Below are 57,671 nucleotides of genomic sequence, written 5' to 3'. Positions count from 1 at the left end.
TCATTCGTTATTACGATCAACAACTGACCATTCCTGTGCAAGTCAAAGGGATTCCAAGAAGTGTTCAGTACATCTCGGCAGGAATGAATTACACGCTGATCATGACAGATGACGGAAGCTTCTGGGCGACCGGACAAAACGAGAGTGGGCAGTTGGGAGATGGAACCATGCAAAATCGGAATAGCCCGATTAAAATCATCGGTCAGGAACCTGGGAGGGTAACAAAATGATCTGGAATAACCACAGCATCCGAAAAATAATGTGCTCTTTCATCATTGTACTGACCGTATTTGGCTTACTGGAAGAAAGGGCTCATGCCGACAGTAAGGTCAAATCAAGTGCGGCCGGGAAGTACCACACCCTCCTTTTAAAAGAGGATGGAACCGTGTGGTCTTGGGGCCTAAACGATGATGGACAATTGGGCGATGGAACGAAGATCGCCAAAACGACCCCGGTTCAAGTAGCTGGACTCACTGACATGGTAGGCATTGCTGCCGGAGCCAATTTCAGCCTGGCTTTAAAAAACGATGGAACGGTTTGGGGATGGGGCTTTAATCGGGACGGTCAATTGGGCGATGCTAACAAACAGCCTAAAGTAGTACCTGCACAAATAGCTGGTTTGTCCAATGTGACGGCGATTGCGGCTGGCGAGGTGTATGCACTGGCATTGACACGCGATGGAACGGTCTTCATGTGGGGAGTCAATATGGGCAATTTCACAAAAAATCGAACACCAGTGAAAGTCGAAGGTCTAGCCGAGATCAAGAGTATTAAGGCAGGAGCCACTCACAGTTTGGCTCTCAAAAGTGACAATACCATGTATTCATGGGGAGCCAACGATTTTGGACAGCTCGGTCATGGTAACCTGACCCCCAGTGGCACCCCACAAAAAATTGAATCTCTTACCCAAATTGCTGAGATCGAGACAAATGCCTTGAGCAGTTACGCTATTGATTTGGAGGGCCGGGTTTTTGTCTGGGGAGCCAATGCTTCCGGTCAACTGGGAAATGGAACAACAGACGAGCAGACAAAACCTGTCCTCATTCCAGAACTGACTTCCATCAAGAAGATTTTTACGGGAACTTTTGCAGCACACGTTTTTGCGTTGACGAACGATGGAACCGTTCTAGGCTGGGGAGCTAATGAGAACGGGCAACTTGGCAACGGCACAACTACCCCTAGTTACAAACCAATTCCGATTACATGGTTCCCCTAACCAACACCAATCCCCCCTTCTCACCAAGGGGGGACTACTACCCATGATGGAGGCCCTATGAAACACCTTTCCATAAAAGCACTCATCTACCTTCTCTGCCTGGCCCTATGCATCACCCTGCTCCCACCAGGAGCAGCCTTGGCCAACGAACCGTCCCAAGAGCCGCTCCCACAGGAATCGCAGGACACTACCAACACCGCATCCACACCGGAAGCTGTGGCCAACGAACTCCAGCAGTCCATCGCGGACGAGCAGCTTGTTCCGATCGAACAACAACCCGCGAAAAGCGATCCGACCACCTTTACTGAAGCGGATATCGCCAAGCTGCCCTGGACACAACTGGATGCTTCCACCGCCAGCAAAATCCACCGCACGTTTGACCGGGAGCTATTGACATTCGCGGCCTATTTTTACTCGGATCTGGAACAGCTCCTCACCGAAGAAGAGCGCGCGCAAGCCAAAGCCTTCACCGACACGGACCTTCTTTCCCGTTATCAATCGGTGACGCCGGACCAACAGCAGTTGCTCCAGAAGCTCACACCGCTTATCCCGGCGAAAATGGCGGAAATCCACAAGCTCGCAGAAACGATGGACATCCAGGCAGCGACGCCGCTGCCGCCTACGCAGTACACGGAAAAAGAGCAAGAGTTTCACTTCGCCCGCTCCAAGACCGAATCATCGGTAGACGACGTGTACCGGGCGGCCAATCTGGTCGAGCAAGATGTGTACCTGCAAGGCAAACATGGCCTGGACGTGGTCCTGCAACGCCGCTACCATTCTCTGGGCAGCAAAATCAGCGTGCCCGGCTGGAACGAAACCGAGACAGGCAACGAAGCCCATTCCTCTCCGGAACGATTTGCGACCGGCTGGGACTTCAACGTGCCGAAATTGGAGATCGTCTCCCGCGAGCACTCCGCCTCCGTGAGCGACGATTCCCGCAACCCGGGGCAAGAAATCTACACCACCCGAATCTATGATCTGCCGGCGGGCAACCGTTATTTTATTACGCTCGAAGACGGAACGTCGCTCGAATACCACTACAACCAGTTTGTCAATTACCCGTACAAAGATGCCAGCTTCTCCGTGGAGCGACTGAACAGCAACTACACCTTGTCCTTCCGCAACTGGATTTACGAGTTTGATTTGCTGAGAGGGACGATCGTCAAATCGAACATCTACGGCGATAAAATCACGTACACGGTCAGTAGTGACGGCGAGCTCATCTCCATCGAGGACAGCGTCGGGCGGTATGTGGTCCTGAAAAGAAGGGGCGTCAACGACCGGACCCAAGACCTGATCGTCTACAAGGACAAATCGGAGACGACGGTGCTCAAGCACATCCGCTACCATTTGGAACAAAAATCGGGCTTGGCCATCTACACCCAGCTCACTCGTGTAGAGGTGCTCCCGCCAGGCGGCAAAGGAAACGGCGCCTACACCACCGCCCGCTACTCGTACCATAACCCGCGCACCAAAGGAATGGCCTATTTCAACCTGAACAAAAAGTACACGTTGGACAAGGTCGCGACGGATCAAGCGCTCCAGGAGTCGCCCAAATATTGGGCCGAAGACAAAAAGACGCGGAAGGAACTCGACTATTTGCTCATGCAGGAGGCCAGCTACCCGCTGCAAGGACTGTCGATTCAGTATGAATATCGGCCATACACACTCGACCAGACGTCGATCAAAGACGGACTGGTGCGCATGTTCCAAGACCGTTACGCCCTCAGCTACGTCTCCTATCACCCGGTGAACAAGGTCACGTACAGCTACGCTCTGCAAACGCCAAAAGGCACGAACACGTACCGTTTGGAAAAAAGCTATGCCGACAACGACACCTTTTACGAAATATGGAAAATGCCGAAAGAGCAGCTGCCCCGGCTGAAAAACATGGCCGATCGGCATGGCGATACGTTCCAGGTCACGGAAACGGAGCCGTCCCGCTACACCCGCTCGTTGTTTTACCGCATCAACGCAGACGGAACGCCGCTGCTGCGAAGCGCGAAGACGACCGGAATCAGCCAGGGAGGAACGTCGATTGCCGGGGCGAAATATGCCGTATCGTACAACCCGACAACGTATACCACCTATGCCTATTCCGGCCGCCAAACGAAGCCGACCTACCAGTACGTATTTCTGGAACCCGTCTCCGTGTCCGACCCGGATGTGTTTTCGTCCTATTTAAAAGAACCCGTTCTGTCCAAGCGCGCCGCGTACGCCGCCAAACTCAACAACTACGCGCAAGAGACGTACTACGAATACAACGAGTACGGACACCTGGTCAAACAACTGGCGCCAGACGGCATCTTGACGACATGGACGTACGATCTGGAAAGCCAAGGGAGATTCCGCACCTTTTCCTTGCTGAAGGCGACGCGGACGCAAGCCACCGCCGCTTCCGGCGATCCGTATTATTCCAACTTGTCCTACGAGTACAACGATCAGTATTTGCTGCGAAAAGAAACCGAGATCCACTCGTATCCAGCGAATCTGGCGGGGTACAAAAGCCAGACGACAGAGCGCACCTACGAATACACGAACAAACAGCTTTACTCGGTCACGGAAAACTTCGGCGGCAAGACGAGAACGCAAACGTTTCCCGCCTACGACGCCTACGGCTTGCAGCCAACGCAAATCACGGTGGCTGGAGTGGAGCTGGAAAGCGGCAAAACCGACGTCCTGACCTTCTCGTTGGACATCGATGAGCAAAGTCAGGTCAAAAGCCAAACGTACCCGGACGGGGGCAAAGTCACCTACGACTACGACACGCTGGGCCGCCTCCTTTCCGAGAGCTATCGGAACCAGGGATCAACGCGCACGATTTCGTACACGTACCGCGATGGCGATGCCACGGGCACCAAGACAGCAGGGCCAGGGGTGGTCGAACGAACCTTGCCAGACTCGTCGCGGGTTATTACGTACTACACTCCGTATGGCGATATTGCCTATCAGGAGCAAAAGGGGAAAAACGACGGCACGCGCCCGCTCGTGGAAAACGAGTTTACGCCAGACGGTTTGCAGGTCAGCCGCACGATTCCCTACGGAAACCAGGCCAAGAGCACCTCTTATGCTTACGATTGGGACGGCTTTGTCTACCAAACGACGAACGCTCTCGGAACGACCCGCTCCCATCGCAACAACGCCTACCGCGACGGCAGCAGCTACTTGCCGCGCCTGACCGAACAAACGGTGGCACCAAACGGCTACATCGTCACGACCTACCGCGATTTGTACGGCCGGGTAGAGAGCACCGAGGAAACGACACAACAAGACGGAAAGCGCCGTGTCACGAATATCCAGACAGACCGTTTCGGAAAAGTCACGGACAAAGAAGTAACCGACGGCAGCACCTCCCAACGCTGGACCTTGCGCTACGATGCCAACGGCCAACTCGTCTACCTGCGCGACCCGGAGAACAACGTCAACGAATACGGCTACGACGGACTCGGCAACCTCGTCACCGTCGTCGAAAATGGCACGACCTCCGCCGTGTACACGTATAACACGCTGTCTTGGAAACTATCGGAAAAGAACCCGGAAACCAAAGCCGAGCAGTACACCTACGACAAAAACGGCTCGGTCAAAACCTTCCAGGACAAAAACGGCGTCCTGTTCAATTACCAATACTCGCCGTTTTACGAAATGACGAAAGTATCTGCTGGCAATGGCTTCTACGAAGAACGCACCTACGATCCGCTCGCTGGCTCGCTTTTGACGGAAACCAACAACTACGGCCAAACCGTCCGCTACAGCTACGACGAGTTCCGCCGCCTGAACAACCAAACGATGATGGGAAAAGACTACCAGCTCGTACACACCGATCAGGACGATGCCATCGACGCGCTGATTTACCCGTCGCGCAGCGCGGTATCCGGCTCGGCCCCTTCCATGCGGGTCGATTACAGCTACGACAGCGCCGACCGCCTGAGCAGCGTGACCATCCCAAGCGTCGGCACCACGACCTACACGTACGACATCAAGAGCAGCGGCGAAACCAACACCGTTTCGTACCCCGGCCAACCGAACGCGATGCAGAAAACGATGAGCTCCTTTGCCGAAATTACCGGGATCAATCATGCGGACGGCTGGAGCGAAACGAACGGCTACGACCTGTTTGGCAACATCACGAGTCAAAAGCGCGGAGGAGCCACCTACGGCACATTCGCCTACGACAAGCTGTCCCGGATCAAGGAAGAAACCATCCAGGGCAACACCCGTCAATACGCCTACGACCGCCGCGGCAACCGCCAAGCCTACGCCAACGCACCAGCAGACTCGACGCGCTCGTACGAACTGAAACACGACCTGTTCAACCGCCTGACCGAATACAAGGACGACAAAGGAACCACGACCTACACGTACTACCCGGGCGGCCTGCGTGCCACCAAACAGCAAACCGGAGCCGTAACCGACACCACCCACTACGTGTACCTGAACGGACAAGTGATTGAGGAACTAACCCAAGACGGCCGCGTCAAAGCCCGCAACGTCTTCGGCAACCAACTGATCTGGCGCAAAGACTACACGACGAACCAGGAAGGCACTTACTACTACAATAGCCACGGCGATGTCGTGAAGATCAAGGGGCCAAGCGGAAATGCCCTAAATACGTATGAATATGACATCTGGGGTAACCTGATTGCGGAAAAAGTCAAGGAAACGATGCCCAACCCGTTTACGTATGGGGGGGAGATGTACGACAAGGAGAGCGGGTTTTACTACTTGCGGGCGCGGTACTATGATCCGAAGATGGGGAGGTTTATTTCGGAGGATACGTATAAGGGGCAAGTGGAGAATCCGCTGAGTTTGAATCGGTATACGTATGTGAGTAATAATCCAATAAAGTACATTGATCCGAGTGGACATGCTCAATGTCAAGGGGCACATAACTGCGGGAGAGATGGCGAATCTCGTTTACATTATTTATACCAAAGCACCAAAAATATGACTCTTGATCAGGCACTTACGATTGTTACATCTAATAAACAGTTCTCCGAAGGAACTGTTATGGTTGCATTAGGAACAGTATTTATGTCAGCAATTGGTCCTGATGGAGGTGCAGCATGGTTAAAAAATGCAAAAAATATTAACCAGATTGCAAAATATAGGGAAATACTAAAAACTTGGCAGGACGCAACTCCCTTGATTGAAAGTCTCAGAGATACGGGAAAACTACCATCGAACTATATTACGAAAGCCCAAGCGGAGGCCTATGGATGGAAGGCAGGGAAGGCGGTAGGAAGTTGGGTAAAAGATATTCCAAATGCTCAAATAGGTGGAGATATATTTGATAACGTCGACGGTGGTAAATTTATATTACCTATGGTAAATGGCAGGGTTTGGTACGAAGCTGATGTAGGGCTTGTAAACACAATGGGGAGGAATAATCAGCCTGGTACAAGATTGTTATACTCCAATGATGGTGAGATGTGGATTACTACTGACCATTATGATAATTTTTATTATATCGGCAGCTATTGGGATAAGGCTAACATGACTTAATTGGAGGATGAACCATGAAAAACTATGAGGAAGAAGAACGGAAGGAAATAGTTGTTATTGATGTCTCGTTAGTAATGACATCAAAAGAGTTGCATCAATTGCTTAAGAAGGAGCTAGAATTTCCATCTTTTTATGGTCATAATTGGCCTGCTTTTTGGGATGCGATTACTGGGTTAGTGCAATTGCCAAAAAAGATAATATTTGTAGGATGGGATAATTTCTCGAAGAACCTGCCCATGGATGCTGAATTTCTAAAAAAAAGACTAGAAGATAAAAATAAAATGTATCCTTCTACATTAGTTGAAGTAGAGTATAGGTAATGATAATGATAATGTCACCCCCAAACGAGCCATCTACTCGTCTGGGGTTTCTTTTTTCATAAAAAAGTAAAAAACTCTTGTTTTAAGATTAAAATTTATAGTAATATCAATTCTAAGAAGGCGAACTGTAAATTTATAGTAATCCTGCTTTATAAGAAAGGTGTGTAACCATGTTTAACCCCGAAACAAAAACAGCCTTTCTTCAAGGATACAAAGAAAATACCCAAAAAGCTTATTCAAGAGTTTTCAACCTGACGATGAAGTTCGAAGTGGAAAAGGATAAGGATTTGCTCCACTTTACACTAGATGAGATTGAAACTGCCCTACACAGCTTCCATGCTTCTACAGGAGACTCTCTTAATACGGCTGGGAGAACGATATCTGCTTACTTGAATTGGGCAAGGGCAGAGGGGCTTAGAGAGGACACCAATCCACTGGAGTCCGTTTCAAAAGAATGGTTTAAGAACATGGTAGGAAACACCCATCAACAATTTACTACGAAGCAAGAAATCGATGCAATTATTGACCAATGTAATAACGATCAGGATTCTGTGATTCTCTCCCTGTTATTTGAAGGTGCGGGTGGAAAAGAGGTAAGTGAACTACGCAATCTAAAACGTGAACAAGTCAATGTTGAGAAACGAACCGTGATATTGATCAACGATATAGAAGAAACAAGAGAAATTTCAATATCGGAACAGTGTCTGAAATTAATAAATGGTGCAATCAAGCAAAAGGATTATCTCAAAGGTAATGGGGAGATGAGACGAGATCATCTCAAAGAAACAAGTGAATTAATTGAAACAGGCTTTGTAATCAGGCCAGCCAAGACAAGAAATGTTCATATGGAACAAGTCAGTCCTCATCTGATTTATGGGAGATTACATGCATTAGAAGAATACTTTGGTTTGGACAATTTACGAGTGAAAACGATTCAACGTAGCGGGATGATCTGGATGGGAAAACAACTGCTAGAACGTGATGGTCAACTCAGAAAAGAGCAGTATTATGAGATCTGTGCACGGTTCGGCGTAAGCAAAGTAACGAATGGCAACAAGCTAGAGTATATGTGGTGGGGATTAAAAGACTTTATAAATCCAGACATGATTGCTGCATTGTACGAGTAACGCACCTAGAGGATTTAATTCCTCTGGGGAAACAAGATAAAACTAAAAATTTATTGTAAATCGATAAGGGAGGTGATCAAACGTATGAGTTGCTATCTTTTGTTATAACATGCCAAATTATATTCAATATATTAAAATTTATAGTAAAAAGGAGAGAATATAATTGTTTGATTCCATCAAAATGAAAGTAAGTTCCGTATTTATTCAACCTGAAATATTACGAGAATATAACCTTGCATCTTTTTCATACCGTAATCAGAAAACAGGTGTCATAACCACATATAAAATGCAAGACGAGATCATTCCATATATGAAATATCAGGATGGGAGCAGAACCCTAACGATTCAAGTTTCCATTCCTAAGCTGCTTTATGGAAATAATGTCAAAGCAATCAACGAATCAGATATTCCTATCTTCTTTCAACGAGTACAAGAACGATTACAGCAATTATTCGGTATCCATATTGCCTATGAAGATTGGAGAATTACCCGTTTAGATGTATGCTGCAATTTCCATGTTGGGAATCGAACAGGGGAGTATGTTCGTCAGTTGAGCAAAGGGAAAATGCCCTATAAAGATACACGAAATTTTAATCATGACGAAACAGTAGAATTTTATAACAAGAGTAGCAGAGTCATTCTGTATGATAAATACAAGCAATGTAAGCGAGCTAAGGAACCGAAGGAGATCGTTGAACAGTCCAAGGGAATTTTACGATTAGAAATTAGACCGAGCGACAATGACATGAAGAGATATACCAAAGAGAAGAGAGCCATTCATCTCGTCACTCATTCCTTTTTTACCTACATAACCCAAAAGACACTGGAGGGATTGCCATACACAGAAAATGTGGAAACGATTGACTATGAATGGCTTTTGGAAAACAAGGAGGAAATATCAAAGATTGAGACCTATCTAGGTTTCACTATGATCAAAAACTTGTTCCAAGAAAGTGGAATAAGAGCAATTTATACAACATCCACTCTTCCTAATCGTAGGAGTTTGGCAAAGCAAATAACCATCCCGAAAAAGGAAGGGTTAAAAAGGTTAGAGATTATTGATTCAGTTCAGGGATGAAGACATCCACTCATACCGTATTGTTGTTAACACGATAACGATAAAAATTATAGAACTTTGGATAAATTTTAAATGGACAGAGCCTACTAATAAAGAAAAATAAGCAAATAGAGCAGTCCTTACAAAGAATATGTGTCTCCCTACGATACCGTATCGATACAACCTGCTGCCATTCGGGGGTATTTTACATCTCTATATAGTGAATGGACATGGAATAGGGGCATTACACATCTAGTCCCGTAGGTAGGTTGGATTTTAGGCGATTAAGTTTTGAGGTGGAAAATTACTCCCCCTCCAACACCAGCAATTCATGCAACTCAATATCTAATGTCTTACAGATCGTTTCAAATGTACTAAGGTGAACCCTATCTACTTGGCTGGAACAGAGATGGCTGATTGTATTCGGTCTAAGACCAGTGAGTCTTGCCAATTCTCGTTGAGACATATTTCTCTGATCAAGAATTTCTTTTAACTTTACAATTATAGGCATTTTGAGTCCTTCTTTCCCGTGAACATTCTTTATCCATTATACGTGCAATTTTAGCACGAGGAAAAGGTCGTTGATTGTATCTGCTAAGCGATATATAATTATTTTGTATCTACTAGGCGTTACGATGATTCAAATTCCTGTAACGGGAAGGGGAATAGTATGGAAAAAGTAGTGGGATATGTCAGAGTATCGACAAAAGGACAAGTTAAAGATGGGTATAGTCTAGCCTACCAAGTAGAGGAGATTCAGTGTTATTGTCAGGATAATAATCTAGAATTACTGAACATCTACAAGGATGAGGGGATAAGTGGAGCAAAAGTGGATGAGGATGGATTGACCATTGAACGGGAAGGTTTACAAGAACTGTTATCCAGTTTTACTTATCAAAAAGTAAGCCATATTATCGTTCTCAACACTTCCCGATTGTGGAGAGCCGACATGGTGAAAGTCCTCATTCAAAGAGAATTAAAACGGCACAGCGTAGACGTAAAAGCAATTGAACAGCCCAACTATAGTATTTACGCCCATGACCCGAATGATTTTCTGATCAATGGCATGATGGAATTACTCGATCAATACCAACGTTTGGAAATCGCACTCAAACTAGGGAGGGGGAGAAAAAAGAAAGCGCAACAAGGAGGATATGCAGGAGGTGGCGTTGCTTTCGGATATACGGCAACGAAAGGACAAAAAGCCATTCAGATAGATGAGAGACAGGCGGAGATTGTGCGGAGATTGTTTTCCTTACGTGAAACGCATCCCACTTGGTCACTCTCCCAATTGGCTGTCCAACTGAATACAGAGGGGTATACTACGACACACGATAAATCCTTTACCAATACCAAGGTACAGGTCAAACGAATCATTGATCGTGAAGCATTCTACAAGGGTGCCTACCGCTATGGTCAGATTGAAGCAAATGGACTTCACGAAGCCATTATGTAGCGGGAGGAACGAACGTGGAAGCGCAATTCACTCACTATCAACAGGAAGAGATACGCTCTCTTGAAAAGATTCAGACGTGTGAAATAGGTACGCAATTAATTTTTGACTATGTTCAACAGGAAAACGCTGTATTTAACGTCGCTACGATAGAGGAAATCATCAAAGTCATTTTTCAGGTGGAAGTGGATCAACGAGAATATTTGCTGCAAATCCGTTTAGCGAAGGCATTGTCTAGCACGAAATTATAACCGTAATGATAGAACGATAATGACATGAAAAGAATGTACGAGCTAACGTATCCGTGCGTGTTCATCCTTGAATAATGCTTGTTCGGAGGGTGCTGGCATTCTTTTCTCTACATCATTACTCATCAAAGATAGGGGTGAAGTCTTTTTGCATCATAAACTGAAGTACCTGTACATCGGCATAGACTTACATAAACGTCATCATACAGCGGTGATGATGACCTGTTTCCATGAAAAGAGAGACGAAATCCAATTCGAAAACAAGCCGTCAGCGTTTCCTAAGTTTCTGCACCAAGTAGAAAAACTAGCCAAGAAGGAAGGCTTGACCCCTATGTTTGGCTTAGAAGATGTGGGGGGCTACGGAAGAGGATTGGCTATGTTTCTAATTGAAAATAAATATGAAGTAAAAGCAGTTAATCCTGCCCTTACGGTATCCATGCGCAGAAGCAGTCCGAACAACAAGAAAACAGATGCGTGGGATGCAGAGTCTGTGGCTCGCATTCTGATTTCCAACTTGGATACACTGCCGACTGCGAATCCACATGACCTTTATTATGCAATCTCACAGCTTGTCACAAGAAGAGAGAACATTGTGAGTGTTGTAACAGGAATCAAGTTACAGCTTCATCAATTGCTAGGTTATCACTATCCAAGTTACAAGAAATTCTTCTCACAAGTAGATGGTAAAACAGCATTAGCTTTCTGGCTGAAGTATCCTTCTCCAAGTTGTTTGAGCGGGGTGAATGTGGATGAATTGGCTAACTTCTTATACAAGAAGAGCAATCGCTACATGTCTACCAAGAAGGCAGAGGACATTCTATCTCTCGTACAGCAAGATGGAGACACATCGAAAGACTATCAAGGAGTCAATGATTTTCTTGTTAAAAATGTGGTTCGGGACTTGATCGCCAGAGACCATCAGCTTGAGCAAATTGATACAGAGTTGGCGAAGCATCTTGCATTATTGGATTACAAATTAGAGACCATGCACGGAATTAGTACGGTCACTGCGGCGGAATTAATTGCGGAGATTGGCGATGTTTCACGTTTTTCCAGTGCTGACAAGTTAGCTAATTTCGCTGGAATTGCACCCGTTCAGCATAGTTCAGGGAACAAGCAGAAGAGTAAAAAGAGCAAGTTAGGCAACCGTAGTCTGTATGATATTTTCTATAACCTTGCCATTCGTCAACTGGGTGTATCAAGGGCGAAGAAACCCAATCATCCTGTTTACCATGCATACTACGAAAGAAAGCTGGCAGAAGGGAAAACCAAGTGGCAAGCGATTATTTGCGTGATGCGTAAATTGGTCAAAGTCATATACAGCATGATGAAGAACAAGACGGAATATAAAATGCCAGTCCTTACAGAACAGGCGGCGTAGTAGCAGGGTGGTAGCGGAAATGTTGCCACCTAACCTTTATCCATTGAGTGCTTTATCATGGAGGATACGTATAAGGGGCAAGTGGATAATCCACTTACGCTCAACAGGTATACGTATGTGAGCAATGCTCCATTAAAGTTTGTAGATCCGAGTGGACACGGTCAAGTGATAGCTGGCGACGGGAATCCTGGAACCCCATATTACTATGATAATGAAGGTGTCAGGAGAATACATGGAACAAAGGAAATTGATTGGAAGTATTACCGAGAATGGTTTGAATCTGATCAAGCTGGTATGCAAGAAACATTGAGAGGTACAAATAAAGTAAAAAATTTCATTGCAGCTAAGGTTACATGGGATTGGGCAATGGAAAATGGTGTTCCTATGGATGGCGGCGATGCCCGCTATTCAGCTAAAGTTTCAGGAGTTAAATTAAATACAAAAAATACAATTACTAATACTGCGAAGGGGACAGGAAATGCTTTACAAAATATTAAGGGATTAGATGATATCCTAAATGACCCAAGTAAACTAAAAGGTATTGAACCTGATGACCTTCATAAGTATCTGATTGATAACGGGTATAATCCACAACCGCTAAGTAATGGCTCATTAAAAGGAAAAACATTTGAAGATGGCGGTGGGTTCAAAGTAAATTGGGGTGGGGATAGGATCTTACAATACCATCCTGGAAGTAGACATCATGGTGATATTCCATACTTTAAGTTATCTTCAGGTAAAACAGGTACACAACGCTATGATATGCAAGGAAATTTGATTAAATAAAAATTATAAGGGTGAATTTATGGGACTGCAGAAGAAAATTGAGTCTTTGTTTCAAGAGTTAAAATTTGAAAGAGTTATTATCAATGGCATACCATTGTTGCTGTATGGTGGTACTTATTACAAAATAACCTTTGTTAAAGGTCTGGATTCATATGTCATTGAATTTGCAAGTACTTATGATGAAGCAGTTAAGAATATGTTTGAGGATGGTGATATATATCCCGTTTCATTAGGTGAAGAGGAACTAATCAGTGAATTGCGACATGACTTAATAAAGTTTTATATGAATGAATAGTGTGCATTGTTACCTTGATTGGCTTCTTGCCTTTCGAGGTTTCTTTTTTGGGTGACGGTTACTCAGTACTAGGTATACATTATTATAGCAAAATCGTATGGCAACGAACGCACCAACTTACACATACGACATCAAGAGCAGCGGCGAAACCAACACCGTTTCGTACCCCGGCCAACCGAACGCGATGCAGAAAACGATGAGCTCCTTTGCGGAGATTACCGGGATCAATCACGCGGACGGCTGGAGCGAGACGAACGGCTACGATTTGTTTGGCAACATCACGAGTCAAAAGCGCGGAGGAGCCACCTACGGCACATTCGCCTACGACAAACTGTCCCGGATCAAGGAAGAAACCATCCAGGGCAACACCCGCCAGTACGCCTACGACCGCCGCGGCAACCGCCAAGCCTATGCCAATGAGCCCGCAGACTCAACGCGCTCGTACGAACTGAAACACGACCTGTTCAACCGCCTGACCGAATACAAGGACGACAAAGGAACCACGACCTACACGTACTACCCGGGCGGCCTGCGTGCCACGAAGCAACAGACTGGAGCCGTTACCGACACCACCCACTACGTGTACCTGAACGGCCAAGTGATTGAGGAACTAACCCAAGACGGCCGCGTCAAGGCCCGCAACGTCTTTGGAAACCAACTGATCTGGCGTAAAGACTACACGACGAACCAGGAAGGCACCTATTACTACAACAGCCACGGCGATGTGGTAAAGATCAAGGGGCCAAGCGGAAATGTCCTGAATACGTATGAGTACGACATCTGGGGCAACCTGCTCGCGGATAAGGTCAAGGAAGCGATGCCCAACCCGTTTGCGTATGCGGGGAGATGTACGACAAGGAGAGCGGGTTTTACTACCTGCGGGCGAGGTACTATGATCCGAAGATGGGAAGGTTTATTTCGGAGGATACGGTTAAGGGGCAAGTGGATAATCCACTGAGTTTGAATCGGTATACGTATGTACATAATAATCCGTTGTTAGCCCTTTTGAATATAACCCGTTAACATCTGATGCATTCAGAATCTTAAAAGAAGGGGGCACATTTACTATTGTGGGTACCTATAATAACAAGTATTTTAAGAATGTATTTAACGCATCAGAGCAAGAATTTAGTAGTGCGGATTTTGGATTGTTATATAAAGGTAAACCAGTTGAAGGTTTATGAACTAGTTTTCAAACAAATGGTCAACCAATCAAATCAGATACATTAAAACAGATTACACTGTATAAATTACATTTTGACTAAGAAATGGGTGAGTAAAATTAGAAACGTCCTTGATGTTACTGGTAAGCTATTTGATCAAGTAGATTTTACAGAAGCGACATTATTTTTCCACGGTCATAGAGAATTACCCGAATCAATAGCAATCGAAGTATGGGGTCTTTCATTTATAGAAACACAACAGACAAAAGATTACTATGTATCAGGAATTGCGACTATCAGCTTTGAAGGAGTGACATCGGGTCTATTAGAGGTTTCGTTATACCAAACAAATGAAGATGATTTCATTAAAATCAAAAATGAGAAATATTTAACGTTAACAAAAAGCTGGGGGAAGCCTCTAGGTTTTGAAGAGTATCAATATCATCTAGGGGGAGTATTAGACTGGCCAAGAGGTTATTCTCAATTAGGTATTAACGCAACTGGAAAAGTGACAGTGTCATTTGAAACAAATAATTGTGTATTAACTAGCGACTATGTAAGAAATCCAGAGAAATATACGTACAAGGGGAATAGAGACTAATCTACGCAAAAAGCGTAACACCCCAAACGAGTAACCAACTACTGGGACTGACCCCGTAACGTGAGACAAATCAAAACACCTTCAAGAGAACACGCCCATGTCGTAAGTAGGGGGACAACCTTGGAGGTGTTTTTGTTTTGGCAACTAGAGTTAGTTATCCCATAGAAATTAAAATGAAAGCAATTGAAATGCGCCTTGCAGGCGTCACCATTGAGATCATCTCAAAGAAACAAGTGAATTAATTGAAACAGGCTATGTAATCAGGCCAGTCAAGACAAGAAATGTTCATATGGAACAAGTCAGTCCTCATCTGATTTATGGGAGATTATGCATAAGAAGAATACTTTGGTTTGGACAATCTACGAGTGAAAACGATTCAACGCATCGGGATGATCTGGATGGGAAAACAATTGTTAGAACGTGATGGTCAACTCAGAAAAGAGCAGTATTATGAGATCTGTGCACGGTTCGGCGTAAACAAAGTCATGAATGGCAACAAGCTAGAGTATTTGTGGTGGGGATTAAAAGACTTCGTAAATCCAGACATGATTGCTACATTGTACAAGAGTAACGAACCTAGGGGATGTAATTCCTCTGGGGAAGCAATATAAAACTAAAAATTTATTGTAAATTGATGGAGAAGGTGAACAAACAAACGATTCCCGTTCTTAGCGGGAAAATAAAAAAATGGTCTTCTCTTCGGTAGCAAGACCATTTTTTTGAATGATTTTACCGCTTGTCTGCAATTACCCTGTCCAGGAAAATATCCGCGTCGCTGTTGAACTTCCAGGCTACCCCGAATTTGTCAACCAGCATCCCGAAACACGATGACCAAGGCATATTGCCTAATGGCATGATCACATGGCCGCCAACGGACAAAGCGGTGAAGTATTTCTGCAGTTTTGATTTGTCGTCCATAACGAGCGTAATCAGCATGTTATTGCCTTGAACGACTTCCCCCGTTACCTTCTTCATCGAAGGCAGGACATCCGACATCATGATTTTTCCACCTTCGAAGGCTATAGACGACTCCATAATCAAGTTCAACTCATTTTCCGGCAACGGGTAGTTCGGGTCTTGAGGAATATCCTTGAACTTCACTGCTTTCACTTCACTTGCGCTCAAAGCCTCTGCATAAAACGCAATGGCTTGCTCTGCAACCCCATCGAAATTCATATACACAACTGCCGCCATAAAATGAATACCTCCTCCTTGTTCTAGCTACATATTAAGCTATAATAGGTGACATCTTATGTGTCGCTTATTCGTATTGCGTTAAAAAGAAATTTCATTGTTGAGCGCAAGGCAAACGGGAGGCTTTAAATGAACAAAGTGGAGCGGCTGATTTCGATTGTGATGATTTTGTTGCAAAAAGAGGTCATGTCGGCGGGAGCCTTCGCCAGCCTGTTTGGCGTCAGCAAAAGAACCATTCTGCGCGACATGGAAACGCTGGGACTTTCCAACATTCCGATCTATGCGGTTCACGGGGTTCATGGCGGCTATGCGATAATGAATACGTACAAATTGGACAAGCGTCTTTTGAATCAAACGGACCTGGAAAATGTGTTGACGGCGCTGAACGGGCTGGGGCAGCTGATGGTGAGCAAAGAAGTAGAAGCCACTATTCAAAAGATTGCATCCATGGTTGGCACCGCATCTTGCAATAGCATGATTCAACTCTCCTTTTACGATTGGGAAGGACGCTCGGATCTCCTCCCCATCTTGAACGAATGCCAGCAAGCCATTGTACAAAACAGGCTGGTTGCCTTCGACTATCTGGATCGCAAGGGGATTGCCACGCACCGAAGGGTGGAACCGTATCGCCTTCATTTTAGTGAAAGAAGCTGGTATCTCAGAGGGTTCTGTTTGGAGCGCCAGACTTTTCGAACCTTCAAGCTGTCCAGGACAGACCGGTTCAGGATGGAAGAGGCCCGATTTGTGCCTAGAGACGATAGCGAGGACCACATAACGGAACTTGATTATCAAAGCCCGCTTGTTGCGATTAAAGCACGGATCTCTCCCCGCGTGAAGGAACAATTCATTGAGCGCTATGGACGAAAATGCATGGATGCCTCTGATCCGGAATACCTGATTGCCTCGATCAGCATTCCTCAAAACGAGGACGGTTTTCGCTTTTTAGCCGGTTTTGGTACGGATGTGAGGATCATGGAGCCTTCGTCGTATGTCGAACAATTCAAAGCATTTTTAGCTGCCATGATGGACGCTTACTCGTAATATTGTATCTTCCATTACATCAGCTATGTAGATATTTATGAAATGCTATTGGCGGACATTCAGCGCCATGCGCGGACAGCCGAGGAAAAGCTCTTTTGTGGAGATGCTGGTCGACGTAAGCCAGAAGCAGCAAGAGAAAGAATGGGGGGCAGCTCTCAAGGAACGGGACAAGCTGACCAAGCGGGAGAGCGAACTGCAAACGATTCAGCGCAAGCAATGCATTGGGGCGAATTACAGATCAGCATTATGTGGCGCTGTTACGAGATTTTACAGCAGAGCAAGCGCAAATCAAAGAGCGCTTAAAGCTGCTGGAAGAACTGCTTAGTCAGGCAGAAAGCAAATGTGGGCCTCTTTTCACCGTAAAGATGGTTGCAGCAGAACTGTTGTCACGTTTCTCTTTCCATCTTCCGCTTTATCATGGAGGATACGTATAAAGGGCAAGTGGATAATTCGCTTAGTTTGAATCGGTAGACGTATGTGGAGAATAATCCAATTATGTTCATTGACCCTACGGGAAATATAACGTTTAAGGAAGGATGGGGCACTTTTACTGATCCTGCCAGTTATGAAAAAGCCATTAATACCGTTACGAGTATTGAGAACTACAAGCCTGCACTGGAAGCACTCGCAGACTACTAAGTCTTGGACAATAAAGACTTTAGAAGATTTTTGGATTAGCAACACTTAAACTGGTCAAAGTATTTTTTTGAAAAGAGAGGGTTAGGCAATGGTATACCTACTGAGGAATTTATTGATAATTAGGGAGTGGAAGAATGAATAAGACTAGCGTAATGGTAGAGTTTACTCTAACTGGAGACCAGTTTAACCCAGACTTTATTGCAGAGAGATTGGAAATTAAACCAAATGAAATCTATTATAAAGGCGATCAAGCAAAGCATAGAAAAGCTGTGAGAAAGGAGACTTGCTGGTCAATTAATACGGGATATCAAGAGTCTCTTGATGTTAATATTCAACTTAGAGATGTTATTGAAAAAATAAGGCCCAAAAAAAATGATCTTAAAGAGTTGCAGGTAGAGAACAACCTCGAAATCAAATTTTGTATCGTTATTAAAATTGAGGAAAATCAAACACCTGCTATATATTTAGATAGTGATATAATAGCATTTGCGCATGAAATAAAAGCAGAATTTGACTTTGATTTGTACATCTACTCATAAGTAGTTCACGAAGGTATTTCAGTAATTTCGTGTAAATTATGCTCAGTTTATATTGTTTAAAGAGATGGCTTCTTACTTAATTATAGAGGTCATCTTTTTTGTTTCCTATTGTATGAGCATACCATTGAGAAATAGAATGTAGTCCAGCACAGAGCATCACAATGTTTAGGGGTAGCATCAGTTGCTTGTCGCACTTATTTGAACAAAATTCGTTGCCAAAAAGCTATAGTGTGTACCTGTACGAATGGGTAAAAAAGACTGTGATTAACCTAGATACTACGCAAGGCAGCTACTGCCGCATATCGAATTTCTAAACAGATCGTTTGGGACGAAAAAGTTTCTGGCAAGGCACTGGATCGCTCGCTTCGATATCAACGATCAGGGAAGTCAGTAAGTGATTTTTAGAGGAAGGACTATTACATCTGTTATCATACTCCTTGTAGCCCTAGTTATCTGCACAGCTTGCGAAGAACAAAACAACATCTTTACCCCAAATTATAATAATGAACCTACTTCCAGTGTAAATTCAGAAGAGCTCCATACTAGGGTTACTAATTCAAACCATGAGGCGATACTACCAGATTCCATTAAAAACAAGAGGGGGAACACCCAGTGCGACTGTGGTTGAAAGTAATGTGGGTCATCACTATACTCGTTAATTTATCAGGTGTTATCTGGTTTGTACTGGGTTCGACTGCAAATTTTCAACGGGGTATAGACTTAATTTCCACAGTAATACTTGTGTATCTAGGTATACCCTCCATTTTATTGATAGTCGTTTCTAGTTTTCTATTATTGAAAAAGTGGAGTCCGTCTAGGTGGTGGGAGGTCATTGGGGTTTTCATGATCATGACTGCCATGCTTGTACTGACTCCACATTTGTATAAAAACGTAGAGACGAGCGGATGGTTAACAGAGAAACTAGAGACGGATTCCATCCAGCAAACCTCCGATCAGCGCTATATGTACTGTTTAGAACTTATTAATTTGTTTCAGCAAAATGGCTCAGCTCGCTTGTATTTAAAAAATGCGAATACACGGGAGGAACTTAGAATCGCTGTAGACCTACCGTTAACTAAGAGTCAAGGAATATCTTGGGGTGAAGTGCCCCGCTTTATTAAGCTTGAGCCAACAAACGACGCAAATATATACATCCTGCATACAACCGAGAGCTTTCCTATTCCAAATGAAAAGTTTGAAATTCATATACAAGAGAAAACATCAGTAAAAATAGGCTAATAGCATGTCCTGAATGAGAGCGATTCAAATTTTAACCTCTATCCCCCATCCAAAACAACCGATGTAATAAAAGGATAAAAAATCCAAAGTCCAAGAAAGCGAGGCACCACCATGAACTTTTTTAAGAAATTGTTTGGCGGCGTGGAAACCGACGAAAAAGCAAAGGACGGCACTGCGATTTATACCTACAACCAGCAAGCTGGCTTTGAACCGCCGGCTCCGATGAAATATGTAGACGATGTCGTGAACCACTTCCAAACGGTTTTTGCCGGGAGAGAGAGCAGCGTTTTCCATGAGATCATTTCTGATACCATCCATATTGATGTCAATGTCATGAGCCCGACAGAAGAAGAGCCATTCTGGGTGCTGTACACAAACGGGATGAGCGATTTGCCGATGACGATTCCGGATGAAGTGCAGGAGCAGATGGAGGAAGTGATCGATCGGGCGGAAGTGATGATATTTTTGCCAGCATCCTGGGAGCTGACAGAAGAGTCGCTGAAGGATGAAAATCTGTACTGGCCGATCCGGCTGATGAAGCAGATGGCGCGTTTTCCGCACCAGTACAATACGTGGCTCGGTTACGGACACACGATTCCGAATTATGCGGAATATGAGCCGTATGCGGATGGGACTGGACTGAATGGCGTCATTATGTTCCAGCTCTCCGAGGAACTCAGCGTCATTTCTGCCAAGGACGGAACGCAGATTCACGCCTACTTCTTGCTTCCACTGTATAAAGAAGAGATGGACTACAAGCTGGAGCACGGCATGGATGCCTTGCTGGACAAATTGTTTGAACTGGGCGATGAGGCGCTCATTTTAAATCCGAACAGAAAAAATACGTGCAAGTAAAATGCGAAAAAGCTGCTGACCATGACCCTAGTCAAGTCGGCAGCTTTTCCTTTTATTTTTCCATGCGGATGCTGTAAATATTGCCGACGTCCAAATTGTAAAGGTGGATGGAAAAGCTTGGTTTCCCTGGGCTTCTCAGCACGTAGCCGCCCCAATCTTTGCCGCCGTGCGCTGTGTATCCGCTGATGTCCATGCCAAAAATGTCTTGAATGAGCGGCTTGGTAACAGGAATGACTTCATCCAGTGCTTTGATTTTGTACATATCTGTTACATAGTCCACCTTGTACACTTGACCTGTCGTTGCGCCGACTGTCACCGCATAGTTCGCTTGTTTGTTGTCGAGCTGCCAAGTAGCTTCGCCCGTCTCTTTCCTTTTTTTGGCTTCGGTAAAGGCAAACTGTTTTTCGTGGGAGAGGCGCGTCAAGGCTGTTTGTGCGATGGAGATTGCCTTTTGATCCACGTCTTTTGGGTTGTAATTCAATGCGAAACCAGCGACTTTGTTTGTGGCAAAATCGACTTGGACGTGCTGATTGCCCGCAAGCTCGAAGGAAAAATAGTGTTCGCCCATGCCTTTAAAAAACCAGCTTTTCTGGAGGGCAACCTGCTGGGAAGCCTCCTTGAAGGCGTTCTGCGCCGTTTCTACATATTTTTGATAGGGCGGGATCAGTTCGTTTGTGGCAAATTCAGCGGCAACACTGCGAACTTCTGTCGTGCCAGGCTTGAACGTTACGATGGCTTGGTAATCTTTTGCCCGGACAATCGTGTATTCCGCGTCTTTTTCGAGCTCGTCAAAAGGAAAGGTTTTCTGAATGCCGCTCGCTGCTTGTACGGCTTTTTGGGCAGCGGCAAAATACGTTTGCTCCTCAGGAGTCAAAGCTGCCTGACTCGTTGTTTCTGCCGGAACAGCAAATGGTTTCAGCCAGAAAAAGCCGAGCAACAAGCCGCAGGTGATCAGTCCTTTGGCCATCCAGCCGTAATACGCTTTTCGTTTGTTCACTTTTTGCAGTTTGCCTCCTTCTTTTCGTACACCTTCCAAGATCGCCTGGCTGCGTTCCCGGGAAAGGCTTTGCTTCGGGAATTGGTTCAATTCCTCCAGGATGATCTGCTCATCTTGTGATGGCATCGTGCATCACCTCCGCAATCGAAACATGCATTTTGTTTTGAATCGCCTTCATCGCTCTGTGCAACGTGAGATTGACCTTGGCTTCCGTCCAGCCCAAAACCTCCGCCGTCTCCTTGCTCGATAACCCCTTGATTCCGCGCAGGATCAAAACGTCCCGATACGAACGCTTCAACTGATTGATCAGCTCGTACAGCATGCGCTTGTTTTCGCTTAACTCCAGCGACTCCTCGGGTGTTTTATCGCGCGAAACGAGATGCTGCAAAAACACATCCGGCAGCCAGTTGATCAGCTTGGCTCGGCGCTTTTCATCAATGGCTACGTTTCGCGCAATGGCAAACAGCCACGTTTTTGGATTCTCGATCTCTGTTTGCTGTGCTGCTCTCAGGGCACGAATAAAGGTCTCTTGAACCAGATCGTCGATATCTTTTCGCCCGGTGTAATAGACGAGAAACCGATAGACATCTTGGCTGTATAAATGAAACCATTGCTCGATTCGCGAGCCAGTATCTTGATTCAAAAGGGTTTCACCTCCTTGTCCCTGTAAAGACGAATAAAGGCTTGGCAATCTTTCACTTGTCCGAATAAAAATATGAACCTTTCAAAAGGAGCAGTCAAATGCTTTCAGCCAGAAAAACTTGCTCCCGGCGAGAGCAAGAGTGGCGGATGAAAAGTAGAAATATTCCAAAAACAACTACCTTCCAGACAAGCTTTACGCTATACTACCTTCATGGAAATATTTTCAAAAGCACATTTAGGGGGCGAATCTATTGAAAAAGCTTGTTTCCTTCCTGGTAGTCGCAAGTATGGCTATCCCACTGTTTAGCCCGGTTGCTGTCCAACAAGCAGCTGCGAGCACCACTCATAATTATCGAACAGAAGTCCAGACACACCAATTTCGCCCGCATGGTGGAGACAAGCAGGAAGTGGCGGATTTCGCCCAGGCTTTGGTGAAGCATCGCACCAATCCGGCCGAGCTGGACAAGCTGTTGGCAAAAGACTCCCTGAATTACTATGCGATGCAGGAGTATGTAAAAACGTTGGCCCAGTTCCAGAAGATTGAAGTGGTGGAAGCGGTGCCGCAAAAGCTGTACACCGTGGAAAAAGAGGACGCTTACAACAGCTATCGTTCCATTGTGAAATTTAAATATATCGGGTACACAGCGGACAATAAGGCAATCGAAAAAACAGATTTGATCGGCCTCGTCAAACGCGGCAACAAAGACGGGGCCGTCTGGCAGGCGTGGGGCATGGTGTGGCAGGATACAGGCATCGACGTCTCCAACGTGAAGCTGTTTCAGCTTGAAAAGCCGCGCAAAGGGGAAGAAATCGTCGTCATGACTACCGATGCGGGTGTGATCAAGCTGAGGCTGTTCCCGGACAAAGCTCCGAAAGCGGTCGAGAACTTCAAGGGACTCGCCAAAAAAGGCGTCTACAACAACATGATTTTCCACCGGGTCATCAACGACTTCATGATTCAGGCGGGAGAGCTTACTGGCCCGGATGGCAAGGAGCTGCCGAGCATTTACGGCAAAGATTTTGCAGATGAGTTCAACCGCGACTTGTTCAACTTCCGCGGGGCGCTGTCCATGGGCAACGCAGGACCGAACACGAACAGCACGCATTTTTATATCGTCCAAAGTCCGAATGTAGATCAGGAGTACCTCGATCTGTCCGCGCTCCCGCTGAATGCAGAAGCCAAGTACAAGGAAATTGGCGGGCGGGCGTACCTGGACAACCGCCATACCGTTTTTGGTCAAGTGTTTGAGGGGATGGAAGTCGTAGACAAGATTGCCGCCCAAAAAACCGATGAAAACGCCAAGCCGCTCACAAATCCGGTCAAGGTGAAAAAGATCGAGTTCGTCATTTACAATCCGTAACGAACAGGAAACAGGACCCAGAAGCCTTATACCCCCTTTCATCCCGACGTCTTGGGAGAACAGGGGGTTTTTTTGCGGGGAAAATGGCTCAAAACGGCTCCCAGCGCAGCTTGCGCGCTTGCTGAAAACGTTCCTGGACATAGGGCCAATGGACGATGTTCCACCAGTTTTCCACGTATTTGTCGCGCTGGTTTTGATAAGACAGGAAGTACGCGTGTTCCCAGACGTCCAGAACGAGGAGCGGGATCGCATCCCATTGGGCGAGATTTTGGTGTTTTTCCGCCGTCAGTATTTCCAGGTGGTGCGCCCGGGGAGACCAGACGAGGATCGCCCAGCCAGGGCCTTCCACTTTGACAGCGGCCTGGGAAAATTGCTGCTGGAATGCGCCAAAAGACCCGAAATACCGCTGGATCGCTTCGGCCAGCTCTCCCGTAGGAGCACCACCGCCCTCTGGACTCATGGACGGCCAGAAAATGGTATGCAAATAATGGCCAGCCCCATTGAAGGCAAGCTCGCGTTCCCAGTGGCGAACCAGATCGTAGTTGCCGCTTTGCCGGGCTTCGACCAGTTTTTTCTCCGCCGTGTTCAGGTCGTCGACATATTTTTGATGCAGCTTTTCGTGGTGAATGCGCATCGTATGTTCGTCGATGTATGGCTCAAGAGCGTTGTGCGCGTATGGCAGCGGAGGCAGAGTGTGGCGTCCGGCAGCGACAGGGCGGGTTGCGCGAACAGGTTCCCGGGCTGTTGGATACGACACGGGCATGGGGGCGCCGACAGGATCGACCTCTGCGAGAGTTGCTGTGTGGACCAACTGAGTTTCGGGGAAATCTTCTTGAACGGGAACGATGGCGGTGGCGTCGTCTTGCTGCTCCTCTTCGGTCAGTTGCGCCAGTCGCAAAAAGTGGTGGAATTGCTCCTGAACTTGTTCGGCCCGCGCAATTAACGTCGGCAATGTCTCCTCGGCAGCCAACTTATCCAGGCGCGAAGCCTGTCTTCCTATTTTCGTAAAAGACTCTTCGAATTTGTGCAGATGCCGTTCCAGCTCGCGGTTTATTGGTTTCTGTTTTCGCAGATGGTCGATCCACTGACGGCCCCACTGACTCCAATCCAGCAGTTGCTTGGCTTGCTCCTCCACAAACATTCCTCCTCACATGGGCGCATCTCTCCCACAGATTATGAACGCAGCCCAGAGAAGGTGCGACATTCGCGGAGTACAAGAAAATTAAACTCAGCATATGGTAGTAGCACAAATGTTTGAGTGGTATGCTGTACTATATTCATTTCAACAGGGGAGACACATTTGCATGAGTAGAGATGGAGCGATTGCTGTCATTGATTCAGGAGTGGGAGGGTTGACTGTAGCCAAAGAGATCATGCGTCAACTGCCCGAAGAAAGGATCATATACGTAGGAGACAACGCGCGGTGCCCGTACGGCTCCAAGTCCCCGGAAGAGATTCGGACATACAGTTTTCAAATGATTGATTATGTAATGACCACACCGCTTAAAGCGCTGGTGATTGCTTGCAATACAGCAACTGCTGTCGTTTTGGAAGAAGCGATCTCTTATTTGCCGCTGCCGGTAATCGGGGTGATTGAGCCGGGAGCGCGTGCTGCCGTTTCAGTGACGAAAAATGGACGGGTCGGAGTGATCGGTACGGAGACGACGATTCGCACGAAGGCGTATGAGCGCGCTCTGCTGCGGGCGGAGCCGGATTTATACGTGGTGGGAAAGGCTTGTCCTGCGTTTGTGCCATTGGTGGAAAGCCATCAGGCAAGCTCGGAAGAGGCACGCCAAGTCGTCAAAGAATCACTGGCGTCGTTGCAGGGCGAGAATCTGGATACGTTGATTCTCGGCTGTACGCATTATCCGTTGCTTGCGCCCGTGATCCAGGAAGTCATGGGAGATGGCGTCCGGCTGATCAACTCAGCGGAGGAAACCGCCCGTGAGCTGTCGCTGCAAATCGTCTCCACGGAAGCTGGCAAGAAGCTGGAACAAGTACAGCACCTGTTTGTCACAAGCGGCGAGACAGAGCGTTTCCGGCTGATTGCGGAGGAATGGCTGGGCAGCAAGGTGGACGTCATTCACCACACGCTGGAAAAATCTGTGCAGCCTTAAAACGGCGGAAGGCCGTCCATTTTGCCAGACAAACTTTCAACGCATAAACCCAAGCCCTGCTCGTATACATGGTAGTACAAAGTGTCTGGAGGAGGCTGGGGAAATGAAGATGCGACACATAGGCAAAATGACGGCTGTCCTGGGGGTAAGCGCCGTGCTTTTGTCGGGCTGCGGTCTTTTTGGCCCGGAACAGGAAACGAGCAGTATCGACGCACCGCCACAGTCACAGGTGTCGGCCAATCAGCCAAATGGCACCGTGTCACCGGATGTCGCGGTGCAAGGAAAAGAGCAGGCGGTTCAAGAGACAAACGAGAAGACCGTTTATTTGCTCGATGCAAACGGCTATGTCGTGCCCGTGTCCTTGACGATTCCCAAATCGGAGGGGCCTGCCAAGCAAGTCTTGAACTACATGGTCAAAGGCGGTCCTGTGGAAAGCTTGCTGCAAGGAGGGTTCACGGCTGTGCTGCCAACCGGGACAGAAGTGAAAGGACTCGTAATCAAAGACGGCGTGGCGACGGTGGACTTTTCCAAAGAGTTCAAAGCGTATGAGGAAAAGGACGAGAAAAAAATTCTCGACGCTGTGACGCGGGCGTTGACGGAATTTCCCAATGTCAAAACGGTGCAAATCTGGGTGAACGGAACACCGTTGACCGAGATGCCGACAGCAAGTACGCCGATTACGCAGCTGGACCGCAATCATGGGGTGAATCTGGAGCTGGCAGACGGAGCCGTGCCGGGCAACACGTCAGCAGTCACCGTGTACTTCCAGGGACAACTGAATGACACCCGTACGTATTACGTTCCGGTCACGCGACTCGTTCCAGAGACAGCCGACATCGCCAAGGCGACAGTGGAAGAGCTGATCAAGGGGCCGAAGCAAGGCTCGCAGCTATTCAGCTCGCTGCTCAGAACGACCCGCGTACTGGACGTGAAGCAGGAAAAAGACTTGGTCACCGTCAATTTGAGCAGCGATATTCTCAAATACGACGATGGCAAGGAAGCCAGTCCCGAGGCGCTGCAATCCCTTGTGCTTTCCTTGACCGATTCGACCGGAGCCAAGCAGGTGCAGCTTCTCGTCGAGGGCAAACCGCTTGCCAGCGGAGATTTCACCAAGCCGGTATCCCGGCCGTTGCAGCTCAACCCGCTCGCTTTTTAAATCAACCAGCGCAATGCCACGCCCGCCAGTTTTCGAGCGTGGTTTTTTCTTTTGCACGACAGTTCACGGCTATATGCTGCGGGATGGCACTGGCTGGTCGTCAGCCGTTTCAGCCATCTCGGCCGTTCGTGCCGCTCGCCAGATCAGAAGGCCGAGACAAATCGAGCAAGTGGTGACGAACGCCCCAGCGGCAAAACCGACAATCCGCGGATCGGCAAAAGTCAAAATCCAGCCGCCAGCGAGCATGGACAGGCCGAGCAGGACGTTTGAGAGCGTGGCTTCCAGAGCGAAGACCCGGCCCAAATAATCAGGTTTGACGTACTTCATCAGCAAGGTGTTCAGGCTGGCATTCCCCATTCCGCCTGCTACAGTCGAGCAAGCGTAGCAGGCGGCTGTGACAAAAATCGACGGCGACACGCTCGTCAGCAGGACGAAAAATCCTTCGAAAGCGAAGCTGACCGAAGCGATCGCCCGCGTATGCCGCTGGAACTGCTGGGCTACGATCCCGCCAGCGATGAAACCTACCCCGATTGCCCCGTACAAAAGCCCGATGCCCCATTGCCCCGCAGCGAATACTTGATAGGCGTAGACGGAAATCAGCACATTGATCAAGCCGCCGCCAATCGGCCACAGCGCTGTCAGCAACAAAATCACGAGCACAACCGGAGTTGCTTTGATCTGTTGCCAAGCTTTTTTGTAGGAAGCGCTGTCTGTTGCCTGCGATTCCACTTGTCGCTGCTTGGCGGGTGCAGTCGTGCCGTCGGTCGTAGTAGCGACAGTCAACCGCTGCAAAAGGAGAGCGGAGACGAAAAACGACAGCGAATTGAACCAAAAAGCCACTTCGCTCCCCCAGAGCGCGACGAAAAATCCGCCGACAAGCGAGCCGATCGCCATCACAACTCCGAAGACGCTCTGATCAAGGGCGTTGGCGGAAGCAAGCCCGCTTTTGTCCACGATGTCGGGGAGAATAGCCAGGCGGGACGGATTGTAGAGCGAAGAAAACGCGACGAGCAAAAAAGTGCCCGCATACACGAGCCATACGTCGGCATCACTTGCGACGAATAAAAAACAGAGCGCGATGAGTCCGCGAGCGAGATCGCAAACGATCATCACTGATTTGCGGGAAAAACGATCCGCCAAGTATCCGCCCAGCGGCCCGAACAGCAAGTGCGGCAACGTCCGCAGGGCAAGCGTAATTCCGACTGCCAGCGCTTCGCCCGTTATTTGCAAAAGCAGGCTGAGAACCGCGACGCTGTTGAACCAGTCGCCGATTCCGCTGAGCAGATTGGCTGATACGAGCCGCCGCATGTTCGGATTTTTCAACAAGAAAAGAAAGTTCATTTTTCACCATCCTCTAATTAATTAAATATCTAATTAGGTGTCATTCTAATTTAAGGCATCTGTTTTTCGCAAGCGCTTTTTCTTGCTTCGCGGGGGAAGAAAGCATCCCGTCGCGCAAGTCATTGGAAAATTGCCAATTGAGGCAAATAGCCCAGAGCGGTTTGGGCAGTGGCAGATCGTTTCGTGCCTCTGGTATAATGAGCGGAGTGTAACAAAGCGATTTAGGAGGAACTTGGAATGAGAGTGGATGGCCGTGCCCATGACCAGTTGCGCCCAGTAACGATTACGCGCAATTACATTAAACACGCAGAAGGATCATGCCTGATCGAAGTCGGAGATACGAAGGTGATTTGTACGGCGACTCTGGAGGATCGGGTACCGCCTTTCATGCGTGGCGGCGGGAAGGGCTGGATCACAGCCGAGTATTCCATGCTTCCCCGAGCGACAGCGACCCGCAACGCGCGTGAGTCTTCCAAAGGAAAAGTCGGAGGACGGACGATGGAAATCCAGCGGCTGATCGGCCGTGCGCTTCGTTCGGTGGTGCATCTCGAAGCGATGGGAGAACGTACAATCTGGCTGGATTGCGACGTGATCCAGGCGGACGGAGGGACGCGCACAGCTTCCATTACGGGAGCGTACGTGGCGATGGTCGATGCCATGCATAAGCTGGTGGAGAACGGCGTATGGAAGCAACTGCCGCTCAACGATTTTCTGGCGGCGACATCCGTTGGCGTGATCGGCGAGGAGACCGTGCTCGATTTGAACTACAAGGAAGACTCGACTGCAACGGTTGACATGAACGTTGTCATGACAGGCAAAGGCAAATTCGTCGAGCTGCAAGGCACAGGCGAGGACGCACCATTTTCTCCTGAGCAACTGCAAGAGATGATCGCCTTGGCGAAAATCGGGATCGGCAATCTGATTCAAAACCAGAAGCAGGCGCTCTCGGATGTTCCCCTGACATTTGCAGAATCGGTAGCGGAGGAAAGTCATGTCTGATCTGAAAAAAGTCGTGCTTGCGACGCGCAACCAAGGGAAAGTAAAAGAATTTAACCGACTGTTTGCCGAGTACGGCTGGGAAGGAATCAGCCTGGCCGAGTATGAAGGCGTTCCGGAAGTGGTGGAGGACGGAGAGACGTTTGAAGCCAATGCCCTGAAAAAGGCAATCGAAATTTCTACATACTTGAATCTGCCGGCTCTCGGTGACGATTCCGGACTGGAAGTAGACGCGCTGGATGGCCGTCCAGGCGTCTACTCCGCCAGATACGCCGGAGAGGAAGCGACTGACGAACAAAACTGGCGCAAGCTTTTGACCGAGCTTGACAGTGTGCCGATGGAGCAGCGCACGGCGCGTTTTCGCTGCACGCTGGCGCTGGTGATTCCGGGCGAAGAGCCGATCATCGCGACAGGCGCCTGCGAAGGCATGATCGCGCGCGAGCCAAAAGGTGCAAACGGTTTTGGCTACGATCCGGTCTTCTACATCCCTGAGCTGAACAAACAGATGGCAGAGCTTTTGCCGGAAGAAAAAAATCAGATCAGCCACCGGGCGAAAGCGATGCAGAAGCTTTTGGAGCTGCTGAAATAACGGGCCGTACAGCCTGACAGAAAGACAACACGGGAGAGTGAGTGCGATGGGAATCCTCGTCGTAAGTGACAGCCACGGCCTGATCAGAGAAGTCGCTCAGGTGGTCAAGAGACACCCTGTCGACAAAATTTTGCACTGCGGCGATTTTTGTGTCGATCACAAACGTGAGCCGTTCGCCGGGATGACTTTGGTGAGAGGAAACTGCGATGCGACATCAGAGGTTCCGACCGAGCAACAGACCAAATGGCGCGATCTCCACATCCTGCAAACCCACGGACACCTGTTCGGAGTAAAAAGCTCGCTGCTTCGCCTGCACTACCGGGCAGAGGAAGTCGGTGCGAATGTAGTCGTTTTCGGTCATTCGCACGTCCCGGCCTGTGGCGTGGAACGGGATATTTTGTTTGTAAATCCTGGCAGCCTTCAGATGCCCCGCGGCTTCGCTGTGCCGACCTATGCGATCATCGAGGAGACAGGAGTCACCCCGCAAACGGTCCAGGTGGCAGTTGCGTTTTACGACTATCAGGGCAATCCGGTAAGGGAGCTGGGAGGAAGCTATTCGATTCGGCGCTAAAGCGAGTGGCTTCTTGTAAAATAAAAGATTTATGCTATACTAGAATGGTTATAATGGCTAGAATATTATCATCCGAGCCTGCGAAGATACCATGGCGCGGCTGGCGATGTTCTGTTGATTCGATTTAGGAGGGGAAGTTTACGTGGCAGCAAATTGGGAAAAGGTAGAGAATAACCAGGGAGTCCTGACGGTTGAAGTAGATGCTTCGCAAGTAGACGCAGCATTGGATCAAGCGTTTAAAAAAGTTGTGCAAAAGGTTCAAGTTCCAGGATTCCGCAAAGGAAAAGTACCTCGCAAAATGTTCGAATCCCGTTTTGGTGTAGAATCTCTGTACCAAGACGCACTCGATATTCTGCTTCCAACCGCTTACGGACAGGCTGTTCGTGAAGCTGGCATCGAGCCGGTAGATCGTCCAGAAGTAGACGTTGAGCAAATGGAAAAAGGGAAAAACCTGATCTTCAAAGCTACGGTAACTGTTAAGCCTGAAGTGAAACTCGGCGACTACAAAGGTCTGGCTATCGAAGAAAAAGACTTCGCAGTGACTGACGAGAGCGTGGATGCTGAACTGAAGCGCATGCAAGAGCGTCACGCTGAGCTGGTATCCGTAGAAGAAGGCGCTGCACAAGAAGGCGACATCGCGGTTATCGATTTCGAAGGCTTCCAAGACGGTGTTGCATTCGAAGGCGGAAAAGCAGAAGACTACTCTCTGGAACTGGGTTCCGGCACTTTCATCGCTGGTTTCGAAGAGCAACTCGTAGGTCTTGCAATCGGCGAAGAAAAAGAAATCAAGGTTACCTTCCCAGAAGAGTACCACTCTCCTAACCTCGCTGGTAAAGAAGCGGTATTCCAAGTGAAATTGAACAGCCTGAAGCGCAAAAACCTGCCAGTTCTGGACGACGAGTTCGCAAAAGACGTGAGCGAGTTCGACACACTGGAAGAGCTGAAAGCTGACACCAAGAAAAAGCTCGAAGAAAAATCCGCGCAAGAAAAAGAACAATATGTTCGTGAACAACTGGTTCTGAAAGCTGCGGAAAACGCGGAAATCGATTTGCCAGCAGTAATGGTTGAGCATGAGCTGGACCAAATGGTGAACGAGTTTGGCCAACGCCTCCAATACCAAGGAATGACTCTGGAGCTGTACTACCAGTTCTCCGGTATGGATGAAAGCCAACTGCGCGACCAACTGCGTGCAGACGCTACTTCCCGCGTTCGCACATCCTTGACTTTGGAAGCAATCGGCAAAGCGGAAAAAATCGAAGTGACAGAAGAAGATGTAACAGAAGAGCTGAACAAGCTGGCTGGCGTATACGGCCGTCCTGCTGACGAGCTGCGCAAAATCTTCACTGCTCAAGACAACCTCTTGGCACTGTACCGCGACGTTCAAATTCGCAAAACGGTTGATTTCCTGGTTGCAGAAAGCAAAGTAAGCGCATAAGCTTAGGAAGACGCATGATTGGTTAGTGGTCAGGCTCTCTTGACCACTGGCTGTACCAACCACAAGGCACGATGCACTCGTGCCTTGTTTTTCCACCATCGACTTTTTGGTAAAATCCTTCTCACTTAAAGGGCCATCCCTTTTACCGCAAAGGAGGAAAGATACATAATGCTGATCCCTATGGTCATCGAGCAAACCAGCAGAGGCGAGCGTTCCTACGATATTTACTCGCGCCTCTTGAAAGACCGGATTATTCTGCTCGGCACCGAGATTGACGACGAGGTAGCCAATCTGGTGGTCGCGCAACTGCTCTTTTTGCAGGCAGAAGATCCGGACAAAGACATTTCGCTATACATAAACTCTCCAGGCGGTTCTGTTACAGCAGGTATGGCTATCTATGACACCATGCAGTACATCAAGCCGGATGTGTCCACGATTTGCGTGGGCATGGCTGCCAGCATGGGAGCATTTCTCCTGGCTGCTGGCGCAAAAGGCAAGCGCTTTGCTTTGCCAAACAGCGAAGTGATGATCCATCAGCCGCTCGGCGGCGTGCGCGGACAGGCAGAAGACATTCGCATTCATGCCGAATGGATTTTGAAAACGAAGCGCCAGCTGAACCAGATTTTGTCTGAGCGTACAGGCCAGCCGTACGAACGTGTTGAGCTTGATACGGATCGCGACAACTTCATGAGTGCAGAAGAAGCCAAGGCTTATGGATTGATTGACACGATTATCGAACGCAAAAACTGACCCGTTGTGAGGTGAAGCGCATGTTTAAGTTTAACGACGACAAAGGCCAACTGAAGTGCTCCTTCTGCGGCAAGTCCCAGGAACAGGTGCGCAAGCTGGTAGCCGGTCCTGGCGTTTACATTTGTGACGAGTGTATCGAACTGTGCAACGAAATTGTGCAGGAAGAGCTGGGCACGGAAGAAGAAATTGACATGAAGGAAATTCCAAAGCCTGTGGAAATCCGCAAAATCCTGGACGACTATGTCATCGGTCAGGACCTGGCGAAGAAATCTTTGTCGGTAGCGGTGTACAACCACTACAAGCGGATTAATTCCGGAGCGAAGATCGAAGATGTGGAGCTGCAAAAATCCAACATTTTGCTGATCGGACCTACAGGTAGTGGGAAAACGTTGCTCGCCCAAACGCTGGCGCGTATCTTGAACGTGCCGTTTGCGATCGCAGATGCCACCTCGCTGACTGAGGCTGGTTATGTGGGCGAAGACGTGGAAAACATTTTGCTCAAACTGATCCAGGCTGCTGACTACGATGTGGAAAAAGCTGAAAAAGGCATCATCTACATCGATGAGATCGATAAAGTTGCGCGCAAATCGGAAAACCCTTCGATCACACGCGATGTTTCCGGTGAAGGTGTGCAGCAGGCTCTCCTGAAAATTTTGGAGGGAACTGTTGCCAGCGTGCCACCGCAAGGCGGACGCAAGCATCCTCATCAAGAATTTATCCAGATCGACACGTCGAACATCCTGTTCATCTGTGGCGGTGCTTTTGATGGCGTAGAGCAAATCATCAAGCGCCGTTTGGGTAAAAAAGTGATTGGCTTCGGCGCTGATTTTGGCGATGGAGTCAAAGGCGATCTGAAAGCAGGCGAGTACCTGAAGTACATCCTGCCGGAAGACTTGCTGAAATTCGGTCTGATTCCGGAGTTCGTCGGCCGTTTGCCAGTTCTGGCGACATTGGAGCCTTTGGACGAGGAAACATTGGTGCGCATCCTGACAGAACCGAAAAACTCCCTGGTGAAGCAGTATCAAAAACTGCTCAGCCTGGACGGTGTTGAACTGGAGTTCGACGCTGGCGCCCTCTTGCAAATTGCCAAAGAGGCAATCAAGCGCAATACAGGGGCTCGCGGACTGCGTGCGATCATCGAGCAAATCATGCTCGATATGATGTATGAGCTGCCTTCCCGTGAAGACGTGACCAAATGCGTCATCACAGAAGAAACGGTGCGCGACAAAGTGAAGCCGCGTCTCATGACCAAAGAAGGTCAAGAGCTGCACGGCGAAACGGCATAAAGACGCTTCAAGCAAAACCATCCCGTTTTTCGGGGTGGTTTTTTTCCATATTCATCCTGTGCGCTTTGCGGGTTTATGGTTTACGTATACGGATGCGGGGCAATACTACTTGATATCGCTGAAGAGATTTTACATATGCGTAAATAAGCTGCATGGACGCATGGGAGGGACTGCATATGGACTATACCACACTGGTCATTGCTGTCATTGAAGTGGTCGTTGGGATTGTCATCGGCACCTACTTCTGGAATTTGCTGCGAGCGCAGAGAAACACGAAAACTTCCACGGAAAAAGAATCGCGAAAAGATCTGGACTCGATTCGCAAAATGAGAATGATTGCATTGACGGAGCCTTTGTCGGAAAAAACACGTCCGGCTACTTTGGAAGAAATCGTCGGCCAAGAAGACGGACTGCGCGCTTTACGAGCCGCGCTGTGCGGGCCGAATCCGCAGCACGTCATCATTTACGGTCCGCCGGGAGTGGGCAAAACGGCTGCTGCCCGGGTCGTGCTGGAAGAAGCGAAGAAAAACCAACTGTCGCCTTTTAATGCAGACGCCAAGTTTATCGAGATTGACGCCACGATCGCCCGGTTTGACGAGCGCGGCATCGCCGACCCGCTCATCGGCTCTGTTCACGATCCGATTTACCAGGGGGCAGGTTCGCTCGGGCAGGCGGGTATCCCGCAACCGAAGCCGGGTGCTGTCACGAAAGCACATGGCGGGATGCTGTTCCTTGACGAGATCGGGGAGTTGCATCCTGTACAGATGAACAAACTGTTAAAAGTGCTCGAAGACCGCAAAGTCATGCTGGAAAGCGCTTATTACAGCGAGGAAAACAACCAGATTCCTTCGCATATTCATGATGTATTCAAGTATGGACTGCCAGCGGATTTCCGCTTGGTCGGGGCAACGACGCGGCTGCCGGATGAATTGCCAGCGGCTTTGCGCTCCCGTTGCCTGGAAATTTTCTTTCGCCCGTTGAAAGGGGCGGAAATCGGCAGCATCGTGCGCACAGCCGTTCCGAAAATGCATATGAACATTGATGAGGATGCGGTGTCCGTCATCGAGCGGTATGCCACCAACGGCCGCGAAGCGATCAATACATTGCAAATCGCCGCCGGAATTGCCTTGACCGAGGAACGCAAAAACATCATCGCGCAAGATGTGGAGTGGGTCGTGCACAGCAGCCAGAAGTCGCCGCGCCCTGAAAAACAGGTGCATGATACGCCACAAGTCGGTCTGGTGAACGGGCTTGCCGTTTACGGGCCGAACATGGGCAGCGTCATGGAGCTGGAAGTGACCGCTACGCCTGCTGCTGTGCCCGGACAAGGCCGGATGGCCATGACAGGGATGGCAGAGGAAGAGGAGATGGGCAGCCGCAGTCGCACCATCCGCAGGAAGTCGATGGCAAAAGGTTCGATTGAAAACGTCCTGACCGTCCTCAGCCGCATGGGTGTTCGCCCGTACGATTACGATCTGCACATCAATTTTCCGGGCGGTGTTCCGGTCGACGGGCCATCAGCGGGAATTACCATCGCGACCGCCATTTACTCCGCGATCACGGAAGTGCCGGTCGACAATTTGCTCGCCATGACTGGAGAGGTAAGCATTCACGGCAAAGTGAAGCCTGTCGGCGGAGTCGTCGCCAAAGTAGAGGCAGCCAAACAAGCGGGAGCCACACGCGTGTTGATCCCCGAGGAAAATTGGCAGAGCATTTTTGCCGACATGAAAGGCATTGAGGTCATTCCTGTCTCAACGGTGTCGCAAGTCATTGAACTGGCTGTGCCGCAAGTCGCTGTACAGGAGGAAGAAGCGCCTGGCTTTACGCTCCAGCTTCCGGCGGAGGATCTGGCTTCCTCGCCTATGACCCTGTAGCAGTCGCGTGCGCCCGCAGATTAGACATCGGATTGTGTTTGCGCTACAATGGTAAAAAGCTTCTGCTTGCAAAGAGCCCGGGGCCCTACCCGGCCTGTTACGGGCTCCCCAAATGGCGGGAAGATCAGTTTTTCTCGCGCTTGCTTTTGGGGTGATTCGGATATGCCGGGTGGGCAAAAAACGGCTTTGGGAGCCGTTTTTGTCTGTTATCAGGCTCTTGGTAAGAGGGATAGATCAACAAGGAGAGGTGCATCCGCTTGGGCGAACGTTCCGGTAAACGAGAATTACCGCTTCTCCCGTTGCGAGGATTGCTTGTGTATCCGACCATGGTACTCCACCTGGACGTTGGACGGGAAAAGTCCATCCGCGCGCTGGAGCAAGCCATGGTGGACGACAACAAGATTTTGCTTGCAACACAGGAAGAAGTCCACATAGAGGAGCCAGATGCAGAGCAAATCTACAGCATCGGTACCGTTGCGCGTGTCAAACAAATGCTGAAGCTGCCAAACGGCACAATCCGTGTATTGGTGGAAGGGCTGCAACGCGCGAAGATTGAGGAATATCTTCAACAGGAAGATTATTTCGTCGTGTCTATTACATACTTGCAAGAAGAAAAAACGGAGGAAAACGAAGTAGAAGCCTTGATGCGCTCGCTGTTAAACCATTTCGAGCAATACATCAAGCTTTCCAAAAAGGTTTCTCCCGAGACGCTGACATCCGTGACAGACATTGAAGAGCCAGGCCGACTGGCTGACGTGATTGCTTCCCATTTGCCGCTGAAAATGAAGGACAAACAGGAAATTTTGGAGACGGTCAACATCAAGGAGCGACTCGAAATTTTGCTGGATATCTTGAACAACGAGCGCGAGGTTCTGGAGCTGGAGCGCAAGATCGGCAACCGGGTGAAAAAGCAGATGGAGCGCACGCAAAAGGAATACTACTTGCGTGAGCAAATGAAAGCGATCCAGAAAGAACTGGGCGACAAGGACGGCCGTCAGGGAGAAGTGGATGAGCTGCGCTCGCAGTTGGAGAAGTCCGACGCTCCCGAGCGAATCAAGACCAAAATCGAAAAAGAGCTGGAGCGCCTGGAAAAAATGCCGGCGACTTCCGCAGAAGGCTCTGTCATTCGCACGTATATCGACACCCTTTTGGCGCTGCCATGGACGAAAACGACCGAGGACAATCTGGATATCCATCACGCGCAGGAAGTTCTGGACGAGGATCACTACGGACTGGAAAAGCCGAAAGAACGCGTGCTGGAGTATTTGGCTGTGCAAAAGCTGGTCAATTCCATGCGCGGGCCGATTCTCTGTCTGGTTGGACCTCCGGGGGTAGGGAAAACTTCCCTCGCCCGTTCGATCGCACGTGCACTGGAGCGCAACTTCGTGCGGATTTCGCTCGGAGGCGTGCGCGATGAAGCGGAAATTCGCGGTCATCGCCGCACGTATGTAGGTGCTCTGCCAGGGCGGATCATCCAGGGAATGAAGCAGGCTGGCACGATCAATCCGGTCTTTTTGCTCGATGAGATCGACAAGCTGGCATCCGATTTCCGCGGAGATCCTGCTTCCGCGCTTCTCGAAGTGCTGGACCCGAACCAGAACGACAAGTTCAGCGACCACTATATTGAAGAGACGTACGATCTGACGAATGTCATGTTCATCACGACGGCGAACAGTCTCGATACGATTCCGCGTCCGCTTCTCGACCGGATGGAGGTCATCTCGATCTCCGGCTACACCGAGCTGGAAAAGCTCAACATCATGCGCGGGTACTTGCTGCCCAAACAGATGGAGGAGCACGGTCTTGGCAAGGATAAGCTGCAAGTGCACGAAGATGCCATGCTGAAGCTCATCCGCCTGTATACGCGTGAAGCAGGCGTGCGCAACTTGAACCGGGAATCCGCCAATGTATGCCGCAAAGCAGCGAAGCTGATCGTCAGCGGAGAAAAGAAGCGTGTCGTGGTCACGGCCAAAACATTGGAGACGCTGCTCGGAAAACCGCGCTTCCGCTACGGATTGGCAGAGCAAAAAGACCAGATCGGCTCCGTAACAGGTCTTGCCTGGACACAGGCAGGCGGGGATACGTTGAACGTAGAGGTCAGCATTTTGCCTGGAAAAGGCAAGCTCACCCTGACCGGAAAACTCGGCGATGTGATGAAGGAATCGGCGCAGGCTGCGTTCAGCTACATTCGCTCGCGCGCGGACCAGTGGGGAATTGATCCGGCCTTCCATGAGAAGAACGACATTCACATTCACGTTCCAGAAGGCGCGATTCCGAAAGACGGTCCGTCCGCAGGGATTACGATGGCGACCGCGCTTGTCTCGGCTCTGACCCAGGTTCCTGTGAAAAAAGAAGTGGGCATGACCGGGGAAATCACGCTCCGCGGCAAAGTGCTGCCGATTGGCGGCCTGAAAGAAAAGTGCATGTCAGCCCATCGCGCTGGCTTGACGACGATTATTTTGCCAAAAGACAACGAGAAAGACATTGAAGATATTCCGGAGAGCGTGCGAAAAGAACTGACTTTTTATCCGGTCGAGCACCTGGATGAAGTATTGCGCCACGCTCTGACCAAACAGCCGACAGCAGGTGACAAAGCATGAAAGTAACATCATCCGAGTTCGTCATCAGCGCTGTCGGACCGAAACAATACCCGGAGGACGGCCTGCACGAGATTGCGCTGGTAGGCCGCTCCAACGTGGGCAAGTCTTCCTTGCTCAACAAAATGATGAACCGCAAAGGGCTTGCCCGCATCAGCTCGCGGCCCGGCAAGACCCAGACGCTGAACTACTTCCGCGTCAATCAGATGCTCTATTTCGTCGATTTCCCCGGCTACGGCTACGCCAAGGTCGCGAAGACGATCAAGGAACAATGGGGAAAAATGATCGAAGGCTACCTGAAAAACCGCGAACAGCTGCGGTTTGTCATCCAGCTGGTTGACATTCGCCACGCACCGTCCAAGGACGACGTGGCGATGTACGACTGGTGCAAACAGATCGGCATTCCTACAGTGATCGTGGCGACCAAGGGCGACAAAATTGCCCGTGGACGCTGGCTGCAACATACAAAAATCATTCGTCAGACTTTGAACATGCGTGGCGGCGATACGATCATCGTGTTTTCTTCGGAAACAGGACAAGGCAAAGATGAGCTGTGGGGAGAAATCATGCGCCGTCTGCGCGAAAGCAACGAGTCTGCACAGGAAGCGGGAGCAGCAGCTTCGGTTCCGGCAGCGACCTCAAGCGAGTCAGAGTAAGGGAAGAGAAAAAGTCCAAGACCCAATCCGCAACTGGGAAGGGGAGGCATTCTTGTGAGCAAACTGGCTTGCTTTGCCGTACGCGGTGTGATCGAAGGCTTCTACGGAACGCCCTGGACGCATGCAGAGCGGCTGGACATGATTGATTTTTTGCATCGGCACGATTACAATGCCTATTTCTACTCGCCAAAAGACGATCTGTTTTTGCGGGAGCGCTGGATGGAGCCGCACCCGACAGAAGCGATGCGTCAGCTGGACGAACTGATTGACAGCACAAGGCAGCGCCAGATGCAGTTCGTCTACTGTTTAAGCCCCGGCCTTAGCATGGAATATGCGAATCCGGCCCATATCAAGCAGCTTGTTCAAAAATATCGGACGATGTACGACAAAGGCGTCCGGTATTTTTCCTTGTTGTTTGACGACATTCCCATGCACTTGCTGCATGAGCAAGACATTGCGCAGTTCGCTCACCTGGCAGACGCTCACGTGCAAACGGCCAGCCGGGTATGGGAGATGATGCAAGGATGGGGCGAGCCGGTCAGGCTGTTTGTGTGTCCAACCCAGTACAACGGGATTGGCAAAGAGCCATATATCCAGCATCTCGGCCAGCATTTGTCCGAAGAGATGGATTTGTTCTGGACGGGACGCTTCGTCTGTTCTCCGTACTTGACAGATGGGGATGCTGTACGCTTTGCCGAGTACACGCGCCACAAGCCGTTTTACTGGGACAACTACCCGGTGAACGATCTGGCTATGGCAAACGAGTTGCACATTGGCCCTTTGCGCCATCGCGACCCTGACTTGTGGCAACACGCTTCGGGTTATGTGGCGAATGCGATGTCGCTGCCGGAGTGTTCCAAGATTCCGTTGATGACGACGGCTGCGTATTTGCGCGATCCGTACGGCTACGATCCGCACATCGCCTGGAAACAGGCGGTGGCAGAAGTAGCGGGTGATGCCGATGCCGATGCTTTTTTCGCGTTTGCCGATAATGTGCAAAGCTCGTTTTTGTGTGAAGTCGAGTCGCCGCGTCTGCTCGAAGCGTTTCTGTCCTTTCGCTTTCAGTTTTTGCAGGGGGATCGGAACAAAGCAGTCTCTGAGCTGAACTTGCTTTTCCGCGAGATGGAGCAGACCGCCCACCAGCTGCTGGGAGGAATGAGCAACTACAAGCTCGCGAAGGAAGCGCGGCCGTGGATTGAAAAATACCGCCATTGGGCAAAAGTGGGGCAATCGGCTGTCGCCTTGATCGACCACGGAACGAGCGGCCGAGTGCCGCATGCGGCTTTCCACCTGATGCGGCTGCGGCAGTGGCTCAAGCGGACGGAGCGATTGCCGCAAAAGGTGTGCGGGCAAGTCATGCAGCTGTTTGTCGATGCCATTTTGCAGGAAGTGAAAAAAAGCTCCTGACGCGCGATCCAGGCGTGTCGGAGCTTGTTGGCCGCAAGCGGTCAGAGCCAATTTCATGGAAAAAGGTTCCTTTTCCAGCGGGGAGAAGGAACCTTTTTTCTGTCATTTTTGCCACTCAGTCAGGCCGATTCGCGGCCTGCTTTTGTTTTGTCTTTTCGCTCGCGAGCTTGCTGGAGCCATTGGGCGATCGGCAGCTCTGCCAGGATCATTCCGGTAAAAATCATCAAGCAGCCAGTCAGCTGTCGTCCGTTCAATACTTCATGAATGAAGATGTACGAAGTAAGGGCGGCAAACACAGGCTCAAGGGCGAAAATGAGTGCCACTCGCGTCGAGCTGGTTTGCTTTTGCAAAGCCGTCTGGGCCAAAAAGGCAAGCGCGGTCGCAAAGATCGACGTCACGATCAGGCCCATTGCCACTTCGGGGATGAACAAGATCGCCGGATCAAACGCACGGCTCCAGTCTTCGAAGAAAAAAGCGTAGAGCCAGCTCATGACCGCGACGGTGCCCAGTTGAACGATGGCGAGCGGCAAGGCCGAGAAGTGTGGCGCGTACTTTCCGGTAAAAACGATCTGCATGGCGAAGCAAATCGCACAGCCGAACACGAGCGCATCACCCAGGTTGAACGAAAACTCCTGATTTTGGGTCAGCAAATACAAGCCTGCTGCTGCGAGAATCACGCCAATGACGGCGACAACCTTGATTCTGTCGCGCAAAAGCAAAAAAGAGAACAGCGGCACGAGCACGACAGACAAGCCTGTAATAAATCCGGCTTTGGAAGGCGTCGTGTAAAGCAGGCCGACTGTTTGCAGAGCGTAGCCAAGACAGAGCCAGAAGCCGAGAATGATGCCAGCGCGAATGATCGGACCGCGGAACTCGGTAAGCTGGCGACGATTGCGAATCAATAGAATGACGAGCAAAAACAGAGCGGCTACTGTGAAGCGCACAGCATTGAACGTGTTGGGGGGCAGTGAGGCGATCGCCTGCTGTACGATTAAAAATGTGGTTCCCCAGACCAAAGCGATAAGAAGCAGCGTTATGTCTGCCATCCATGGTTTTCTCAATGCTTCTTTTCTCTCCTCCCGGCTTGTTTACGAAATTTTATATTTATAGACGTATAGCCAGCATCATACGGTATCGGCAATGGGATTTCAAGCGGATTTATGCGCCATTTGTCGCTTTTTGCCGCGGTTTGCACCCTAGCGATTCGACTCTATGAGCGCCCAAAAGTGCGTTCAGTTAATAAACTTTTCACAATTACTCATGTCCGTTTACGGGCATAATGTTATAATAATAGTGCATTTTACATATGGCGTATGCAAGTATGTCATTCTGGGAGGACATTATGGATATTCTTTTGCTGGGCTTAAATTATAAAACGGCACCTGTCGAAGTTCGCGAAAAGTTTACATTCAGCGATGATGGGACTGTGCGCGCTCTTCATCTTCTCTCCCAGACGAAGAGTATTGCAGAATGTGTCATCTTGGGGACATGCAACCGTACGGAAATTTACGTCGTTTGCGATCAGGCGAATATCGGCCGGGACTATTCGCGTCGTTTTTTGGCGGAATGGTTCGGTGTGGAAAAAGAACGATTCAAGGATCACCTCTATATAAAAGAGAACGAACAGGCAATCGACCATCTGTTTAGAGTGTCTGCTGGTCTTGATTCGATGGTGATGGGAGAGACGCAAATTCTCGGTCAGGTGCGCGATGCCTTTTTGATGGCGCAAGAGCAGAAAACGACGGGAACCGTGTTCAACACGCTGTTCAAGCAAGCGATTACGTTCGCGAAGCGTGCCCATACGGAGACGGCTATCGGACAAAACGCCGTTTCGGTCAGCTATGCGGCGGTTGAACTGGGCAAAAAAATATTCGGCTCTTTCGCCGGGAAGTCCGTCCTGATTGTCGGAGCGGGCAAAATGAGCGAGCTGACTGCCAAACATTTGCACGCCAACGGTTCCGAACGCGTCACGGTAGCAAACCGCACGCTGGAGAGAGCGCAGCTTTTGGCGGAAAAATTCAAAGGGGATTCCTGTACGATGGAGCAGTTGCCTGAGGCGCTGCTCACCGCAGACATCGTCATCAGCTCGACGGGAGCGACCGGGTACGTCCTCGGCAAGCAAGATTTGGCGCCGATCATGAAGCAGCGAAAGCACCGCCCGCTGTTCATGGTGGATATTGCGGTTCCCCGTGACCTGAACCCTGATCTGCACGATCTGGATAACGTCTTTTTGTACGATATCGATGATCTGGAAGGCATCGTCGCAAGCAACGTCGCAGAGCGCTCGCGGGAAGCGGAGCGACTGGAGGCTATGATCGAAGAGGAAATCATGGCGTTTACCGCCTGGTACCAGACGCTCGGGGTAGCGCCGCTGATCGCTGCCCTGCGTGAAAAAACGCTCACCATTCAAGGCGAAGCGATGCGCAAGATTGAAAACAAGCTGCCAAACTTGACGGAGCGCGAGATGCACATCATCCGCAAGACGACAAAAGGGATCGTCAATCAGCTAATGCATGATCCGGTTGTCCGTCTGAAGGAGATGGCAGCTACCAAATCCGGAGAAGAAGTGCTGGACATTTTCACCAAGATGTTTGCTCTGGAAGAAATCCTGGAACGCAAAGAGCAGGAGGCGATCTGGGCAGACGATAAAACAAAACAACCAGCAGCTCGTGAAAAGGTATTGGCTTCCCGCCTGCCGGACTAACAACCTTCTTTGCAAAAACGATACTGCCATCGATAGAAACCGATAGGGAAAGAGGGGAGAGAGTGCATGGCCGAGGTGAGATGGATCTACGACCTGACGATCTTTCTCTACGCTGCAAGTGTTCTCTTCTATTTTAACGACTTCTTGCAAAGCAACCGGAAAGTCAATCGTTTGGCTTTCGGGTTGCTTATTGTCGTTTGGGCCTTGCAAACCGCTTTTTTTGTGTCGCAAACGGTGATGAAAGCTTATTTTCCTGTCATTACACTGTTTGAGACGCTGTTTTTTTACTCATGGGTGCTGGTAAGTCTGTCGCTTGCCATTCACTATTTTTTTCGCATTGATTTACTGGTTTTTTTTACAAATATCATCGGATTTGTCGTCCTGGTCATGTCGATGTTTTTGCCAGAGACGCCCATCGTCGCTGTATCCAGTGTGCTGACCTCTGAGCTTCTGTTGACACATGTGACGCTGGCGATGTTCAGCTACGGAGCTTTCTCGCTGTCGATGATCTTTTCAGCGATGTACCTGTTGCAGCATAAGATGCTCAAGGAGCGCCGCTGGACTCCGCTTTTGCGCAGATTGCCCAGTCTCGATCAATTGGAGGGCTACGCTTACCGGATGAATATGCTCGGTGTGCCGATGCTGCTGCTCTCGATTGTGCTGGGGATCATTTGGGGAAAAATGGTACTGCCGGAGAAATTTTTGCTGGATTCCAAAGTCGTGCTCTCTTTGCTCGTCTTGGCCAGCTATTCGTTCTGGCTGTACAAGCGATTTCGCGATACGATGCAAATGCGCAGGATGGCGCAATGGAACGTCTTGGCGTTTTTGCTTTTGCTCATCAATTTCTTAGGAATCACGACATCTACATTTCACAGCTGGTGGTAGCGGCTGTTCATCAAGGAGGCTGTCATGGGAAAATGGAAAGTGGGTACGCGGCGCAGCAAGCTGGCGCTCACCCAGACGAAGTGGGTTGTAGCGAAACTGCAGGAAATCGCGCCGGAAGCTGATTTTGAACTGCATGAGATTGTGACAAAAGGCGACCGGATTCTCGATGTTACTCTGTCCAAGGTGGGCGGAAAAGGCTTGTTCGTCAAAGAAATTGAACAGTCTTTGTACGACAAGGAAACGGATTTGGCGGTGCACAGCTTGAAGGACATGCCAGCCGAATTGCCGGAAGGACTCGTGATCGGGGCGATTCCGAAGCGCGTTGACCCGCGGGACGTTCTGCTTTCCCTGGATGGAAAAACGCTTGATGAGCTGCGGGAGGGGGCGCTGGTCGGAACCAGCAGTCTGCGCCGCAGTGCGCAAATTCTCGCGCATCGCCCGGACATTCAGATCGAGTCGCTGCGTGGAAACATTGATACGCGCATCCGCAAGCTGGAAGAAGGCAACTTCGATGCGATCATTTTGGCGGCAGCGGGTCTGGAACGCGTCCAGTATGCGGGAAACATTTCGCAATATTTGCCCGTGGAAATCAGCCTGCCAGCTGTCGGACAGGGTGCGCTCGCCATCGAATGCCGCGCAGATGATGAAGAGACGCTGGCCCTGTTGAAACAGCTTGATGATGAGCCTACGCGTCTGGCTGTTACAGCCGAGCGCAGCTTCCTGCACAAGCTGCAAGGCGGCTGTCAAGTTCCGATCGGGGCGTATGCGACCGTGGATGAGGCGAAGCAGATCACTTTGACAGGCATGGTCGGCTCGCCGGATGGAAAACAGCTGTTCAAAAACACGGCGACAGGCACGGATGCGCTGGCGCTCGGCGTTCAGGTGGCGGAAGCGCTGCTCGCGCAAGGAGCGGGCGAGGTGCTCGCACAAGTTTTGCGGGAGAACCAGGAATGACAGCCGTCGGATCGCGCGGGCCGCTGACAGGCAAGCAGATCATGGTGACGCGCGCCAAAAGCCAGGTTCAGGAGCTGGTGGACAAAATCGAACATTTGGGCGGAGAGGCTTATGCCTTTCCGCTTCTGAAAATGATCCCGCCTGCGGACAATGCGAGGCTGGATGAAGCCATCGCCGAGTTGTCCAGCTATGAGTGGGTCATTTTTACGAGTGTCAATGGCGTGCGTTTTTTTCTGGATCGGATGCAGCAGCTGGAAGTCGGTCTTCAAGCATTCGCAGGGAGGATTGCCGCAGTCGGTCCCAAGACGGCTCAGGCTCTGACCAGCCACGGTCTTGAGGTTGCCGTGATCCCTTCCGACTACGTAGCCGAGGGATTGCTCGCCAGTTTGCACGAACAGCTCCGCCCAGGCCAGCGTGTTTTGCTGCCGCGAGCGGACATTGCCCGCAAAGAGCTGCCAGCCGAATTGAAAGAACGGGGGCTTGCGGTGACAGAGGTGGACGTTTATCATACGGTCATCGACGCATCGCTTGCGCCGGAAGCGGCAAAAGAGTTGCAGCAAGGTCGCATTGATGTCATCTTGTTTACCAGCTCGTCTACCGTGACTCACTTCATCCAGGCGATGTCGCCTTATGCGACGCCAGGCTGGCTCGATCAGGTGCGGATTGCCTGCATCGGTCCGATCACAGCGGATACAGCCAGACAGAACGGGCTTGTTGTCGACGTGGTCGCGAGCGAGTACACGGTGGATGGACTGTTAGAAGCTTTACTAGAGAATCTGGGAGGGAATTGACATGGCACTTACATTTGACCGTCATCGCCGTCTGCGCCAAAGCGCGGCTATGCGCAATCTGGTACGAGAAAATCACATTCACCTGGAAGATCTGATTTATCCTTTGTTTGTCGTGGAAGGAACCGGCATCAAAAATGAAATTGCTTCGATGCCAGGCGTGTACCAGTTCTCCCTGGATGTTTTGGCGGAAGAAATGAAAGAGATTGTGGCGCTGGGAATCCAGTCCGTGCTGATGTTCGGGGTGCCTGAGCACAAAGACGCTTGCGGGACAGAGGCGTACAACGACGATGCGGTTACGCAACAAGCCATCCGTCAGATCAAGGAAGCCCACCCGGAAATGATCGTGATTGCCGATACGTGCCTGTGTGAGTACACGGACCACGGTCATTGCGGCGTCATTCACAATGGCGAAGTCGTCAACGACGAGACGCTTGAGCTATTGGCAAAAACAGCGGTATCCCAGGCAAAAGCGGGCGCTGACATCATCGCTCCTTCCAACATGATGGACGGATTTGTCGTTGCGATCCGCGAAGCTTTGGATGAAGCTGGCTTCTCCCATATTCCGATCATGTCCTACGCAGTGAAATACGCTTCTGCCTTCTACGGCCCATTCCGCGATGCTGCTGGTTCGACACCGCAATTCGGCGATCGCAAAAGCTACCAGATGGACGCGGCAAACGCACGGGAAGGGCTGCGGGAAGCGGCTTCTGATGTAAAAGAAGGGGCAGACTTTTTGATCGTGAAGCCAGGTCTGGCTTTCATGGACATGGTGCTGCGCCTGCGCGAGAACTTCAACCTGCCGATCGTCGCCTACAACGTGAGTGCCGAATACTCCATGGTCAAAGCGGCAGCCCTCAACGGCTGGATTGATGAAGAGCGCATCGTAATGGAGGCGCTGCTTGGCTTCAAACGGGCTGGTGCAGACTTGATTATTACGTATCATGCCAAAGATGTAGCAAAATGGCTGGCGAGGTGAGCAAAAGATGATGAGAGAAAAATCGACTCAGTTGTTTACAGAAGCACAGCATTACATACCTGGTGGAGTGAACAGCCCGGTGCGGGCGTTCAAAAGTGTGGGCGGCAATCCTGTCTACATTGAAAAAGGGGAAGGCTCCCGCATTTTTGATGTGGACGGCAACAGCTACATCGACTATATCGGCTCGTGGGGACCGCTGATTCTCGGTCATGCGCATCCGCGCGTGCTGGCGGCGATTACGGAAGTCGCTGCGCTCGGAACCAGCTTCGGTGCTCCGACAGAGCGCGAAACCGAGATGGCGAAGCTCGTATGTGAGCTGGTTCCATCCGTGGAAGTTGTGCGCATGGTCAACTCGGGTACAGAAGCGACGATGAGCGCTCTGCGTCTCGCCCGCGGCTACACGAAGCGCAACAAAATCATGAAGTTCGAAGGCTGTTACCACGGCCATGCCGACAGTCTGCTGATCAAAGCCGGTTCTGGCGTAGCGACGCTCGGTTTGCCGGATAGTCCGGGCGTGCCAGAAGGAACCGCTGTGAATACAATCACAGTGCCATACAACGATTTGGACAGCGTCAAGCTCGCTTTCGAGCATTTTGGCGACGATCTGGCTGCGGTCATTGTCGAGCCAATCGGAGGCAACATGGGCGTAGTGCCGCCACAGCCCGGTTTTTTGGAGGGGCTGCGTGAAATCACCAAGCAATACGGCGCGTTGCTCATTTTCGATGAAGTCATGACAGGCTTCCGTGTAGCGCTTGGCGGCGCTCAACAACTGTACGGCATCACGCCTGACCTGACCACGATGGGCAAAGTCATCGGCGGCGGTCTTCCGGTGGGAGCGTACGGCGGCAAACGGGAAATCATGCAGCAGATTGCCCCGGCAGGACCGATCTATCAGGCGGGAACGCTGTCCGGCAACCCGCTGGCGATGGCGGCAGGCTTGACTACCTTGCAAGAGCTGAGCAAGCCAGGTGCTTACGAGTATTTGGAAAAGCTGTCTGCGCGACTGGGTGAGGGACTGGCAGAAAATGCGCGCAAGCTGGGTATCCCGCACACGCTCAACCGGGTTGGCTCCATGGTATGCCTATTCTTTACCGATACGCCAGTCATCAACTACGAGACGGCGAAAACAGCTGATTTGGACCGCTTCTCGGCTTACTTCAGCTATTTGCTGGAAGAAGGCGTCATGATCCCGCCGTCCCAGTTTGAAGGGATGTTCGTTTCCTTGGCACATACGGAAGAGGACATTGAACGGACGATTGAAGCGAGCTACCGCGCTATGAAAAAGGCGCTGGAAGCTGAATAAACAAGAGAGAGACACCTTCTGCAACTGCGCAGGAGGTGTTTTTTTAGTTTTTTTGTAAAGATCGGCTGGAAGAAGCAGGATATTGCCACAACGGATGAGAATACGAGGGGAGCAAAAAAGAGCGAGGTGGAGTCATGGAAGGAACAATTGTACAGGTGCCAGAAAAACACGTGGTAGGACTCAGCTTTTCCGGCTCGTTTTCCATGTTGATCGAGCACATGCCCAAGCTGTGGGAAACGTTTTTGCAGCGACAAGGGGAGATTCCGCTTATGGTGCAGCCCGACGTGCGCTATGACATCAGTGACGAGAACCAGACGTACCAAATGTATACCGAGTATATCGTGGTAGAGGTAGAAGGCTTTGAAAAAATTCCTCCTGGCATGGTCGGGTTCACGCTTCCAGCCAGAACGTACGCCCGCTTCACCCATGCAGGACCGATGGAGACGGTGCAGGACACGTACCGTCAGTTGTTTGGCTGGCTTGACGCACACGGCCACCAGGTCGATCCGCAAGCTTTGCGCATGGAACGGTACGACCAGCGCTTCATTCCTTCCGTGCATCCCCGGCAAAGAGCGGAGAACACGTACGAAATTTTCATTCCGCTCCGCTAAGCGACAAGGGAACAACACCTCTTTTTGCTTTTTGGCGAGGAGATGTTCCTTTTGATTTCACCATTCTGCACCCAAATTCGTATACTGTTAAAAAACAGGGACGAGGTGTACAGGTGGTGAGATTGAGATGGCGTTATCGGAAGCGCCTGCGTAAACGGTACGGCCGGCTGATCTGGAAGGTCAAAAGCCGCAAAGGACGCAAGGGATACTTCAAATCGACCGTATATCGGCATCATCGCAAAAATTACCGCATTCTCGTAGCAAACGAGTACATCGCCGCGCATTTGGCGAAAAGCCTCGGGGTGCCTGTCGCAAAAGTGATGCAAGCCCATGTGCGCGGGCCAAACGGCCGGATCAAGCGTGGAATTATTTCCATCAAGGGCAAAGGCAGCAAGGTGATCCACTGGAAAAAAGTCAAAAAGAAATGGCTGAAAAAACCGCACAAGCATATCAAAGGCGCCAAAAAGCTGGCGCGGCTCGTCGCTTTTGACGCCTGGATTCTCAACCCGGATCGCTCCAACCGCAACCTGATTCTGCACAAGAAAAAGTCGTGGAAGAAGTACAAATGGTACGGAATCGATCATGGGATTTCCTTATTTGGTAATCCTACTAAATGGAATCTGCGCCGCGCCAGGAAAAAGTTTTCCTGCAAAAAAGCCTACAAGTTTTGCCTGCATTCCGGCGAAAAGAAAAAACAGCGCATTCCCAAAGGGCTGAAGCGCTTTACCCGCGACAACCGCAAGCAACTGGAAAAAATGGTCAAGAAAATCCAGTCCTTGCCCAAAGGAAAGCTCAAAAAAGCGATTCGCCGAGTACCGAAGGGCTTGTTGACCCGGGCAGAAAAACGGTTTATCGAAAAAGTGCTGCTGTGCCGTCGCAAGCATTTGAAAAAGGCATTGAAGCGGATTTCCAAGCATTTCGGGTAGCGTTGGAGTGCTTGACCCATCTAGTAAATGAAGTGGAACAGATGGCCTGGAGGAGGCTGTTTTTTCAAGCGTTGCAGTCAGCGCTGGCAACTGGCACGCGGGCAGGCTGAACCAATCACCAAGGAGCGATGCACATGCGAAAAGAAATTCAACTGACAAACGGAGTCAAGCTCGCCTATGTAGAGGAGGGGGCAGGGGAAACAGTCGTCTTGCTACATGGCTTCTGCGGCAGCTCGCGCTACTGGGACAAGCTGATCCCGTTGTTGTCCCGCACTCACCGTGTATTGGCTGTTGATTTGCGGGGACACGGCCACAGCGCTGCTCCGGACGAGCCTTATTCCATGGAACGGTTTGCCGAGGACATCGCGCTTTGGGCGGAAGCAACAGGGCTTGCGAAATTCCATCTGTTCGGCCATTCGCTCGGCGGCTATGTGACACTCGCTTTTGCCGAAAAGCACGCGGACAAGCTGGCAAGCTTCGGGCTGCTTCACTCCACGCCGTTCCCGGATGACGAGGCGGCCAAGGCGAATCGCAACAAAGGAGCCGACAGCATTCGCGAAAACGGGATGGAGCCGTTTATCAAAGCGCTTGTGCCCAAGCTGTTTGCACCTGATCACGTCGCTTCACTCACGCAAGAGGTCCAAACCGCAAAAGACATCGGGTTCGCCACCAGTCCGGTTGGCGCGATTCAAACGCTTTATGCGATGCGAGATCGCCCGGACCGCAATCGCGTTTTGCAAGAGACAGCGCTGCCTGTGCTTTTGGTTGCAGGGGCAAAAGACCAGATCATTCCGGTAGAAAAAACGTTCACTGTGGAACGAAGTCATGTGGTTCATAGGTTGTTGCCTGATGCCGGACACATGGGGATGCTGGAAGTGCCGGAGCAACTGTCAGAAGCCATAGCCGATTTTGTCGGAAAAAACAGCAAATCTGCACCATCAGCCTAGCAAATTTTGCTATAATGGAAGCGTTATCCTATCTTTTTGCATACATAGATGAGAGGGGAATTTCCTATGAAAAAAGCACGTCGCATTACCATGATGGCGTTTGCATCGGTTGTCTTCGCATCGTTGCTGTCGTCCTCCGCACTCGCAGCTCCACTGCATCCTGTCAAACACGTGGACTGGATGGTGAAAAAAGCGATCGTAACAGCAGGGCAAAACGGCGACCTGGCTCTGGATCGTACCGTAACGCTCGCTGAGGCAACCGTTGTATTCGCCAAACTCAAAGGCGCTCAAATCGGTGCGGCAGCAAAAGGCGCGCACTGGGCAACTCCTTACCTGGACTGGGCAAAAGGCCAAGGGGCAGTATCCCAGGACGACTTCAAAAATCCGACTCAAGTGGTCACTTCTGCAAAACTGACGCAAATGGCTGAAAAGCTGGGCTACAAAGTCGCTTTCGGAAACAAGGCGAACGTGACGCGCGGAGAGTTTTTCCAGGCGTTGGGTGACGCTGCGACGACACACGTAACCATCGCTCACACAAACGATACGCACGGACACATTCAGGAAGACAAAAGCCAAAAAGAATTTGGCTTCGCTAAAATCGCCACCTTGCTGAAAGAATGGCGTGCGGAAAACAACAACTTCCTTTTGCTGGATGCAGGTGATACGTTCCAAGGAACCGTATTCGTCAACCAGTTCAAGGGCGAATCCGTCGTTCCAATCCTGAACAGCCTCGACTACAATGTGATGGCAGCGGGCAACCACGAGTTTGACTTCGGCTACGAGCAATTGCTGAAACTGCGCGACATGCTGGAACATCCGGTCATTTCCGCGAACGTATTCAAAGCGGATGGCAAAGAGCTGTTGCTGCCAACCTTCAAGGCTGAAATCGGCGGCAAAAAATTCGCGTTTGTCGGCTTTGTGGCTGAAGACACTCCTGTTTTGACTCACCCTGACAACGTGAAGGGTCTGACCTTCAAGAACCCGGTTGAAGTGGCAAAAGCAGTTGTGCCGCAACTGAAAAAAGAAGTCGATCACGTCATCGTCGTCTCCCATATCGGGGTAGATGTGGACCGCGAAATTGCGAAAAACGTTCCTGGCATCGACCTGATCGTCGGCGGCCACTCCCATACGCCACTGAAAGAGCCTGAGCTGGTCAACGGCACATACATCGTTCAGGACTGGGAATACGGCAAGTCTTTGGGACGCGCTGACCTGTACTACCTGGGCAAAGAGCTGGTTGCATTCAGCGGCGGCTTGAAAGAATACGATGAAACTGTCGTTGCCGATCCGGAAGTTGACAAAATGGTTCAGGAAATTGTGAAGAAAATTGATTCCGTCATGAATGTGGTCATTGCAAAATCCGAGGTTCCGCTGGACGGCGACCGCACGCTTGTACGCGCGAAGGAAACCAACGTAGGTAACCTGATTACCGATATCATGCTGGAGCGCACGAAGTCGATCAAAGGACATGAAGCGGATGTAGCGCTGGCAAACGGCGGCGGTATCCGTACACAGCTTCCGGCTGGAGACATTACAAAGAAAAACCTGTACACGCTGCTCCCATTTGAAAACAACACACTGTCTGTTGTGGAAGTGACGGGAGAAGAGCTGAAGCAGGCGCTGGAAAACGGCGTGAGCCAAGTGGGCACAGGAGCAGGACGCTTCCCGCAAATCAGCGGCATGAGCTTTACTTACAACCCGACAAAACCGGTTGGCGAGCGCGTCCTGGAAGTGAAGGTAGGCGACAAGCCGCTTGACCTGACCAAAACTTACAAAGTAGCGACCATCGACTTCCTGGCAGCTGGAGGCGATGGCTACGAGTCCTTTAAAAAGCCGTTCTTCAACACAGGCTTGTCCATGTACAGCATCGTGGAAGAAGGATTGATGAAGCGCAAAGTGGTCAATCCGAAAGTAGAAGGACGTATTGTCGAAGTAAAATAAAGGTTGTGACGGATCAGACAGGGAAGATGTTCACTTCCCTGTCTTTTCTATCATAAAGTACCTTGCAATATACAGTAGCAATTTGGTAAGCTTTGACATGGGTGATGGACAATGAACGTACAGTTTAAAAAAGGTGTCCTGGAGCTGTGTGTTCTCGTGTTGACCGCCAAACGCGACAGATACGGATATGAACTGGTCGCGAGCATCTCCGAGAAGTTTCATATTGCGGAAGGGACCGTCTACCCTTTGCTGCGCCGATTGACCCTGGAGGGCTTTTTTGAAACCTATCTGACAGAATCGCAAGAAGGGCCGCCACGAAAATATTATCGGCTGACCGAGCAGGGAAGACGCTACATGAATGATCTCGTGCTGGAGTGGCGCATATTCAACCGCGGGGTCAACGAAATGATAGAGGAGGGACTGGGGTATGACAAGACGTGAGTTTATGGATGAGCTGGGCGCGTTGCTTGGCGATTTGCCTGACAAAGAGCGTCTGGACATCCTGGCTGATTATACCGAACATTTTTTGATCGGGATCAAGCAAGGAAAAAGTGAGCACGAAATTGCGGAAAGCCTGGGCAGCCCAAAAACGATTGCCAGAGAGCTTTTGGCCGGCTACCGGATTGATCAGGCGCAGTCCAACGCATCGGTAAGCAATATGTCCAGAGCCATTCTCGCCACGATCAGTCTGGGCTTTTTCAATCTGCTGTTTGTCCTCGGGCCGTTTTTTGGCTTGATCGGCGTGCTGATCGCCTGCTATGCCGTCTCCTTCTCGCTTTTGGTGGCACCGTTTGGCATTTTGATGGAATACGGGTATCCCGAACCGTCGCAGGAACGGCTCTTGCTCTTGTTTGGCAGCCTTGTATCGGTCGGACTGGGAGGAATGCTCACGGTAGGCTTGCTGCGCTTCACCAAGTGGATTTACAGCATGTTCCTAAAGTATCTGCAATTTAACGTGCAGATGATCAGGGGGAAATAAGATGAAAAATTGGGGAAAAAAGCTGTTCGGCATCAGCTTTCTGCTGTTTATCATCGGGGTGTGCGGGCTTGTTTGGCTGTTTTCCAAGCAAGAATATTTCGCCTTCTCGCTAAAAAAAGTCGAGCAGCAGCAAACGATTGAGCAAGATTTCAAGGCAGTGGATGTGAGCACAGGAACCGCAGATTTGGTCATTACGCCGGCAAAAGTAGAGAAAGCGACTGTGCGGCTCGTCGGAGAAGTTGCCGAGATGCAAAAAGATCGCCTGCAATTTACGAGCGAAGTAAGGCCGGACGGGACGCTTGTGGTGTACGTTCAGGAAAAGCTGCGCGTGAGCCTTTTCTATATAGGCAACGACGACTTGAAGCTGGAAGTGACGCTGCCGGAAAAGCAGTATGAGAGCATTCGCTTGAAAACCGACACAGGCAATATCACCAGCGGGGCGTTGACTGCGAGAAAAGCCGACATCGCGTCTCACACGGGTGATTTGGAGTTGAACGGCTTCGCGGGTGAGCGGCTGGACATACAGACCGACACGGGGGATATGCAGCTTGCCGGAATCCGCGCCGCTGTAACGATCGACACGGCCACAGGAGACATCGACAAGCTGATTTTGCCTGAGTTGACGCAAAATACGACAATTCGGACCGATACGGGCGATGTGCGGATGGAAGTGGAAAAGCAGCCGGAAAAGGCGCAACTGGAACTTTCCACAGATACGGGAACGATCGAGGCTGGCTGGCAAGGGATGTCCTACGAGGAAAAAGACAGGTATTACATGAAAGGAACGCTCGGAACAGCGGGGCCGAAGGTGTATGTCAAGACTTCTACGGGAGATATCCGCATTCAATAGAAGAAGTTTGGCAACAATGGTGGATAGGATTGGAAAGCGCGAAACGAAAAGATTTTGACACAAAAGAGTCATTACTTGTCGAATGCCCAGTGGTATCATATTGATGGGACAGATTATTGTGCAAAGAGAGGATTATTCATGACTTCAAAACCATTTAACGATACGTTTTTGAAAGCATGCCGCGGGGAGGCGACAGAGCATGTCCCTGTCTGGTACATGCGCCAGGCGGGACGATACCAGCCCGAATACCGCGCAATTCGCGCGAAGTATACCTTTTTTGAGATGAATTACATACCGGAAGTGTGCGCAGAAGTGACACGCCTGCCTGTAGACCAGTTGGGCGTAGATGCCGCCATTTTGTTCGCGGACATCATGACCCCGCTAAAACCGATTGGTGTCGACGTGAACATCGAGTCGGGAATTGGCCCGGTGATTGCCAATCCGATTGAGTCATTGGCGGATGTGCAGCGCCTGCTCGACCTGGAGCCGGAAACGCACGTGCCGTATATTTTGGAATCGATCAAGCTGTTGCGCGAGCAGTTGTCTGTTCCGCTGATCGGTTTTGCGGGAGCGCCGTTCACCCTTGCCAGCTACATGATCGAGGGCGGCCCTTCCAAGCATTACCACAAGACCAAAGCTTTCATGTACACGGAACCAGCAGCTTGGCAGGCGCTGATGGAGAAGCTCGGCGACTTGACGATCACGTACCTGAAGGCGCAAATCAAGGCCGGGGCGCAAGCGGTTCAAGTGTTTGACTCATGGGTAGGCGCGTTGAACGACGAAGATTATCGCGAGTACATAACGCCTGTCATGACCCGGATTTTTCAAGCGCTGAAAGAAACAGGAGTGCCGACCATCTACTTCGGAATCGGTGCGGGTCATCTTTTGCTGGATTGGAACCGCTTGCCTGTGGATGTCGTCGGTCTGGACTGGCGCACTTCCATCACGACAGCGCGCAATATGGGTGTGACCAAAACGCTCCAGGGCAACCTCGACCCGACGCTGCTGCTTGCTCCTTGGGAGAAGCTCGAAGCAAAAGCGAAAGAGATTCTCGACGAAGGTACAAAACAGCCAGGTTTCATTTTCAATCTGGGGCACGGTGTATTCCCTGACGCCAAGGTAGAAACGCTGCAAAAATTGACCGCGTTCATTCATAGCTACAAACGGGACGTGTGACCAGGAGGGGTTGGAAATGTCGAAGCCAAAAACAGGGCTTTTGCTGATGGCGTATGGAACGCCGCGCAGCCCTGAGCAAATCGAACCATACTACACGCACATTCGCCGCGGCCGCAAACCGCCGCAAGAACTGCTTGACGACTTGAGAGCCCGCTATGAGGCGGTAGATGGGCTGAACCGTTTTGCGGATATTACGGACGAGCAGGTGCGAGCGCTGACTGCGGAACTGAACAAGCGTTATCCCGATCGGGAGTTTGTCGGATACTTGGGGTTGAAGCATATTGCCCCGTTCATCGAGGATGCTGTCGAGCAGATGAAGCGAGACGGTATTGAAGAGGCGGTAAGTCTGGTTCTCGCTCCGCATTACTCCAGCTACAGCGTAAAAGAGTACAACGGCAGAGCGCAGGAGCATTCCGAATCGATCCAGGGCCCGAAAATCGAGAGCATCGAGAGCTGGTATTTGGAACCGGGCTTCATTGAATACTGGGCGAAAGCGATTGCGGGTACGTTTGCCTCGATGCCGGAAGAAGAACGCGGACAAGCCGTCGTCATCTTCTCTGCCCACAGTCTCCCGGAAAAAATCTTGAAGTCTGGCGATCCTTATCCGCAGCAACTGGAGGATACAGCCAAGCTGATTGCCGAGCAGGCCGGAATTTCCCGCTATGCTATCGGCTGGCAGAGTGCGGGCAACACGCCAGAGCCGTGGCTTGGGCCAGACGTTCAAGATTTGACGAGAGACTTGTACAAAGAGCACGGCTACCAGTCGTTCGTCTATTGTCCGGTCGGGTTCGTAGCCGAGCACCTCGAAGTGTTGTTTGACAATGATATGGAATGCAAGGCAGTAACGGAAGAGCTGGGTGTTCACTACCATCGCCCTCCGATGCCTAACGCCAGACCTGCGTTTATTTCCTGTCTGGCTGATGCGATCGGGAAAAAGCTGGCGAACTAGGGGATTGATCACATGAGCGAGAAATCTTATCATGTAACGATTGTTGGCGGCGGCATCACCGGATTGACCGCTGCTTTTTACTTGCAAAAAGAGATCGAAGCAAAAGGGCTGCCGATTTCCTATCAGCTGCTCGAACAGCAGGATCACCTGGGCGGAAAGATCAAGACGTGGCGGCACGAAGGCTTTGTCATCGAGCTGGGACCGGATTCGTTTTTGGAGCGGAAAACGAGCGCAGGCGAGCTGGCAGCCGATTTGGGGCTTGCGCATGAACTGGTGCGCAACAGCACCGGACAGGCTTACATTTGGCACAAAAATCGCTTGCAGCCGATTCCGGAAGGCGCCGTGATGGGGGTGCCGACCAAGCTGATGCCGTTTGTGACGACAGACCTGATCTCGTGGCCAGGCAAAATCCGCGCAGCAGCCGACTTGATTTTGCCTGCCTCCAAAGGCGATGCGGATATTTCCGTAGGCGAATTTTTCCGGCGCAGGCTGGGGGATGAAGTGATCGACAACCTCATTTCTCCGCTTCTGTCAGGCGTCTACTCCGGGGATCTCGACCACCTCAGCTTGCTGGCGAGCTTTCCGCAGTTCGCGCAAATGGAAAAGCAGCACCGCAGCCTGATTCTCGCGATGAAGCATTCGCGCCCGCAGTCGAAAGCACCTGGCAAGCCAAAAGGCATTTTCCTGACGCTTGCGAACGGATTGCAATCGTTGGTGGAAGGCATTGAAAAAAGCTTGCCTAGTGAAGTGTTGCTGAAAGGCACAGGGGTCACCAAGCTGGAAAAACGGCCAGACGGCAAGTATGCGCTCGCTTTGACAAACGGTCAGCTGCTTGAGACGGACGCCGTTTTGTTCACCGTACCCCACGCTGTCTCGGAGCCTTTGCTGCGGCCTTTTGCCAATGTTGCGACACTGGAGAACGCCAAGCCGCACATGGTAGCGACGATTGCCATGGCTTTTCCGGAGAGCGGGATCGAGCTGGGGATGGAAGGGACAGGCTTCATCGTGCCGCGCCACTCCGGTGCGACGATTACGGCGTGTACGTGGGCGCATCGGAAATGGCCGCACATGGTGCCGAACAACAAGGCGCTCTTGAGAAGCTTCGTCGGGCGAGCGACAGAGCAAGCCTTTATGCAGATGACCGACGAAGAGATTCTGGAAGTTGTGCTGCGCGATTTGCGCAAGATCATGACCATCCGTCAAGAGCCGGAGTTTTACAGTGTCACCCGTCTGCAAAACGCGATTCCA

The 57,671-nt window shown here is 50.2% G+C and carries 54 protein-coding genes (2 of these 54 cut by a window edge); 47 read left to right on the top strand and 7 right to left on the bottom strand.

Annotated features, from left to right (window positions below):
- The 6 genes from IRJ17_RS23700 to IRJ17_RS23675 form a co-directional block, all read left to right on the top strand.
- Nucleotides 1-230: the end of an Ig-like domain-containing protein gene (locus tag IRJ17_RS23700; RefSeq protein ID WP_242772066.1), read on the top strand. It extends 9,454 nt beyond the left edge of the window; 230 of the gene's 9,684 nt are visible here — the last part of the coding sequence; the start codon falls outside the window, past its left edge; it ends in the stop codon at nt 228-230.
- Complete coding sequence (locus IRJ17_RS23695; protein ID WP_242772064.1) at nt 227-1,216, top strand: RCC1 domain-containing protein; 990 nt, start codon at nt 227-229, stop codon at nt 1,214-1,216. Before IRJ17_RS23700 ends, IRJ17_RS23695 begins: the two co-directional genes overlap by 4 nt.
- Nucleotides 1,217-1,354: 138 nt before the next feature.
- Complete coding sequence (locus IRJ17_RS23690) at nt 1,355-6,718, top strand: RHS repeat-associated core domain-containing protein (protein WP_242772062.1); 5,364 nt, start codon at nt 1,355-1,357, stop codon at nt 6,716-6,718.
- A 14-nt stretch (nt 6,719-6,732) separates the two neighbouring features.
- Complete coding sequence (locus IRJ17_RS23685; RefSeq protein ID WP_063228452.1) at nt 6,733-7,038, top strand: barstar family protein; 306 nt, start codon at nt 6,733-6,735, stop codon at nt 7,036-7,038.
- A gap of 170 nt (nt 7,039-7,208) precedes the next feature.
- A complete protein-coding gene (locus IRJ17_RS23680) occupies nt 7,209-8,165 on the top strand; it encodes a phage lytic cycle repressor MrpR family protein (RefSeq protein ID WP_122964296.1) in 957 nt (318 codons plus the stop codon).
- A gap of 163 nt (nt 8,166-8,328) precedes the next feature.
- Nucleotides 8,329-9,243 (top strand): phage/plasmid replication domain-containing protein, encoded by a 915-nt coding sequence (locus IRJ17_RS23675; protein WP_122964295.1) that lies wholly within the window; start codon nt 8,329-8,331, stop codon nt 9,241-9,243.
- Nucleotides 9,244-9,526: 283 nt separating this feature from the next.
- Here the strand turns inward: IRJ17_RS23675 and IRJ17_RS23670 are convergent, their stop codons facing one another.
- Nucleotides 9,527-9,733 carry a helix-turn-helix domain-containing protein gene (locus IRJ17_RS23670; RefSeq protein WP_047071214.1) on the bottom strand — a complete coding sequence of 69 codons (207 nt, stop codon included), beginning with the start codon at nt 9,731-9,733 and terminating at the stop codon, nt 9,527-9,529.
- Nucleotides 9,734-9,892: 159 nt separating this feature from the next.
- Here IRJ17_RS23670 and IRJ17_RS23665 point away from each other — a divergent pair, with 159 nt between their 5' ends.
- The 7 genes from IRJ17_RS23665 to IRJ17_RS23630 all read left to right on the top strand — a co-directional run bounded on the left by IRJ17_RS23665 (nt 9,893) and on the right by IRJ17_RS23630 (nt 15,149).
- Nucleotides 9,893-10,678 carry a recombinase family protein gene (locus tag IRJ17_RS23665; RefSeq protein WP_122964294.1) on the top strand — a complete coding sequence of 262 codons (786 nt, stop codon included), beginning with the start codon at nt 9,893-9,895 and terminating at the stop codon, nt 10,676-10,678.
- A gap of 14 nt (nt 10,679-10,692) precedes the next feature.
- Complete coding sequence (locus IRJ17_RS23660; RefSeq protein WP_088906684.1) at nt 10,693-10,926, top strand: hypothetical protein; 234 nt, start codon at nt 10,693-10,695, stop codon at nt 10,924-10,926.
- A 145-nt stretch (nt 10,927-11,071) separates the two neighbouring features.
- The gene (locus IRJ17_RS23655) at nt 11,072-12,304 is read left to right on the top strand and encodes an IS110 family RNA-guided transposase (protein WP_242772060.1); all 1,233 of its coding nucleotides are present in this window, start codon (nt 11,072-11,074) and stop codon (nt 12,302-12,304) included.
- A gap of 57 nt (nt 12,305-12,361) precedes the next feature.
- The gene (locus IRJ17_RS23650; RefSeq protein WP_242772057.1) at nt 12,362-13,090 is read left to right on the top strand and encodes an RHS repeat-associated core domain-containing protein; all 729 of its coding nucleotides are present in this window, start codon (nt 12,362-12,364) and stop codon (nt 13,088-13,090) included.
- 19 nt (nt 13,091-13,109) lie between these two features.
- Nucleotides 13,110-13,385: a hypothetical protein gene (locus IRJ17_RS23645; RefSeq protein ID WP_173600218.1), complete on the top strand. Its 276-nt coding sequence runs from the start codon at nt 13,110-13,112 to the stop codon at nt 13,383-13,385.
- An 846-nt stretch (nt 13,386-14,231) separates the two neighbouring features.
- A complete protein-coding gene (locus IRJ17_RS23635; RefSeq protein WP_242772055.1) occupies nt 14,232-14,408 on the top strand; it encodes an RHS repeat-associated core domain-containing protein in 177 nt (58 codons plus the stop codon).
- A gap of 249 nt (nt 14,409-14,657) precedes the next feature.
- Nucleotides 14,658-15,149, top strand: coding sequence for a hypothetical protein (locus IRJ17_RS23630; protein WP_141254306.1), 492 nt, complete (start codon nt 14,658-14,660; stop codon nt 15,147-15,149).
- A 729-nt stretch (nt 15,150-15,878) separates the two neighbouring features.
- Here IRJ17_RS23630 and IRJ17_RS23625 read toward each other — a convergent pair.
- Complete coding sequence (locus IRJ17_RS23625; RefSeq protein ID WP_242772053.1) at nt 15,879-16,343, bottom strand: VOC family protein; 465 nt, start codon at nt 16,341-16,343, stop codon at nt 15,879-15,881.
- 129 nt (nt 16,344-16,472) lie between these two features.
- On the opposite strand from IRJ17_RS23625, the gene IRJ17_RS23620 reads away from it, so the two are divergent.
- From IRJ17_RS23620 to IRJ17_RS23600, 5 genes are all read left to right on the top strand, one after another.
- Nucleotides 16,473-17,384, top strand: coding sequence for a helix-turn-helix transcriptional regulator (locus IRJ17_RS23620; protein WP_242772052.1), 912 nt, complete (start codon nt 16,473-16,475; stop codon nt 17,382-17,384).
- Nucleotides 17,385-17,605: 221 nt separating this feature from the next.
- A complete protein-coding gene (locus IRJ17_RS23615; RefSeq protein WP_167470279.1) occupies nt 17,606-17,818 on the top strand; it encodes a hypothetical protein in 213 nt (70 codons plus the stop codon).
- Between the two features lie 339 nt (nt 17,819-18,157).
- Nucleotides 18,158-18,562 (top strand): DUF4279 domain-containing protein, encoded by a 405-nt coding sequence (locus IRJ17_RS23610; RefSeq protein ID WP_242772050.1) that lies wholly within the window; start codon nt 18,158-18,160, stop codon nt 18,560-18,562.
- 612 nt (nt 18,563-19,174) lie between these two features.
- Nucleotides 19,175-19,801: a hypothetical protein gene (locus tag IRJ17_RS23605; protein ID WP_242772049.1), complete on the top strand. Its 627-nt coding sequence runs from the start codon at nt 19,175-19,177 to the stop codon at nt 19,799-19,801.
- A 111-nt stretch (nt 19,802-19,912) separates the two neighbouring features.
- Nucleotides 19,913-20,656, top strand: coding sequence for a suppressor of fused domain protein (locus tag IRJ17_RS23600; RefSeq protein ID WP_122964275.1), 744 nt, complete (start codon nt 19,913-19,915; stop codon nt 20,654-20,656).
- Nucleotides 20,657-20,708: 52 nt separating this feature from the next.
- Here the strand turns inward: IRJ17_RS23600 and IRJ17_RS23595 are convergent, their stop codons facing one another.
- On the bottom strand, nt 20,709-21,779 hold the full coding sequence (locus tag IRJ17_RS23595) for a hypothetical protein (RefSeq protein WP_242772048.1): 1,071 nt from the start codon (nt 21,777-21,779) through the stop codon (nt 20,709-20,711).
- Nucleotides 21,763-22,296: an RNA polymerase sigma factor gene (locus IRJ17_RS23590; RefSeq protein ID WP_122964273.1), complete on the bottom strand. Its 534-nt coding sequence runs from the start codon at nt 22,294-22,296 to the stop codon at nt 21,763-21,765. The genes IRJ17_RS23595 and IRJ17_RS23590 overlap by 17 nt, the downstream gene beginning before the upstream one ends.
- A 250-nt stretch (nt 22,297-22,546) precedes the next feature.
- Between IRJ17_RS23590 and IRJ17_RS23585 the strand changes: the two genes are divergently transcribed.
- The gene (locus IRJ17_RS23585) at nt 22,547-23,656 is read left to right on the top strand and encodes a peptidylprolyl isomerase (protein WP_242772047.1); all 1,110 of its coding nucleotides are present in this window, start codon (nt 22,547-22,549) and stop codon (nt 23,654-23,656) included.
- Between the two features lie 88 nt (nt 23,657-23,744).
- Here the strand turns inward: IRJ17_RS23585 and IRJ17_RS23580 are convergent, their stop codons facing one another.
- Entirely contained in the window at nt 23,745-24,791 is a 1,047-nt protein-coding gene (locus tag IRJ17_RS23580) for a superoxide dismutase (RefSeq protein ID WP_242772046.1), read from the bottom strand.
- A 169-nt stretch (nt 24,792-24,960) separates the two neighbouring features.
- Between IRJ17_RS23580 and racE the strand changes: the two genes are divergently transcribed.
- Both racE and IRJ17_RS23570 read left to right on the top strand, forming a co-directional pair.
- Complete coding sequence (racE, locus tag IRJ17_RS23575; protein WP_063231179.1) at nt 24,961-25,773, top strand: glutamate racemase; 813 nt, start codon at nt 24,961-24,963, stop codon at nt 25,771-25,773.
- Nucleotides 25,774-25,876: 103 nt separating this feature from the next.
- Nucleotides 25,877-26,929, top strand: coding sequence for a GerMN domain-containing protein (locus tag IRJ17_RS23570; RefSeq protein WP_122964270.1), 1,053 nt, complete (start codon nt 25,877-25,879; stop codon nt 26,927-26,929).
- Nucleotides 26,930-26,998: 69 nt separating this feature from the next.
- On the opposite strand, the gene IRJ17_RS23565 is transcribed toward IRJ17_RS23570, so the two are convergent.
- Nucleotides 26,999-28,270 carry an MFS transporter gene (locus tag IRJ17_RS23565; protein WP_242772044.1) on the bottom strand — a complete coding sequence of 424 codons (1,272 nt, stop codon included), beginning with the start codon at nt 28,268-28,270 and terminating at the stop codon, nt 26,999-27,001.
- 237 nt (nt 28,271-28,507) lie between these two features.
- Here IRJ17_RS23565 and rph point away from each other — a divergent pair, with 237 nt between their 5' ends.
- The 10 genes from rph to IRJ17_RS23515 all read left to right on the top strand — a co-directional run bounded on the left by rph (nt 28,508) and on the right by IRJ17_RS23515 (nt 40,431).
- On the top strand, nt 28,508-29,269 hold the full coding sequence (rph, locus tag IRJ17_RS23560) for a ribonuclease PH (protein ID WP_063231181.1): 762 nt from the start codon (nt 28,508-28,510) through the stop codon (nt 29,267-29,269).
- Nucleotide 29,270: 1 nt separating this feature from the next.
- Nucleotides 29,271-29,855 carry an XTP/dITP diphosphatase gene (locus tag IRJ17_RS23555; RefSeq protein WP_173597505.1) on the top strand — a complete coding sequence of 195 codons (585 nt, stop codon included), beginning with the start codon at nt 29,271-29,273 and terminating at the stop codon, nt 29,853-29,855.
- A 46-nt stretch (nt 29,856-29,901) separates the two neighbouring features.
- Nucleotides 29,902-30,426, top strand: coding sequence for a metallophosphoesterase family protein (locus IRJ17_RS23550; protein WP_242772042.1), 525 nt, complete (start codon nt 29,902-29,904; stop codon nt 30,424-30,426).
- Between the two features lie 142 nt (nt 30,427-30,568).
- Nucleotides 30,569-31,861, top strand: a complete 1,293-nt coding sequence (tig, locus tag IRJ17_RS23545; protein WP_063231184.1) for a trigger factor — start codon at nt 30,569-30,571, stop codon at nt 31,859-31,861.
- Between the two features lie 168 nt (nt 31,862-32,029).
- Nucleotides 32,030-32,611, top strand: a complete 582-nt coding sequence (gene clpP / locus IRJ17_RS23540) for an ATP-dependent Clp endopeptidase proteolytic subunit ClpP (protein WP_122964266.1) — start codon at nt 32,030-32,032, stop codon at nt 32,609-32,611.
- Nucleotides 32,612-32,631: 20 nt separating this feature from the next.
- Entirely contained in the window at nt 32,632-33,897 is a 1,266-nt protein-coding gene (clpX, locus tag IRJ17_RS23535) for an ATP-dependent protease ATP-binding subunit ClpX (RefSeq protein ID WP_063231186.1), read from the top strand.
- Between the two features lie 176 nt (nt 33,898-34,073).
- Complete coding sequence (gene lonB / locus IRJ17_RS23530) at nt 34,074-35,771, top strand: ATP-dependent protease LonB (RefSeq protein WP_122964265.1); 1,698 nt, start codon at nt 34,074-34,076, stop codon at nt 35,769-35,771.
- Between the two features lie 257 nt (nt 35,772-36,028).
- Nucleotides 36,029-38,371, top strand: a complete 2,343-nt coding sequence (gene lon / locus IRJ17_RS23525; RefSeq protein WP_122964264.1) for an endopeptidase La — start codon at nt 36,029-36,031, stop codon at nt 38,369-38,371.
- Nucleotides 38,368-39,024 carry a ribosome biogenesis GTP-binding protein YihA/YsxC gene (gene yihA, locus IRJ17_RS23520; RefSeq protein ID WP_122964263.1) on the top strand — a complete coding sequence of 219 codons (657 nt, stop codon included), beginning with the start codon at nt 38,368-38,370 and terminating at the stop codon, nt 39,022-39,024. Before lon ends, yihA begins: the two co-directional genes overlap by 4 nt.
- Before the next feature lie 54 nt (nt 39,025-39,078).
- The gene (locus tag IRJ17_RS23515; RefSeq protein ID WP_242772039.1) at nt 39,079-40,431 is read left to right on the top strand and encodes a protein O-GlcNAcase; all 1,353 of its coding nucleotides are present in this window, start codon (nt 39,079-39,081) and stop codon (nt 40,429-40,431) included.
- 119 nt (nt 40,432-40,550) lie between these two features.
- On the opposite strand, the gene IRJ17_RS23510 is transcribed toward IRJ17_RS23515, so the two are convergent.
- Complete coding sequence (locus IRJ17_RS23510) at nt 40,551-41,492, bottom strand: DMT family transporter (protein ID WP_305852251.1); 942 nt, start codon at nt 41,490-41,492, stop codon at nt 40,551-40,553.
- Between the two features lie 281 nt (nt 41,493-41,773).
- Here IRJ17_RS23510 and hemA point away from each other — a divergent pair, with 281 nt between their 5' ends.
- The 16 genes from hemA to hemY form a co-directional block, all read left to right on the top strand.
- Nucleotides 41,774-43,135 carry a glutamyl-tRNA reductase gene (gene hemA, locus IRJ17_RS23505; protein ID WP_122964260.1) on the top strand — a complete coding sequence of 454 codons (1,362 nt, stop codon included), beginning with the start codon at nt 41,774-41,776 and terminating at the stop codon, nt 43,133-43,135.
- A 66-nt stretch (nt 43,136-43,201) separates the two neighbouring features.
- A complete protein-coding gene (locus tag IRJ17_RS23500) occupies nt 43,202-44,020 on the top strand; it encodes a cytochrome C assembly family protein (protein ID WP_063230139.1) in 819 nt (272 codons plus the stop codon).
- Nucleotides 44,021-44,044: 24 nt separating this feature from the next.
- Nucleotides 44,045-44,974, top strand: a complete 930-nt coding sequence (gene hemC / locus IRJ17_RS23495) for a hydroxymethylbilane synthase (protein WP_122964259.1) — start codon at nt 44,045-44,047, stop codon at nt 44,972-44,974.
- A complete protein-coding gene (locus tag IRJ17_RS23490; RefSeq protein ID WP_242772036.1) occupies nt 44,971-45,765 on the top strand; it encodes a uroporphyrinogen-III synthase in 795 nt (264 codons plus the stop codon). Before hemC ends, IRJ17_RS23490 begins: the two co-directional genes overlap by 4 nt.
- 1 nt (nt 45,766) lies before the next feature.
- Nucleotides 45,767-46,741, top strand: a complete 975-nt coding sequence (gene hemB, locus IRJ17_RS23485; RefSeq protein WP_063230142.1) for a porphobilinogen synthase — start codon at nt 45,767-45,769, stop codon at nt 46,739-46,741.
- A 7-nt stretch (nt 46,742-46,748) separates the two neighbouring features.
- On the top strand, nt 46,749-48,044 hold the full coding sequence (gene hemL / locus IRJ17_RS23480; RefSeq protein ID WP_242772034.1) for a glutamate-1-semialdehyde 2,1-aminomutase: 1,296 nt from the start codon (nt 46,749-46,751) through the stop codon (nt 48,042-48,044).
- 134 nt (nt 48,045-48,178) lie between these two features.
- Nucleotides 48,179-48,655, top strand: coding sequence for a GyrI-like domain-containing protein (locus IRJ17_RS23475; protein WP_122964256.1), 477 nt, complete (start codon nt 48,179-48,181; stop codon nt 48,653-48,655).
- Nucleotides 48,656-48,771: 116 nt separating this feature from the next.
- Nucleotides 48,772-49,581 carry a HipA family kinase gene (locus IRJ17_RS23470; RefSeq protein WP_229049887.1) on the top strand — a complete coding sequence of 270 codons (810 nt, stop codon included), beginning with the start codon at nt 48,772-48,774 and terminating at the stop codon, nt 49,579-49,581.
- 134 nt (nt 49,582-49,715) lie between these two features.
- Nucleotides 49,716-50,528 (top strand): alpha/beta fold hydrolase, encoded by an 813-nt coding sequence (locus IRJ17_RS23465; protein ID WP_173597480.1) that lies wholly within the window; start codon nt 49,716-49,718, stop codon nt 50,526-50,528.
- A gap of 66 nt (nt 50,529-50,594) precedes the next feature.
- Nucleotides 50,595-52,469, top strand: a complete 1,875-nt coding sequence (locus tag IRJ17_RS23460) for a bifunctional metallophosphatase/5'-nucleotidase (protein WP_242772032.1) — start codon at nt 50,595-50,597, stop codon at nt 52,467-52,469.
- Nucleotides 52,470-52,580: 111 nt separating this feature from the next.
- A complete protein-coding gene (locus tag IRJ17_RS23455; protein ID WP_122964252.1) occupies nt 52,581-52,910 on the top strand; it encodes a PadR family transcriptional regulator in 330 nt (109 codons plus the stop codon).
- Nucleotides 52,897-53,448 (top strand): HAAS signaling domain-containing protein, encoded by a 552-nt coding sequence (locus IRJ17_RS23450; RefSeq protein ID WP_122964251.1) that lies wholly within the window; start codon nt 52,897-52,899, stop codon nt 53,446-53,448. The genes IRJ17_RS23455 and IRJ17_RS23450 overlap by 14 nt, the downstream gene beginning before the upstream one ends.
- 1 nt (nt 53,449) lies before the next feature.
- Nucleotides 53,450-54,298 (top strand): DUF4097 family beta strand repeat-containing protein, encoded by an 849-nt coding sequence (locus tag IRJ17_RS23445; RefSeq protein ID WP_122964250.1) that lies wholly within the window; start codon nt 53,450-53,452, stop codon nt 54,296-54,298.
- Nucleotides 54,299-54,436: 138 nt separating this feature from the next.
- On the top strand, nt 54,437-55,474 hold the full coding sequence (hemE, locus tag IRJ17_RS23440; protein ID WP_122964249.1) for a uroporphyrinogen decarboxylase: 1,038 nt from the start codon (nt 54,437-54,439) through the stop codon (nt 55,472-55,474).
- 16 nt (nt 55,475-55,490) lie between these two features.
- The gene (gene hemH, locus IRJ17_RS23435) at nt 55,491-56,423 is read left to right on the top strand and encodes a ferrochelatase (RefSeq protein WP_122964248.1); all 933 of its coding nucleotides are present in this window, start codon (nt 55,491-55,493) and stop codon (nt 56,421-56,423) included.
- A gap of 12 nt (nt 56,424-56,435) precedes the next feature.
- A protein-coding gene (gene hemY / locus IRJ17_RS23430; protein WP_173597479.1) for a protoporphyrinogen oxidase crosses the window boundary here: on the top strand, nt 56,436-57,671 show its 5' portion. 174 nt of this gene lie beyond the right edge of the window; 1,236 of the gene's 1,410 nt are visible here — the first part of the coding sequence; the start codon lies at nt 56,436-56,438; its stop codon lies off the right edge, out of view.

Source organism: Brevibacillus parabrevis (assembly GCF_022701015.1).
Classification (GTDB): domain Bacteria; phylum Bacillota; class Bacilli; order Brevibacillales; family Brevibacillaceae; genus Brevibacillus; species Brevibacillus parabrevis.
Note: the sequence above shows the minus strand (reverse complement) of the source record. Positions and strands in the feature narration are given on the sequence as shown.

What these genes read in the sequence shown, in the direction of transcription:
- hemH (WP_122964248.1), top strand. Translation starts at nt 55,491, where the DNA reads ATGTCGAAGCCAAAAACAGGGCTTTTGCTGATGGCGTATGGAACGCCG.
- IRJ17_RS23665 (WP_122964294.1), top strand. Translation starts at nt 9,893, where the DNA reads ATGGAAAAAGTAGTGGGATATGTCAGAGTATCGACAAAAGGACAAGTT.
- IRJ17_RS23685 (WP_063228452.1), top strand. Translation starts at nt 6,733, where the DNA reads ATGAAAAACTATGAGGAAGAAGAACGGAAGGAAATAGTTGTTATTGAT.
- IRJ17_RS23460 (WP_242772032.1), top strand. Translation starts at nt 50,595, where the DNA reads ATGAAAAAAGCACGTCGCATTACCATGATGGCGTTTGCATCGGTTGTC.
- IRJ17_RS23600 (WP_122964275.1), top strand. Translation starts at nt 19,913, where the DNA reads ATGAACTTTTTTAAGAAATTGTTTGGCGGCGTGGAAACCGACGAAAAA.
- lonB (WP_122964265.1), top strand. Translation starts at nt 34,074, where the DNA reads ATGGACTATACCACACTGGTCATTGCTGTCATTGAAGTGGTCGTTGGG.
- IRJ17_RS23680 (WP_122964296.1), top strand. Translation starts at nt 7,209, where the DNA reads ATGTTTAACCCCGAAACAAAAACAGCCTTTCTTCAAGGATACAAAGAA.
- IRJ17_RS23620 (WP_242772052.1), top strand. Translation starts at nt 16,473, where the DNA reads ATGAACAAAGTGGAGCGGCTGATTTCGATTGTGATGATTTTGTTGCAA.
- hemA (WP_122964260.1), top strand. Translation starts at nt 41,774, where the DNA reads ATGGATATTCTTTTGCTGGGCTTAAATTATAAAACGGCACCTGTCGAA.
- IRJ17_RS23570 (WP_122964270.1), top strand. Translation starts at nt 25,877, where the DNA reads ATGAAGATGCGACACATAGGCAAAATGACGGCTGTCCTGGGGGTAAGC.
- hemE (WP_122964249.1), top strand. Translation starts at nt 54,437, where the DNA reads ATGACTTCAAAACCATTTAACGATACGTTTTTGAAAGCATGCCGCGGG.
- IRJ17_RS23610 (WP_242772050.1), top strand. Translation starts at nt 18,158, where the DNA reads ATGAATAAGACTAGCGTAATGGTAGAGTTTACTCTAACTGGAGACCAG.
- IRJ17_RS23500 (WP_063230139.1), top strand. Translation starts at nt 43,202, where the DNA reads ATGGCCGAGGTGAGATGGATCTACGACCTGACGATCTTTCTCTACGCT.
- IRJ17_RS23645 (WP_173600218.1), top strand. Translation starts at nt 13,110, where the DNA reads ATGGGACTGCAGAAGAAAATTGAGTCTTTGTTTCAAGAGTTAAAATTT.
- hemC (WP_122964259.1), top strand. Translation starts at nt 44,045, where the DNA reads ATGGGAAAATGGAAAGTGGGTACGCGGCGCAGCAAGCTGGCGCTCACC.
- IRJ17_RS23695 (WP_242772064.1), top strand. Translation starts at nt 227, where the DNA reads ATGATCTGGAATAACCACAGCATCCGAAAAATAATGTGCTCTTTCATC.
- IRJ17_RS23625 (WP_242772053.1), bottom strand. Translation starts at nt 16,343, where the DNA reads ATGGCGGCAGTTGTGTATATGAATTTCGATGGGGTTGCAGAGCAAGCC.
- yihA (WP_122964263.1), top strand. Translation starts at nt 38,368, where the DNA reads ATGAAAGTAACATCATCCGAGTTCGTCATCAGCGCTGTCGGACCGAAA.
- IRJ17_RS23445 (WP_122964250.1), top strand. Translation starts at nt 53,450, where the DNA reads ATGAAAAATTGGGGAAAAAAGCTGTTCGGCATCAGCTTTCTGCTGTTT.
- racE (WP_063231179.1), top strand. Translation starts at nt 24,961, where the DNA reads ATGAGTAGAGATGGAGCGATTGCTGTCATTGATTCAGGAGTGGGAGGG.
- IRJ17_RS23550 (WP_242772042.1), top strand. Translation starts at nt 29,902, where the DNA reads ATGGGAATCCTCGTCGTAAGTGACAGCCACGGCCTGATCAGAGAAGTC.
- IRJ17_RS23595 (WP_242772048.1), bottom strand. Translation starts at nt 21,779, where the DNA reads ATGCCATCACAAGATGAGCAGATCATCCTGGAGGAATTGAACCAATTC.
- clpP (WP_122964266.1), top strand. Translation starts at nt 32,030, where the DNA reads ATGCTGATCCCTATGGTCATCGAGCAAACCAGCAGAGGCGAGCGTTCC.
- IRJ17_RS23450 (WP_122964251.1), top strand. Translation starts at nt 52,897, where the DNA reads ATGACAAGACGTGAGTTTATGGATGAGCTGGGCGCGTTGCTTGGCGAT.
- IRJ17_RS23650 (WP_242772057.1), top strand. Translation starts at nt 12,362, where the DNA reads ATGGAGGATACGTATAAGGGGCAAGTGGATAATCCACTTACGCTCAAC.
- IRJ17_RS23465 (WP_173597480.1), top strand. Translation starts at nt 49,716, where the DNA reads ATGCGAAAAGAAATTCAACTGACAAACGGAGTCAAGCTCGCCTATGTA.
- clpX (WP_063231186.1), top strand. Translation starts at nt 32,632, where the DNA reads ATGTTTAAGTTTAACGACGACAAAGGCCAACTGAAGTGCTCCTTCTGC.
- IRJ17_RS23635 (WP_242772055.1), top strand. Translation starts at nt 14,232, where the DNA reads ATGTACGACAAGGAGAGCGGGTTTTACTACCTGCGGGCGAGGTACTAT.
- IRJ17_RS23565 (WP_242772044.1), bottom strand. Translation starts at nt 28,270, where the DNA reads ATGAACTTTCTTTTCTTGTTGAAAAATCCGAACATGCGGCGGCTCGTA.
- IRJ17_RS23670 (WP_047071214.1), bottom strand. Translation starts at nt 9,733, where the DNA reads ATGCCTATAATTGTAAAGTTAAAAGAAATTCTTGATCAGAGAAATATG.
- IRJ17_RS23490 (WP_242772036.1), top strand. Translation starts at nt 44,971, where the DNA reads ATGACAGCCGTCGGATCGCGCGGGCCGCTGACAGGCAAGCAGATCATG.
- hemB (WP_063230142.1), top strand. Translation starts at nt 45,767, where the DNA reads ATGGCACTTACATTTGACCGTCATCGCCGTCTGCGCCAAAGCGCGGCT.
- rph (WP_063231181.1), top strand. Translation starts at nt 28,508, where the DNA reads ATGAGAGTGGATGGCCGTGCCCATGACCAGTTGCGCCCAGTAACGATT.
- IRJ17_RS23455 (WP_122964252.1), top strand. Translation starts at nt 52,581, where the DNA reads ATGAACGTACAGTTTAAAAAAGGTGTCCTGGAGCTGTGTGTTCTCGTG.
- hemL (WP_242772034.1), top strand. Translation starts at nt 46,749, where the DNA reads ATGATGAGAGAAAAATCGACTCAGTTGTTTACAGAAGCACAGCATTAC.
- IRJ17_RS23475 (WP_122964256.1), top strand. Translation starts at nt 48,179, where the DNA reads ATGGAAGGAACAATTGTACAGGTGCCAGAAAAACACGTGGTAGGACTC.